This window comes from Variovorax atrisoli 110B, from assembly GCF_000382045.1.
Taxonomy (GTDB): Bacteria; Pseudomonadota; Gammaproteobacteria; order Burkholderiales; family Burkholderiaceae_C; genus Variovorax; species Variovorax atrisoli.
The window spans coordinates 1-57330 of record NZ_KB907469.1; the positions used below are offsets into that span (position 1 = coordinate 1).

Consider the following 57330-nt stretch of genomic DNA (forward strand, 5'->3'; position numbering starts at 1 on the left):
CACCCCAACCCTCCCCCAGAGGGGGAGGGAGTAATGCAACCCAACGCGCCGAGCCCGGCGAAACCCTCGCCAAACAGCTCGCCCTCGTCATCGACCTCAACGTCTGCGTCGGCTGCCACGCCTGCGTCACCTCGTGCAAGCAGTGGAACACCTCCGGCAGCGCGGGCCCGCTGGCCGACGAGCGGCCCTATGCGGCCAACCCCACCGGCACTTTCTTCAATCGCGTGCAGACCTACGAGGCGGGCGCCTTTCCGGCCACCGAGACCATCCACTTCCCCAAGAGCTGCCTGCACTGCGAAGACCCGCCCTGCGTGCCCGTGTGTCCCACGGGCGCGAGCTACAAGCGCAAGGAGGACGGCATCGTGCTCGTCGACTACGACAAGTGCATCGGCTGCAAGTACTGCGCATGGGCCTGCCCCTACGGCGCGCGCGAGCTGGACGAGGAGCGCCAGGTCATGACCAAGTGCACGCTGTGCGTGGACCGCATCCACGACGAGCAGCTGCCCAAGGAGGACCGCAAGCCCGCCTGCGTGAAGGCCTGCCCGACCGGCGCACGTCTCTTCGGCGACGTGAAGGACCCCGACTCCGAAGTGTCGAAGGCGATACGCGAACGCGGCGGCTACCAGCTGATGCCGGAGTGGGAGACCAACCCGGCCAACCGCTACCTGCCGCGGCGCATCACGTCGTCGACGCAAGAGCTGGAGTAGGCCGCAACATGCATCCGGCGTTCTCGATCCTTTTCTTCACCACGCTGGCCGGCGCCGCGCAGGGGCTGGTGTTCGCGCTTGCCCTGGCCGTGCTCTGCGGCCTCGAACTCGCGCCGGGCTTCCTGGGCCTTGCGCTGGGCGTGGCCGAGGTGCTGCTGGCGGCGGGACTCGCTGCATCCTTCATGCACCTGGGCCGCAAGACGCGCGCATGGCGCGCAGTGCTGATGTGGCGCACCTCGTGGATGTCGCGCGAGGTGATCGTGCTGCCGGCCTTCATCGCTCTGGTGGCGCTGTGGTGGCTGTCGCTGCGGGCGGGCCTGGGCGCGCCTTGGTCGTGGCTGCTGCCCTTGCTGGCGCTGGGCGGCGCGCTGCTGCTCTGGTACTGCACCGCGATGATCTATGCCTGCCTGCGCTTCATCGAGGAATGGGCGCATCCGCTGACCATCGTCAACTTCACGCTGATCGGACTGTCGTCGGGGCTGGTGCTGGCCTGCGCGATGGCGGCGCTGGCCGGCGAGGCGCGCTTCGTGCAGGTGTTCGGGTCTTTCTCGCTGGGTGCCACGCTGGCGGCGTGGGCTGCACGCGCCACGGCTCTGCGGCGCAACGCGGGAATCCGCCACAAGTCGACGCTCCAGTCGGCCACCGGCATCCGCACGCAGAAGCTGGTGCAGAAGTCGATGGGAATGTCGGCCGGGTCGTTCAACACGCGCGAGTTCTTCCATGGCACATCGCTCGCCGTGCTGGGCAACATGAAGCTCGGCTTTCTTCTGCTGGCCTTCGTGCTGCCCGCGTTGCTGCTGGCATGGGGCACGGCGGTCGGGGGCGCACTGCCGTGGGTGCTCGCGGCGCTGGTGCAGGCACCGGGGCTGCTGGCCGAGCGCTGGTTCTTCTTTGCGCAGGCGCGGCATCCGCAGAACCTGTACTACCAGGTCGTTTCCTGAGTCTCGAAGCGATTGGAGGGGCGGCCCGAGCCTTGGCTGCCGAGTGAGGGTGCTCGAGCGTCATGGGCACGTCACCTGCGCATGGAAGGATTCGGGCCTTTTGTCCACGGTCCTTCCAATGCTGCCGAACCTTTCACGCAACCGCGCCCTGGCATGCCTGCCAGCTTCATCACTCGGCCTGCTCGCAGTTCTGCTGGCCTCCTGCGGCGGCGGCGGAGGTTCAGGCAACTCGTTCCTGCCGCTGCCCGCCGCTGCGACTCCTGCGCCGGCTCCAGCCCCGGCAACGGCGCCGGCGGCGGCCAGCACCACCAGCGGCATGGTCGTCGGAAGCTATTTCGTCAACGCCAAGGTCTGCCTCGACACCAATGCCAACGGCCGTTGCGATGACGGCGAGCCATCCACCCGCACCGACAAGCGGGGTGCATACACGCTCGCAGGTACGGGCGCCGGCATCGTGGCCGAGATCGGCACCGACGCCACCGAACTCGACCCCGCCACCTCCACCTCGAAGCCCGTGACCTCCCGGCTTGTGCTGCGTGCGCCGAAGGAGGCGCCGGGCGTCGTCGACTTCCACTCGACCGCGGTGGTCGCCGAAATGGAAGCGGGTGGCATCGACTTCAAGGCTGCCACCGCGAAGGTGGCCATCTCCGTGGGCGTGATCGCGGCCAAGCTGCTCGGAGACTTCAACACCGAGGCCGACCCCGTGGCGAAGGCCGCGCTCAAGGCTGCCTCCGACGAAGGGCTGCAGCGCATCCGCGATGCGATCGCTGCGTCGGCCAGCGGCGACGACATCAAGGCCGTGTTGACCGCCGCAGCGCTGACCGACCGCTACTACCAGACCAAGGCTCCCTACCGCCCGCAGCAGGACGTCAGCACCTACGAAGCGCCGCCCGCGGGCTTCTCGCCGGTCTACACGCAGATGATCGCGCGCCACGGCTCGCGCGGCCTGTCCAGCCTCAAGTACGACCTGGCGGTCTACAACATGTGGGAGAAGGCGCGGGACGACGGCGCGCTCACGCCGCTGGGCCAGAAGCTGGGGGCCGACGTGCTGAAGATCATGAAGGCCAATTTCCTGCTGGGCTACGGCGTCGCGGGCATCACCAAGCCGGGCTATGGCAACGAGACGCAGGTCGGCATCAATGAGCACACGCAACTGGCGGCCCGGCTTCTGCAGCGTCTGCCGGCCTTCTGGAAGCAGGTCGGCGACAGCGCAGGCTCGGCGCCGCGGCAGATCGTGACCGTGACTTCCGGCGTCGACCGCGCGGTCGACAGCGGCAGCTTCTTCGTGCAATCGCTCAAGGCGACGCAGCCTGCATTGGCGCCGCTCGTCACCTATCCGCCGGCACCGGCGCCGTACCCCGACACCGGCACGGCGGCGAGCCAACCGGCCGGCACCAACCGCTTCCTGCTCTACTTCCACAAGCTCGTGAAAGCCACCGACCTGGTGAGCAAGACGGACGATCCGCTCTACACGACCTATCGGGACAGCCAGGCCTACCAGGCCTACAAGTCCGGTGATGCCGATCTCGCCGCCAAGCAGAGCGGCCTCACGGTCACGCCGGAGGCCGCGGCGGCCGGCCGCGTGCTGCTGGAGCGGCTGTTCGCCAAGAGCTTCGTCGACAAGATCGCCGACGGCAGCTACAGCTTCGCCAACACCGGCTCCCGCAGCTTCGCGAGCGACGACGGCAAGTTCTTTTCCAGCATCGACGGCGACGGCAAGACCACGATCAAGTCCCTGGGCGATGCCGGGTCGCTGCTGTACGAGCTCTACGTGATCGCTCCAGCCATGCGCAGCGAGGCCGGTGTCGACTTCGCCGCCTACATGCCGGCGGCGCAGGCGAAGTTCTTCGCGGCGCTCAACGACGGGTCCGACTTCTACGACAAGGGCCCCGGCATGACCGAGAAGGGCGACATCACCTCGCGCATGTCGCAGATCCTGGTGGACGACATGTTCAACGAGGTCGACGCCATTGCGCGCGGCGATCGCTCCCATGCCGCCAAGCTGCGCTTCGCGCACGCCGAGATCATCATGCCCTTCGCCGTTCGCATGGGGCTGAAGGGCGTGGACCAGGGCGTGCCCGCGGCGGCCAGCTTCAGCTACGGCAGCAACCCATGGCGCGGCGAATACGTGTCGCCCATGGCCGCCAACATGCAATGGGACGTGTACGCTGACGGCAGCGGCAAGCTGCTCGTGAAGATGCTCTACAACGAGAAGGAAACCGACTTCAAGGCCGCGTGCGACGGTGCGAAGAAGGCCGGCACCGCCCACTACTACGACTATGCGGCCCTGAAGTCCTGCTACGGCCGCGTGGTGCAGTAGGCCCGCTTTCGATTCGCAGCAGGCGAAGCCGGCCGCGCGATCCAGCCTACCTGCGTGCGGGCTCGCGGATGGCGGCTCGCGCGAGCCGCCACGCTGCGAACAGGAATGCCAGCGGCAGCACCACTGTCTGCAGAACGAACAGTGCAATGAGCTTCACGATCCGCTCGGCCCAGTCGGAGGCGGACTTCAGGATCTGTTCGTAGGTGGCCTTCAGGTCCGGCAGCTTGGGCAGCCAGCGTTCGATGCGGTCGCGCCAGCCTTCCTGCGCGGCCGGTGCCTCTTTCGTTGCATCCACCACGGCGGCGGGCGACTGCTCGATGCCCGACAGCGCGGCCTGGTAGTCGCTGGCCATGAACGTGCGGTAGAGACCTTCATTGGCCACCGCGGCAAGCGGTACGGCGAAACGCACCAGCAGCAGGCCGATCAGCGCCGACTGCAGCCAGCGCGGCGAGCTGCCGCGCCGCCAGCGCCATGCGATCCAGGCCAGCGCCACGGCGCAGACCAGGTACGACATCAGATGGTGTGCGCCGATGTTCAGCAGCACCAGCTGGATGCCGAATGACACGCTGGCCGCGAGCATCACCGCCGCGAACTGCTCGATCAGTTCGTTCAGCGGCTTCAGTGCCTGACCCGGCGCGAAACTCACGCCCACGCCGCCCGGCGTGGCATCGACCTGCGTGCCCTGCGCAACCGACACCACTGCCCCGAGCGCGCGTGCTGCAGCGAAGGTGGTCAGTGCGCGCTTCAGTCCGTCGTTGACCTGGGCCCGCGCGGGCGCGTCGATCGGTGCGACCCAGCAGCCGGCGAACACCAGCACGGCGATGAGCAGGAGATAGGCGCGTTGCAGCAGAAGGGGCTTGGGCAGGGGCATGGTCGGTGTGCGATCGGGGCGGAGGATGCGGTCATTCTCCACACGACCCTCGGCACACGGTGCCGATGCCCTTGGGCGGCATCAGGGTCTGTCCACACCATTTCCGGGGGCGCGTTGGTGCCCCAACGCTCCTTGCTGCCCTTCGCGGCCCCGGGGATGGTTTGAACAGTCCCTAGCTTCTGCGCAAACCCGCGGCGCGGGGCTTGCCTGGCGTGCCCGGCAGCAGGTGGTCCAGCGGCAGCGCCGTCTCGGACTTGATCTCGCGCAGCACGATGCTCGAGCGCACGTGCGTCACGCCGGGCAGGCTGAACAGCACCTCGTGCAGGAAGCGCTCGTAGTGCTTCATGTCGGGCACGGTCACGTTGAGGATGTAGTCGGCGGGGCCGGTGGCCGAGACGCAGCGGATGATCTGCGGACTGGCGGCCACGGCCTCCTCGAAGCGCTGCACCATCGTCTCGCTGTGGCGGTCGAGGTTCACCTCGGCCACGGCCGAGACGTGCAGGCCGACCAGTTCAGGATCGACCAGCGTGGTGTAGCCGCGGATGACGCCCGCGGCCTCCATGTCCTTGATGCGCTTCCAGCAGGGCGTGGGCGAGAGGCCGACGGCCTCGGAGATCTGCTGCACGGTCTGGCGTCCGTCGTGCTGCAGCGCGGAGAGGATCTTGAGGCAGTGCTCGTCGAGGGAAACGGTGCCGGTGTTCATCGCGGGATCGCAGGATCGCGGGTAGTGGGTGGGGTGCGCGGACCGGATGCCGGTCCGCGCCATCGTCGCGATTCTCCTTGATCGATGCGGCGGGGCAATGTCGTGCCTTGGCCGCCGCAGGGTGCTCGTTCTACGCGTCGGCTGCGCGCGCGAATTCCAGCGGCAGGTCCTTGAACTGCTTCTTCAGCGAAGGCTCCGGCGAGCCGCCGACCACGATGCGAGCGAAGGCATCGAGCGGGCTGAAGAAGGCGGGGCGCAGCGTGCCGAGCTTGCTTTCGTCGATGACCAGGAAGCTCTGCGACGCACTGCGGATGGCCGCCTGCTTCACCGGCACCTCGTGGAAGTTGGAGCAGCTCGCGCCGCGTTCCACGTCGATGCCGCCCGCCGAGATGAAGGCCTTGTTCACGCCCAGCCTGGCGAGGTACTGCAGCCCCTCGTCGGAGAAGAAGGTGGCGGAGGAGGGGTGGTACAGCCCGCCGAGCAGCATCAGCTGCGTGTTCGGGCGGCGGCTGAGAACCTGCGCGATGTTCGTGGAGTAACACACCACGCTCAGCGGCATCTCGGACGGCAGCGCTTCCGCGAAATGGACCATGGTGGTGCCGCAGTCGATGAACAGGCTGTCGTGCGGCTGCACGAGTTCGGCGGCGCTCTCGCAGGCCAGGCGCTTGTTGGCCGCGTGCTGGTCGCTGGCCTCGTCGAGCGAGTAGCGCTCGGCGCCCGGCAGCGTCGTCGCAAGCACATAGCCGCCGAGTGCGGAGAGCGGAGATTCGGCCGACGCCAGGTCGCGGCGGATCGTCATCTCCGTCACCTCGAGCTGCTGCGCCGCCTGCTTGATCGGCAGCGGGCCGCCGGCCTCGACGAGTTCCTGCATCCTGGCCAGGCGCACGGCCCGGGCTTCGGCTCCGGCGGTTCTTCTCATGTTCGGTTTCCTCAGGTCCACCTACCTGAGTATCGGGCATCGCACGTGGTTTCAATGTTGTTTAAAAAACATATTGCGCGGATAAATGTTGTTGTAATAACATTTGCGCCAACACGAACACCAAGGCCCGCCGCGATGCGATTCGATGCGACGAGGCTCGGAGACAAAAGACATGCCCCTTGCCGTCCCGCCGCACCTGCGGCCCTCGCGCGCCACGGCGCCCGCCCATTCATGACTTCCACTTCCCTCGTTCGCCCCAGCGGCGCGGTGCGCTCGCGCCCGGCGTCGCCGGCGGCCGCGCCCCGGGCGCCCGCCGAGACGCCCGCGCCGACCCACGCCGCTGCGGCGCGCAACTCCGCCCAGCCTTTCGATCTCGGCTGGATCGACGGCATCCGCTTCAACCTGTCCGCCGCCGAGCGCCGCGTGGCCACGCTGCCGGGCCGCCGCTCGGTCAAGAAGGACGCGCAGGCCGGCTGGCTGTTGAAGGCCATCACCTGCATCGACCTCACCACGCTCAGCGGCGACGACACCGCCGAACGCGTGAAGCGCCTCTGCGCCAAGGCCGTGACGCCGGTTCGGCCCGACCTGCTGGCCGCACTCGGTTTTGCCGACCGCAAGCTGCACACAGGCGCGGTATGCGTCTATCACCGCTTCGTCTCCACGGCGGTCGAGGCACTGGCTGGCACCGGCATCCCGGTGGCGGCGGTGTCCACGGGCTTTCCGGCGGGGCTGATTCCGCATGAGCTCAAGCTCAAGGAGATCGAGGCCTCGGTGCGCGACGGCGCTTCGGAGATCGACATCGTCATCACCCGCGAGCACGTGCTCGCCGGCCAGTGGAAGAAGCTCTACGACGAGATGCTCGACTTCCGCCGCGCGGCGGGCGAGGCGCATGTGAAGGCGATCCTCGCGACCGGCGAGCTCAAGACGCTGCGCAACGTCGCGAAGGCCTCGATGGTCTGCATGATGGCCGGCGCCGATTTCATCAAGACCTCCACCGGCAAGGAGGGCGTGAACGCCACGCCGCTGGTCACGCTCGCGATGCTGCGGATGATCCGCCAGTACGAGGCCCGAACCGGCCTGCGCGTGGGCTACAAGCCCGCAGGCGGCGTCTCCACCGCGAAGACCGCGCTCGACTACCAGGTGCTCATGAAGGAGGAGCTGGGCCGCGACTGGCTCGAGCCCGACCTGTTCCGCATCGGCGCCTCCACGCTGCTGGCCGACATCGAGCGCCAGCTGGAGCACCACGTCACCGGCCGCTACTCGGCCTACAACCGCCACCCGATCGGATGAGCAGCCCGATGAGCAACAACAACAACAGCAGCAGCAACGTCGCACGCTACTTCGACACCATGGACTACGGCCCCGCGCCCGAGAGCGACACCGACGCGCGCGAATGGCTCGCGCGCCATGCCGAAGGCTTCGGCCATTTCATCGACGGGCGATTCACCCCCGCATCGGAAGGCGCGCATTTCGACACGGCCGAGCCGGCCACCGGCCAGCGCCTTGCAGGCATTGCGCAAGGTTCCGCGAAGGACGTGGATGCCGCGGTGGCTGCAGCACGTGCCGCGCAGCCCGGCTGGTTCGCGCTCGGCGGCCATGGCCGCGCGCGGCATCTGTACGCGCTCGCCCGCATGGTGCAGCGCAATGCGCGCCTGCTGGCGGTGGTCGAGGCACTCGACAACGGCAAGCCGATCCGCGAGACGCGCGACCTCGACGTGCCCCTGGCCGCGCGCCACTTCTATCACCACGCCGGCTGGGCGCAGCTGCAGGAGCGCGAGTTCTCCGACCAGGTGCCGTTGGGTGTGGTCGGCCAGATCATCCCGTGGAACTTCCCGCTGCTGATGCTCGCGTGGAAGATCGCGCCCGCGCTCGCGCTGGGCAACACCGTGGTGCTGAAGCCCGCCGAGTTCACGCCGCTGAGCGCCTTGTTGTTCGCCGAACTCGCTGCGCAGGCGGGCCTGCCGCACGGCGTGCTCAACGTGGTGACGGGCGACGGTGCCACCGGCGCTGCGCTGGTCGCGCACGAGGGCGTGGACAAGATCGCATTCACCGGCTCTACGGAAGTGGGGCGGCTCATCCGCACCGCCACGGCGGGCACGGGCAAGTCGCTCACGCTGGAGCTGGGCGGCAAGTCGCCGTTCATCGTGTTCGACGACGCGGACATCGACGCGGCGGTGGAGGGCGTGGTCGATGCGATCTGGTTCAACCAGGGCCAGGTGTGCTGCGCCGGTTCGCGGCTGCTGCTGCAGGAAGGCATCGCCGAAGAGTTCATCGTGCGGCTCAAGCGCCGCATGCAGACCCTGCGCGTGGGGCCGCCGCTGGACAAGGCGATCGACATGGGCAGCCTGATCGACCCCACGCAGCTGGAGCGCGTGCGCTCGCTCGTGACCACCGGCGTGCGCGAGGGCGCAAGCTGCTACCAGGCGCCGGGCGCGCTGCCGCCGGGCGGCAGCTTCTTTCCGCCGACGCTGCTGACGGGCGTGCAGCCGGCATCCACCGTCGCGACCGAGGAGATCTTCGGCCCCGTGCTGGTGACGATGACCTTCCGCACGCCCGACGAAGCCGTCGCGCTGGCCAACAACACGCGCTACGGCCTCGCAGCCAGCGTGTGGAGCGAGACCATCGGCCTCGCGCTGGGCATCGCGCCGCAGCTGCAGGCGGGCGTGGTGTGGGTCAACGCGACCAACCTGTTCGACGCGGGGGTGGGCTTCGGCGGTTATCGCGAATCGGGCTACGGCCGCGAGGGCGGAAGGGAGGGCTGCTACGAATACCTGAAGCCGCGCGCCTGGGCGCAGCGCAAGCCGCGCGCTGATGTCGATGCCGTGGCCGTCGTAGCGGCGAACGAAGCGGCAGATGCCAAGGATGAAACTCCGCTCGCATTGCCTGTCATCGACCGCACCGCCAAGCTCTTCATCGGCGGCAAGCAGGTGCGGCCCGACGGCGAACTCTCCAGCAGCGTCTTCGCCGCCAACGGCCAGCGCGCCGGCGAGGTGGGCACGGGCAACCGCAAGGACATCCGCAACGCGGTCGCCGCGGCACGCTCGGCTGCAAGCTGGTCGACCGCGACGCCGCATCGGCGTGCGCAGGCGCTGTACTACCTCGCGGAGAACCTGTCGGCACGCGCAGGCGAGTTCGCCGCGCGCATCGCGAGCCTGACCGGCGTTGTAGCGAAGGCCGCGCAGGCAGAGGTCGATGCATCGGTGAGCCGCCTCTTCGCCTACGGCGCCTGGGCCGACAAGTACGAAGGCACGGTACACGTACCGCCGCTGCGCGGCGTGGCGCTGGCCACGGTCGAGGCGATCGGCGTGGTGGGCGTGGTGTGCCCCGACGAGGCGCCGCTGCTGTCCTTCGTGAGCCTGCTGGCGCCCAACCTCGCCATGGGCAACCGCACGGTGATCGTGCCGGGCGAAAAGCACGCGCTGGTCGCCACCGACTTCTACCAGGTGCTCGAGACCTCCGACCTGCCGGGCGGCGTCGTCAACATCGTGACCGGCCCGGCCGCGAGCCTCGTGCGCACGCTGGCGGAGCACGACGACGTCGACGCGCTCTGGGTCTTCGGTGACAAGGCACTGTCGCGCGATGCCGAGCGGCTGTCGGTCGGCAACCTCAAGCGCACCCTGGTCGACCACGGCCTGGCCACCGACTGGAGCGACCCGGCATCGGGCGAAGGCCCGGCGTTCCTGCGGCACGCCACGCAGGTCAAGAACATCTGGATTCCCTATGGCGAATGAACGGGCAGCCGTCGCTCCTGTTATCGAAACCGAGGGAAATCCCCGAGAAGCAAACGTTTGCGCAAACGTTTTCTTTATCTAAGATCGCAACCGCGAAAGCCATACCAAATCAGGAGACCGCATGCTGAAGTCCATCCATCCGCTGCTCAACGCCGACGTGCTCTACGCCCTGCGCGCGATGGGTCACGGCGACGAACTAGTGCTGTGCGACGCCAATTTCCCGGCCGACTCGGTCGCCCGCCAGACCTCGCTGGGCCGGCTGCTGCGCATCGACGGCGTGGGCACCACCGAGGCGGCGCGCGCCATCCTGTCGGTGCTGCCGCTGGACAACGCGGTGGACGATCCCGCGCGGCGCATGGAGATCATGGGCGCGCCCCATGAGATTCCGCCGGTGCAGCAGGAGATGCAGCGAGAGATCGACGCGGCGGAAGGGCGCCCGCGTCCGATGGGCTCCATCGAGCGCTTCGCGTTCTATGAAGCCGCGCGCCGCGCGTACTGCGTGATCGCCACCGGCGAGCGCCGCTTCTACGGCTGCTTCGTGTTCAAGAAGGGCGTGATCGCCCCCGAGGCCTGATCGCGATGAGCGCCGTTTCCTCGAATCAGAACCAGCATCGGCAGCACGGCGTCGCCGTGCTCGGCATCTTCGTGGCCGACCTCGCATTTCGCGCGGCCGACCTTCCGGGCGTGGGCCAGACCATCGCAGGCTCCGGCTTCGCCATGGGGCCCGGCGGCAAGGGCTCGAACCAGTCCGTGGCCGCCGCACGAGCCGGGGCGCAGGTGACCTTCATCTCCAAGCTCGGGCAGGACGCCTTCGGCGCCAACGCGCTCGAACTGTGGGCGCAGGAAGGCATCACGCCGCGCGTGCCGCAGGTGACCACGCAGCCGACCGGCGCGGCCTTCATCTACGTGCACGAGGTCACGGGCGACAACGCCATCATCGTGGTGCCCGGCGCCGCGGCGCTCATCGATCCGGCCGACGTCGATGCGGCCGCCGACGCCATCAGCGGTGCGCGCGTGTTCGTCACGCAGCTGGAGCAGCCGGCCGGCGCCGCGCAGCGCGGCCTGGAGCTCGCTCGGGCCGCGGGCACGGTGACGGTGTTCAACCCCGCGCCTGCGCTGCCCTTCGACGATGCGGTGTATGCGCTGTGCGACTACATCACGCCGAACGAGCACGAGGCGGCGGCGCTCAGCGGCATTGCCGTCGAGACCGTCGACGACGCGCGGCGCGCAGGCGACTTCTTCCTCTCCAAGGGGGTTGGCTGCGCGCTCATCACGCTCGGCGAGAAGGGCGCGCTGCTGCACAGCGCGAAGGAATCGGTGCACCTGCCCGTGTTCCATGCCGGCGCGGTGAAGGAAACGGCCGGCGCGGGCGATGCCTTCAACGGCGGCTTCGCAGCTGCGCTGGCCGAGGGCGCGTCGCCGCTGGAAGCCGCACGCTTCGGCTCGGCCGTGGCCGCCATCTCCGTGACGCGCGCCGGTACCGCGCCCTCGATGCCCACGCGCGCCGAGGTCGATGCGCTGCTGAACCGCGTGGCGGCCTGAGCCGCAAGCCGCAAAGGAGCCTTTCCGTGAAATTCAGGTTTTCAGACCGCGAGCTCAACTTCCTGGTCGGCATCAACGTCGCGATCCTCGTGGTCGCCACGGTGCTGTCGAAGGGCGACTTCCTCGACGTCTACAACTTCCAGTCGATGGGCGGCCAGCTGCCCGAGCTCGGCCTGCTGGCCATGGGCGTGGCGCTGTCGATGATCTCCGGCAACGGCGGCATCGACCTCTCGGGCGTGGCGCTGGCCAATCTCTCGGGCGTGGTGGCGGCCACGCTGGCGCCGATGCTGGTCGATGCCGATGCGTCGCCGTGGCTCTACACCGGCACCTTCGCCGTGACCGCGCTCGCGGTCGGGCTCGCGGGCGGGCTGCTCAACGGCGTGCTGATCGCGCGTGCAGGCCTCACACCCATCCTGTGCACGCTGGGCACGCAGCTGCTCTACACCGGCTTCGCAGTGGTTCTCACGGGTGGCTCCAGCCTTCGCGTGGGCAACGCGGAGCCGCTCTCGGCCATCGGCAACGAGAACGTGCTGGGCGTGCCCATTCCGTTCGCGATCTTCATCGCGATGCTGCTGGCCGTGGCCTGGCTGCTCAAGCAGAGTCCCTTCGGCATCCGGCTCTTCCTGCTGGGCACCAACGCCAAGGCTGCGCGCTATGCGGGCATTCCGCAGGGGCGCATGCTGATCGCCACCTATGCGCTGTGCGGCGTGCTGGCGGCGGTGGCGGGCGTGATCATCGCGGGCCGCACGGCCAGCGTGAAGTCGGACTACGGCAACTCGTACCTGCTGATCGCCATCCTCATCACCGTGATGGCCGGCGTGCGGCCGCAGGGCGGCTACGGACGCATGGTGTGCCTGTTCTTCTCGGCCGTGGCGCTGCAGCTGCTGTCGAGCACCTTCAACCTGCTGGGCATTTCCAACTTCTTCCGGGACTGCGCCTGGGGCCTGCTGCTGCTGTTCTTCCTGGCATCGGCCCGCCTGAGCCTGGGCGACCTGCGCAGCTTCATCTCCGTTTCGCGCACCAGCGCACCGCCGCATCAGCCCCCTCCTGGCGCGACGCAGAGAACCACCGAGGGCTAGGAGACAAACGAACATGCTGAAGAAAACCAAGATCGCCTGCACCGTGCTGGCACTGGGCACCGTGGCCTTCGCCTCGGCGCTGCATGCGCAGGGCAAGCCGCAGGACATCGTCACCGTGGTGAAGATCACCGGCATCAGCTGGTTCAACCGCATGGAAGTGGGCGTGAAGGAGTTCGGCAGCAGCACGCCGGGCGTGGCCACGCGCCAGATCGGCCCGGCCCAGTCCGACGCCGCGCAGCAGCAGCGGCTGGTGGAAGACCTGGTGGCGAAGAAGGTCGACGCGATTGCGGTGGTGTCGATGGATCCGCCCACGCTGGAGCCGGTGCTCAAGCGCGCGATGGAACGCGGCATCAAGGTCGTCACGCACGAGGCCGACAACCAGAAGAACACCATGGTCGACATCGAGGCCTTCGACAACACGGCCTACGGCGCGCGCATCAACGAGCGCCTGGCCGCCTGCATGGGCCAGCAGGGCAAGTGGACCTCGCTGGTGGGTTCTCTGGGTAGCCAGTCGCAGGTGCAGTGGGCCGACGGTGGTGCGGCCAATGCCAAGAAGTACCCCAAGATGCAGCTGGTCGATGCCAAGAACGAGTCGCTCAACGACGCCGAGAAGGCCTACGGCAAGGCCAAGGAGATGCTGCGCAAGCACCCGGACCTGAAGGGTTTCCAGGGCTCGTCGTCGCTGGACGTGCTGGGCATCGGCCGCGCGGTGGAAGAGGCCGGCCTGCAGGGCAAGATCTGCGTCTTCGGCACCGGCCTGCCGAGCGAGGCGGCCAAGTTCCTCGAGTCGGGAGCGGTCGGCGGCATCGCCTTCTGGGACCCGAAGGACGCCGGCCTCGTCATGAACAAGGCGGCCAAGATGCTGCTCGACGGCAAGACCATCACCGACGGCACCGACATGGGCGTGCCCGGCTACAACAAGGTCTCGGTGAAGAAGGGCCCGGGCGCCGGCATCATCGTCACCGGCCAGGCCTGGGTCGAGGTCGACAAGCAGAACTACAAGAAGTACTCGTTCTGACGCGACGCACGCCATGACCCTGACCGCGCCTTCCACGCAAGCAAGTCAGCCCGGCGCCCAGAGCGCGGCCGGGCGCCGGGTGTTCCTCGAGGTGCAGGACGTGCACAAGCGCTTCGCGGGCGTGCACGCGCTGCGCGGCATCGACCTCGTCATCGAGGCCGGCGAGATCTACCACCTGCTCGGCGAGAACGGCTGCGGCAAGAGCACGCTGATCAAGATCATCTCGGGCGCGCAGCCGCCGAGCCAGGGACGCATCGTGATCGACGGGCAATCCCACGAATCGCTGTCACCGCTGCAGGCGCTCAGCCTGGGCATCGAGACGGTCTACCAGGACCTGTCCCTGCTGCCGAACATGAGCGTGGCGGAGAACGTCGCGCTCAGCGAGCAGCTCGTCGCCACCGGCGGCAGGCTGGCTCGCCGCTTCGACCGCAAGGCGCTGGCGGCCACGGCCGCGCGGGCTCTGGAGGCGGTGAAGCTGCCGACCGACGCGGCCTTCCTCGCGCGGCGGGTGGACGAGATGCCCATCGCCACGCGGCAGCTCGTGGCCATCGCGCGCGCGGTGGCCACGCGCGCACGCATGGTCATCATGGACGAGCCCACCACCTCGCTCACGCAGAAGGAGGTGGACAACCTCGTTCGCGTGGTGGAGGCGCTGCGCGAGCAGGGCGTGGCCGTGCTCTTCGTGAGCCACAAGCTCGACGAGTGCATGGCCATGGGCGGCCAGGCCATCGTGTTCCGCGACGGCACGAAGGTGGCGCAGGGCCCGATCCGCGATTTCACCAAGGCGCAGATCGCGCACTGGATGACCGGCAAGCACCTCGACGGCGAGCGCTACCGCCACGGCACGCACGGCGGCGACGAACTGCTGAAGGTGGAGTCGCTCGGGCGCGGTGCGCAGTTCAGCGACGTGAGCTTCACGCTGCGCAAGGGCGAGATCCTCGGCGTGACCGGCCTGCTCGATTCTGGCCGCAACGAACTCGCGCTGGCGCTGGCCGGCGTGCAGGGCGCCGACCGCGGGCGAGTGCTGCTCGATGGCAGGCAGATCGTGCTGAAGACGCCCACCGATGGCATCCGCCAGGGCATCGGCTATGTGCCCGAAGACCGGCTCAGCGAGGGCCTCTTCCTCGACAAGCCGATCCGCGACAACATCGTGACCGCAGTGCTCGACCGGCTGCGCGGGCGCTTCGGCGCGCTCGACGCCAGTCAGTGCCAGGCGCTGGCCGAGCGCACCGTGAGCGACCTGCAGATCGCCACGCCCGACGTCGACCGGCCGGTGCAGTCGCTTTCGGGCGGCAACCAGCAGCGCGTGCTCATCGGGCGCTGGCTGGCCATCGGGCCGCGCGTGCTGATATTGCACGGCCCCACCGTGGGCGTGGACGTGGGCTCCAAGGACACCATCTACCGCATCGTGCAGCGGCTGGCCGAGCAGGGCCTGGGCGTGATCCTGGTGAGCGACGACCTGCAGGAGCTGCTGCAGAACTGCGACCGCATCCTGCTGATGCGCAAGGGCCGCATCGCCAACGACTTCGACGCGCAGGGGCTCGCCGAGAGCGACCTCTACCACGCGCTGGTTTCCGACACACCTTCCCCCGCATTCTCATGACGGCTTCCACCATGCAAGCGCAGTCCGCACCGGCCGCGCCGGAATCGGCTCCTCACCCGCCGCAGGCGCGGGTCTCGCTGCGCGCCTGGCTCGCGCAGCGCCCCTCGGTCTTCACGCTCGCACTGATCGTGCTGGCGAGCCTGGCCGTGGGCGCGATCAACCCGAGCTTCTTCCAGCTGCCGGTGCTGTTCGACATCGTGCGCGCCTGCACGGTGCTGGGCCTGTTCGCACTGGGCGTGCTGATCGTGCTGGCCGCCGGCGGCATCGACGTGTCGTTCGCGGCCATCGCCGCGCTCACGATGTACAGCATCACCAAGCTGGTGCTGAACTACTTCCCGGAAGCGCCCATTGCGCTGCTGCTGGTCGCGGGCGCCGCCAGCGGCGCGCTGCTGGGCGTGATCAACGGGCTGCTGGTGCACTGGCTCAAGGCACCGTCACTCATCGTCACCATCGGCACGCAGTACCTGTACCGCGGCATCCTGCTGACCTTCGTGGGCACCGTGTTCTTCATGAACGTGCCCGCGCCGATGGACGCCTTCGGCAAGCTGGCGCTGTGGCGCTTCGACACGCCGCAGGGCCTGCACGTGGTGCTGCCGGCCACAGTGCTGGTGCTGGTGTTCGCGGCGCTGCTGACCTGGTGGCTGTTGAACCGCACGCTGATCGGCCGGGCCGTCTATGCCATCGGCGGCAGCCTCGCGATCGCGGAGCGGCTGGGCTACAACCTGCGCACGGTGCACGTCTTCGTGTTCGCGTACGCAGGCTTCCTCTCGGGGCTGGCGGGCATCGTGCACGTGTCGAGCACGCGGCTGGCGAACCCCTTCGACCTGGTGGGCAACGAGCTGGACGTGATCGCGGCCGTGATCCTCGGCGGCGCGCGCATCACCGGCGGCAGCGGCACCGTGGGCGGCACGCTGCTGGGCGTGGTGCTGGTCACGCTGATCAACAACGTGCTGATCCTCGCGGGCGTTCCGAGCACCTGGCAGAAGGTGATCATCGGCGCCTTCATCCTGGTGGCCGGCGGCTTCTTCGCGATGCGCTCGCGCGACTGACCCTGCGGCGATGCGGCCGGTTGCCACGCTTGCGCACCGTCGCCACGAGGCCCTGTGGATCGCAATCGAATGTCCGACGCCAATGCCACTGTTCTCTGCGAGGAGCCGAGCCGGTTCGCGGGACGAGGCTTCGGCTCCGGCAGCTGCCTCCACGACCACGAACTGCACCTGATCGGGAGCGCCCCGGCGTGCCTGCGCGTCGGCAGCGGTGCGAGCGAGGAGACGCACACGCTCGCGCCCGGCGCGGTCTTGCTGCTCGGGCCCTTGCTGCCGCGCACGCTGAGGCCGGCGTATCGCGCGGCGCCGGACGACGGCCTTGTCCTGCGTTTCAGCGACGAGCCGCTGCGCCGAGGCGCGGTGATCTTTCCGGAGCTGTCGGACGTCGGGCCGCTTCTCTCGCGCGCCCGACAGGGCGTGCATTTCGTCGGCCTGGGGGCCGAGACCCTCTCCAGGCTGCGGCGCCTTTCGACACTGCACGGGCTGGCGCGATTCTCGGCATTCACCGCCGTGCTGAACGAGCTCGCGCAGTGGACCGACTACCGGCCGCTGGCCCGAACCCTCGTGCACGCCGATGCGGCGGGGCCGGGCCGCGCGATGCACGTGCAGAAGGCGCTGGATCACATCCGGGACAACTATGCGCAGCCGCTGTCGCTCTCGGAGGTCAGCGCCCTCGTGGGCACGAGCAGGACCGCGCTCTCGCGCAGCTTCCGCCGCGCGACCGGCAAGACCTTCACCGACTTCATCATCGGCCTGCGCCTCGCGAAGGCCTGCCGGCTGCTGACCTCCACGCGCCAGCACGTGAGCAGCATCTGCTACGAGGTGGGCTTCAACAATCTCTCGAACTTCAACCGCCACTTCCGGCGCCTGGAGGGCATGACGCCGGGCGAGTTCCGGGCCCGGCACGCAGGCGCTGGAAGATGAGGCAGCGCCGGGAGACGAGTGTTTTCTCGGGATCGGAAGAAAAGAAAAAGAAAATCTTCTTTTCGGATCGATTCGAAGTGGAATCTTCTCGAAACAAGGGTCTGCGCTAGTGCATTGAAGAAGCACTTACCTGCGCCGCGGCAGAACAATCCCGGGCATGAATGCCCCACTCGATGCCACCGCGATCAGACGGCCCGGCTACCAACTCTCCGACAACATCTGGGCCGAATCCGGCTCGGTTTTCCTGACCGGCACGCAGGCGCTGATCCGCGTGCTCGTGATGCAGGGCCGGCGCGATGCGCAGCGCGGCCTGCACACCCAGGGCTTCATCAGCGGCTACCGCGGTTCGCCGCTGGGCATGGTGGACCAGGCGATCTGGAAGGCCGGCGAGCGCTTCAAGCAGACGGGCATCCGCTTCGTGCCGGCCGTCAACGAGGAACTCGCGGCCACGCAGGTGCTGGGCACGCAGCGCGTGGAATCGGACCCGGAGCGCACCGTCGATGGCGTCTTCGCCATGTGGTACGGCAAGGGCCCGGGCGTGGACCGCGCAGGCGATGCGCTCAAGCACGGCAACGCCTACGGCTCCTCGCCCCACGGCGGCGTGCTGGTGGTGGCGGGCGACGACCACGGCTGCGTGTCGTCGTCGATGCCGCACCAGAGCGATCACGCCTTCATGGCCTGGCGCATGCCCATCCTGCAGCCCTCCAGCGTGGCCGAGTATCTGGAGTTCGGCCTGTACGGCTACGAGCTCTCGCGCTATTCGGGCGCATGGGTCGGCATGGCGGCGCTGTCCGAGGTGGTGGAGAGCGCTGGCACCGTGGACCTCGACGCGATCAACGCCCGTGTCGACGCATGGGAAGACGCCGACGCGGTGAGCGCCGCCACCGGCCACCGCCCGCCGCCCGATGGCCTGCACTACCGCTGGCCCGACCTGCCGTCGCTGCGCATCGAGTCGCGCCTGGAAGACAAGCTCGCGGCGGTGGCCGCATTCACCCGGCGCAACAGCGTCGACCGCCACGTGATCGTCAGCGAGCACGCCAAGGTCGGCATCGTCACCTGCGGCAAGGCGCACCACGATTTGATGGAAGTGCTGCGCCGGCTCGAGCTTTCGCCCGAGCAGCTGGCCCGCGCAGGCGTGCGGCTCTACAAGATCGGCCTGAGCTTTCCGGTGGAGCAGACGCGCATCAAGACCTTCGCGCAGGGGCTGGAAGAGATTCTCATCGTCGAGGAGAAGGGCGCGGTGGTCGAGACGCAGCTGCGCGACATCTTCTACAACGCGCCGCCCGAAGCGCGCCCCGTGCTCGTGGGCAAGCACGACCGCGAAGGCCAGCCGCTGGTGTCGGCGCTGGGCGAGCTGCGGCCATCGCGGCTCATCGAGCTGGTCGCGCACTGGCTGGCCGTTCACTTCCCCGAGAACCACGACCTGGGCGACCACCTGCAGCACGTGCGCGACTTCACGCCGCCCGAGCTGCTGGCCAACGCGAGCGACGCTGTCAAGCGCCTGCCGTACTTCTGCGCCGGCTGCCCGCACAACACCAGCACCAAGGTGCCGGAGGGATCGACGGCGCGCGCCGGCATCGGCTGCCACTTCATGGCGAACTGGATGGACCGCAGCACCGCGGGCCTCATCCAGATGGGCGGAGAGGGAGTGGACTGGATCTCGCACGCCATGTTCACGAAGACGCCGCACGTCTTCCAGAACCTGGGCGACGGCACGTACTACCACTCGGGCTACCTCGCGATCCGCCAGGCGGTGGCGGCCAAGGCCACGCTCACCTACAAGATCCTCTTCAACGACGCGGTCGCGATGACCGGCGGGCAGCCGGTCGACGGCGTCATCAGCGTGGATGCGATCGCGCGGCAGGTCGAATCGGAAGGGGTGAGCAAGGTGGTGGTGGTGAGCGATGCCATCGGCAAGTACGACGCCATCAAGGACCGCTTTCCCAGCGGCACCGAGTTCCACGATCGTGCCGCGCTCGACGACGTGCAGCGCCGGCTGCGCGAGATGGCGGGCGTGACGGTGCTCATCTACGAACAGACCTGCGCCGCCGAGAAGCGCCGCCGCCGCAAGAAGGGCGAACTTGCCGATCCGCCCAAGCGCCTGTTCATCAACGAGGCCGTGTGCGAAGGCTGCGGCGACTGCACCGTGCAGAGCAACTGCGTGGCCGTGCTGCCGCACGAGACGCCCATGGGCCGCAAGCGCAAGATCGACCAGACCAGCTGCAACAAGGACTACTCCTGCGCCAAGGGCTTCTGCCCCAGCTTCGTGGGCGTGACGGGCGGCAGGCTGCGCCGCAAGAGCGGGGCGCTCGCGGCGGGCCGCGATGCCTTCCTGCACCGCGTGGCCGCGCTGCCGCATCCGGCCGAACATGCATGGACCGGCCCGTACGACCTGCTCGTGACCGGCGTCGGAGGTACCGGCGTGGTGACCGTGGGTGCGGTGATCGCCATGGCCGCGCACCTCGAAGGCAAGGCCGCGAGCGTGCTCGACTTCATGGGCTTCGCGCAGAAGGGCGGCTCGGTGCTGAGCTTCGTGCGGCTGGCCGACTCGCGCGATCGCCTGCACCAGGTGCGCATCGACACGCAGCAGGCCGACGCCATCCTCGCCTGCGACGTGGTGGTGGGCGCGTCGGCCGACGCGCTGCAGACCGTGCGCCACGGTCGCACCCGGGTGCTCGCGAACGTGCACGAGATTCCGGTGGCCGAGTCGCTGCGCAACCCCGATGCGGACCTGCACGTCGACCTGCTGCTGGAGAAGATGCGCTTCGTGGCCGGCGAGGAGCAGGTCGAGACCTTCGACGCGCAGAGTCTGGCGGAAGAGTTCCTCGGCGACACGCTGGCAGCCAACATCGTCGCGGCCGGCTATGCATGGCAGCGCGGGCTGGTGCCGCTGAGCCTGGAGGCGCTGATGCATGCGATCGAGCTCAATGGCGTGGCGGTGGCCGCGAACCAGTCGGCCTTCTCGCTGGGGCGGCTCGCGGCCGGCAACCCCGAGGCGCTGGACGCGCTGCGCGCGGGGCCTGCCGATGCGCAGGCTTCTTCCGTCGACGAGCGACCGCTCGACGTGCTGATCGGCGAGGCGCGCCGGCATCTCACCGGCTATCAGAACGCCACATGGGCGGACCGCTTCGAGGCGCGCATCCGCAGCCTGCGCGAGCGCGAGGCCGCGTTGCAGGGCGGCGACCCGAGCCTGCCCTTCACGCGCAACGCGGCGCGCAGCCTGCTGAAGCTCATGAGCTACAAGGACGAGTACGAAGTGGCGCGGCTCTACACCGACGGCGCCTTCCTGCAGAAGCTCAACGAGCAGTTCGAGGGCGACCTGAAGCTCGAATTCCACATGGCCCCGCCGGTGCTCTCGCGCGGCGCGCACGGCAAGGCGCCTGCCAAGATCCGCATCGGAGGCTGGTTGCTGCCCGCGTTGCGCTGGCTGGCGCATGGCAAGCGGCTGCGCGGCACGGCGTTCGACATCTTCGGCCGCACCGCGGAGCGGCGCATGGAGCGCCAACTCATTTCGCACTTCGACGGCCTGCTCGAAGCGATGGCGGGTGAACTCTCGGCGGGCAACCAGGCGACGGCTGCGCGCATCGCGGCGCTGCCGCTGTCCATCCGCGGCTTCGGCCACGTCAAGCTCGCGAACTTCGAGGCCGCGAAGATGCAGGAGGCCGAGCTGCTGCACCGCTTCGCGCCGGCGCGCTATCCGAAGCCGGAGAGGGCACCGTCCGCGGGGCAGATCAGGGGGATCGCGATCGTGGCCGGCGCACGCTGAGCCCCGGGCTCAGCCCACCGCCTTGATGAGCTTGTCGCGCCCCGCCTTCGCGAGCATGGAGGCGACGGCGCACGAGGCGAGCCGGGCCGGTTCGGAGTCGGCCCGGCTCGTGAGGATCACCGGCACCTTCGTGCCCAGCACGATGCCCGCCGCATAGGCGCCGCCGAGGAAGGTCAGGCTCTTCGCGAGCATGTTGCCCGCATCGAGGTCGGGCACGATGAGCACGTTGGCGCGACCCGCCACCGGCGAGACGATGCCCTTGATGCGCGCGGCCTCGGCGTCGATGGCGTTGTCCATCGCGAGCGGGCCGTCGAGCACCGCGCCGGTGATCTGGCCGCGATCGGCCATCTTGCACAGCACCGCGGCGTCGAGTGTGGAAGGCACCTTGGCGTTGACCGTCTCCGTCGCGGAAAGAATCGCGACGCGCACTGCCGGCATGTGCAGCGCATGCGCAAGATCGATCGCGTTCTGCACGATGTCGGCCTTCTCCTCGAGCGTGGGCGCGATGTTGATGGCCGCGTCGGAAATGATCAGCGGCTGCGCGTGGCCCGGGATGTCCATCACGAAGCAATGGCTGATGCGACGCGAGGTGCGCAGGCCGCCTTCACGGCGCACGACGGCACCCATCAGTTCGTCGGTGTGCAGGCTGCCCTTCATCAGAGCATCGACCTCGCCGCGCAGCGCCATGGCCACAGCCGCATCGGCCGCGGCATGGCTGTGGGGCGCATCGACGATCTCGATCCTGGACAGATCGATGCCCGCCTCTTGCGCGGCTGCCTCGATCTTCGCGCGCGGGCCCACGAGCGTCGGCACGATCAGGCCCAGCGACGCCGATGCCAGTGCAGCTTCCAGCGATGCGGCGTTGGCGGGATGCACTACCGCGACCCGCAGCGAGGGCAGGCCGCGCGCGGCGGCGATCAGGCGGTCGTAGTGCGGGTGGGCAGCGGATGTGGAAGAGGCCATGCGGGTTCCTGAGGGATGGGGCGGTCCGGGGGGCGGTTCGCCCGCAACAGTACAGGATGTGTCCCCCGGAACCAACGGCGCAGCGGCGGTCTGTTTCATGCCGCCGGCGTCACATGCGCTTGTTTCACATCTCGCGGTTGGCGATAGGTGACGGAGTCGATCGCCTCGACGCCGGTCCCGGGTAGTTCTTTTTACGCATGTCGTTTGGCACTGGCCGCGCCGGGAGGCGTCGATTAAGGTGCGGGCGCTGAAGCCTCGTGCTTGAAAAAGGCTGCCGCCGCTGTGTCACCGGTGCCGGCACCGCCTGGATGTGATTCGTTGCCGTCCTCCAGCAGGGAGGGCGGCTGGTTCCAATGTGCCCCGTTCGGGCACGCAATTTCCGAGGGAGTTGATCTCATGGCAGTAGACATGTTCATGCGCGTCGAAGGCGCGAACGGCGAATCGAAGGATTCGAACCACAAGGAGTGGACCGACATCAAGTCGTTCGCCTGGGGCGCCACGCAGCCCGGCAACATGGTCAGCGGCGGTGGAGGCGGTGTCGGCAAGGCCAGCTTCAACGACCTGCAGGTGCTGGCTCGCATCGACAAGGCGGCGCCCTCGGTGCTGAAGAACTGCGCGAGTGGCAAGCACCTGGGCAAGGTGGAAGTGTCGGTGTGCAAGGCGGGCGGCTCGCAGATCGAATACACGCGCGTCACGCTCGAGGAAGTGCTGGTCACCTCGGTGCAGTACACGGCCGAGCAGGGTTCTGACGCCGTGTTCGTGCAGTACTCGTTCCAGGCCGCCAAGGTGAAGCAGCAGTACTGGGAGCAGACCGACAAGGGCGGCAAGGGCGCCGAGACGGTGCTGGGCTGGAACATCAAGGAAAACAAGGAGGCCTGAGCTCTCTTTTGCCCGGCCGGTTTGCCGCTCGCGCGGCACGCCCCGGGCTCGCATTGACCAGGGAGCTTTCCAGGAATGACCCGCAGTTTCATCGCCCACAGCGTGCTGGGCGAGCGCCTGAAGTTCCGCTCGATGACGGGACAGGAGCGCATCTCCACGCTGTTCGAGCAACGCGTCCGGCTCATCAGCGACATGCCCAACATCCAGCCCCGCAGCATGCTGGGCGAGGACATGAGCATCGAGGTGAACCTCGCCACCGAACTCGGCGGCGCCGGCAGCCGCTTCCTGAGCGGCCAGGTCACGCGCTTCGCCTACATCGGCAAGGACGACGGCGACATGTGCGTGTACGAGGCCACGCTGCGCCCCTGGCTGTGGTACGCCACCCGCCGCTCCGATTTCAGGATATTCCAGTTCAAGACCGCACCGCAGATCCTGCAGGAGGTGCTCGCGCCCTACGGCTTCGCCATCGACGCACGGCTGAGCGGCAACTACCGCACCTGGGACTACTGCGTGCAGTACTCGGAGAGCGACTTCAACTTCGCCAGCCGGCTCATGGAGCAGGAGGGCATCTACTATTTCTTCTCGCACGCGCAGGGTAGCCATCAGCTGGTGCTGTGCGACGGCGCCGATTCGCACACCGACCTGCCCAGCGGCCCGGTGAGGGTGCCTTATCACGCGGGCGTGCTCGCCGCGCAGATCCTCGAGCAGGACTTCATCGACAGCTGGAGCCATTCGGAGGACATCGCATCGGGCAACTTCGCGGCCGACGACTACGACTTCAGGAAGCCCAACGCCGAGATCGACACCGTACGCCAGCAGCCGGCCGGCCACAGCCGCGACAGCTTCGAGATCTACGACTGGCCCGGCGGCTACACCGAGCTGGCCGACGGCGAGAACTACGCACGCCTGCGGCTGGAGCAGCTCGCAGGGCGCCGCGAACTGGTGAGCGCCGAGGGCAACCTGCGCCACATGGCGCCCGGCTACCTGTTCGAGCTGGCGCGCCACCCCAACGCGCAGGAGAACCGCCGCTACCTGATCGAGGCCGTGACCTACGACTTCCAGGAGAACGCGCTGCGCGTGGTCGGCGCGGCGGACGCGGCCTACAGCGAGTCGACCAGCAGCACCAGCTATCGCCAGAGCTTCGAGGTGCTGCCCGACAGCGCGCCGTACCGCCCCGCACGCGTCACGCCGAAGCCGCGCACCACCGGGCCGCAGACCGCGGTGGTGGTCGGCCCTGCGGGCGAGGAGATCCACACCGACCAGTACGGCCGCATCAAGGTGCAGTTCCACTGGGACCGCTACGGCAAGCGCGACGAGAACTCCTCGTGCTGGATCCGCGTCTCGCAGACCTGGGCTGGCAGCAACTACGGCGCGATGCACATCCCGCGCATCGGCCAGGAGGTGATCGTCGATTTCCTCAACGGCGACCCCGACCATCCGATCGTCACAGGCTGCGTCTACAACGCCGCGCAGATGCCGCCGTGGGAGCTGCCGCGCCACAAGACCCAGACCGGCTTCCAGACCCACTGGAGCAAGGGCGGCGGCGGCAAGCACATGCTGCGCTTCGAGGACAGCCGCGGCACCGAGCACATCGAGCTGTCGACCGACCACGGCAACACCCACCTGCACATGGGCTACCTGATGAACCAGGGCTCCGGCGTGCAGCGCAGCTACGGCTTCGAGCTGCGCACCAACGAGTGGGGCTCCATCCGCGCCGACAAGGGCCTGCTGCTGACCACCTACACGCAGGACTTCGCGCAGAAGACCTCGCGCGACAACCCCGACGGCCACGAGCAGATGGGCGCCACACTCGCGCAGAGCAACGCGCTCATGCAGGCGGCTGGGCAGGCCGTGGCCGCGACCAAATCGCTCGTGAGCGCGATGGCCCAGGGCAAGAACCAGACGCTCTCGGGGCTGGTGCAGGGCGTGCAGTCGCTCGGCGGCATGTCGCAGGCTGTCGCGGCGCTGGCGGCCGGCGGATCGCCCGAGGCCGGCGTCTCGGACGATCCCGACCCGGCCATGGCCGACGCGCAGCAGATGCTCGACCTCTCGCGCAAGATCGACAAGCCCGTGGTCTCCATCGTCAGCCCCGAGGGCCAGACGATGATCAGCCCCCGGCCCATCGTGGTGAGTTCGGGGCAGAGCGTGTCGATGCGCTCCGTCTCGGCGCTGACCATGACCACCGGCGCCCAGCTCACGCAGCTCGCCGCCAAGGGCATGCTCACGCAGGTGAGCGAGGGCGGGCAGATCAACGTGGTGTCCGACGGCGACATCGTCTCGCATGCGGGCGCTGGTGCGATCAACCTGGTGTCGAAGACCGACGTCTCCGTCACCTCCACCGCGGCCAACGCGAACCTCACCGGGCAGAAGTCGGTGGTGATCCAGGCGGCGGAGCAGGACGTGTTCGTCACCGCCAAGACCAGCATCTCGCTGATCTGCGGCAAGTCGTCGATCGTCCTGCTGGCGGACGGCACGGTGCAGATCAACGGCGTGAAGGGACTGGTCAACTTCACGGACAACCTTGACCAGCGGGGCGGGAAGATCTTCCTGAACTGCGATGCGCCGATCGGCAGCCAGGCCGAAGAAGCCGTGGCGGAGGAGGACGTGCCAGTGGCGCCCGCGGCCGCTGCCACGTCTGCGCAAGCCTCGGAGCATGCCCTGCCCGCGGCGTCGCCGCCGGGCTATGTGACCACCGGCCTCGGCAAGGGCGTCGATGCGATTGCAGCGCGGTCACCCACGTTGCAGCGGCAGCTCAAGTTCCTGCAGGGCGACAAGTGGTCCATCAGCTACGGGCCTGCGGGCGGGGGCACCTATGCCAATACCAATTCGGGCTTCAAGAAGATCGTGATCGACGGTGCCTATCAGAAAGACCCGTACAAGACCGCCGCGTCGCTGTCGCATGAGGTCGGGCACGCGATGTATTCGTACAGCTTCAAGCCCGATATTTCGTCGAAGGCCGCGTACGTCAACGGCATGCTCGGTTCCGAGGGTGAGGCTGCGCTGAACCAGATCCAGGTGCGGCGCGAGGTCTGGCGCGCGGCCAAGGTCGACATCCTCAAGGGGGCCAACCCCGCAAATGTGGAAGCCTTCAACGATGCCTACAACATCTGGGCGAAGGGGGGCACCCGCGAGGCTGCGAGGGCCGCGGCCGGCAAGTACTACGGCACGCTCACCACATCGACCACCGGCGAGCAGTACACGCAGTACTACGGCAACGGCTATGACAAGAAATATGCCGGCAAGCACTGAACCATGAATCCACAAGCTACGACGACCCTCACGCTCTGGCAGACCATCGATACGCTGGCTGCGCAGTTGCCGTTCTCCACGCAGAACGTGGGCCGCACGTTGTCGACCACCCTCAGCGACACGCTTGCCGCTGGCGGCAACGCATTCCAGTTCTTCGAGGGCTCGCCCGTGCGCCTTGCGGACGGCACCGAGCTGGCGCGCATCGACCTTCGCATCAAGCGCGAAGACGCAAGCAAGGGGTTTCTGGTGCTGGAGCTGAAGGGGCGCTGCGTGCCGCTGGGCGAAGTGCGCCAGCACTACGCCGCGCTCGAGATCACCGACGTGCCGCGCGGCCGTTCGCTCGACGAGGCGACCACTTTCACGGCAACGCCCGACTGGGGCCGGCTGTCTTTCGGCTTCACCGAGCGCAACCCGGACTGCCTGGCTTTCGTGGCCTTCGATCCCGCATAGAACACCCGCATGGAACACTGCAAGAAAGCAGCCCGATGAAGTACCACGTTCAGGAAGGCCAGTTCGACATCCCCGAAGACGGCCGCATCGACCGCTCGATGAACGTCCTCGCGATGCCCGACGGCTCCGGCACCACGCTCATCGTGAGCCGCGACGCGTTGCGAACGCAGGAAACCCTGGCGCAGTTCGTCACGCGGCAGATGAACGACCTGACGCGCCAGGTGAGCCAGCTCAAGGAGGTGTCGCGCACCGACATCGCCGTGGGCCCGGCCATCGCGAGCCTGCATGCCATCGAGCTCGTGACCCAGTTCAAGCAGAACGGCCAGGCATTGCACCAGCGCCAGGCCGTGTTCCTGCTGCCGCAGGACCCGGGCGGCAGGAGCGTGCTGATCCTCACGGCCAGCAGCCCCGTGCCTTTCGATGCCGAGGCGATCGCGCTGTGGCGGCGCATGCTCGAGAGTTTCCAGCCGAGGGCCTGAGGCGCCATGGACGGCAAACCGGCTGCCCGGCTGCATGACCCCATCGCCCACACCAACGCGCATGCGCGCTTCTGGGCCAAGTTCGCGGGCGGATTGATCGGCGGCATCGCCGTGGGCTTCGCAGTGGGCGTGGCGGCGGCTGCGGTGGTCGGCACCGGCGGCCTCGCTGGGCCGCTGGTGGCGGGCGCGGTGGTCGTGGGCGCGCGCATGGCCGGCGGCTACGTCGGTGCGAGCCTGGGCGAGTCGATCGCCGATGCGCTGGTGCCCGAGACGCTCACGGTCACCGGGATGATCACCAGCGGATCGTCGGACGTGTTCATCGGCGGCAAGGCCCTGGGCGCGGCCCGGGCCTCGCCCGATGCTCCCATGGACACGGTGAGTTGCAAGAACGACTCGCCGCAGATTCTTCTTGCCGAGGGCGCGGAGACCGTGTTCATCAACATGGGCGTGGCCTCGCGCAAGGACGACCACACCGAGTGCGGCGCCAAGGTGAGCGACGGGGCGCCCACGGTCTTCATCGGCGGCCCGACAGCGCGCGTGCGCGATGTGGCCGACGAGGTGCCGCTCATCTCCAAGGTGCTGGTGACCATCTTCAACGTGGTCATGATCTACCGCGGCCTGCGCTGCCTGCCCAAGCTGGCGCGGCAGGGCAAGAACGCGCTGCCTTGCCTGATCGAAGGGGCGGTGGGGCTTGGCATGGGCATCCACGGCATGGTCAGCTCCTTCGGCAATCCGGTGCACGCGGCCACCGGCGGCAAGTTCCTGGGCGGCGAGAGCGAGCTCGACTTCAGCCTGCCGGGGCCGCTGCCCATTGCATGGCAGCGCTTCTACAGCAGTCACGACCTGCGCCGCGACGGCCCGCTGGGGCAGGGCTGGAACCTGCCCTATTCGATGGAACTGCGGCTGGGCAGCGACGACGAAGGCCTGCCTGTCGTCACGCTCATCGACGAGCAGGGCCGGCCGATGGTGCTGCCCGACATCGAGCCCGGCACGCGCCAGTACAGCCTGCGCGACGGGCTCGACCTGTGCCGCACCGAAGGCGGCCACTACTTCATCCACGTGCCGGGCGGGCTTTTCTTCCTGTTCGAGCCGCCGGCTGAAGGCGCGGCGCGCGCGCAGACGCTGAAGCTCGCGCGGCTCGAAGACCGCAACGGCAACTTCATCGACCTGCGCCACGACGCACAGGGCCGGCTGACAGAGCTGACCGACAGCACCGGGCGCCTGCTGGCGCTCGACTACCCGGGCGACAGCCGCCGTCTGGCGGCAGTGCGCCTGGCCGCCGGCGCACCGGGCGAGCTGCCCGGCCTGCTGGTGGCATACAGGCACGACGCCGAAGGCCGCCTGATCGACGTGACCGACCGCAACGGCGCGGTGGTGCGCCGCTTCGGCTACGAGGCCCAAGGCCTCATGAGCTTCCATGCCGACGCGGCGGGGCTGGAGTGCCATTACGAGTGGCGCGGCGAGGTTGGCGACGCGCACGTGGTCCGCCACTGGACCAACGACGGCGAGAGCTACACCGTGCGCCGCATGCCGCCTGCTGCGGACGACGAATTGGCCCTTGGCGAGACACTGGTCGTCGACCAGCTCGGCCGCGAATTCGCCTGGCACTGGAATGCCGACCGTCAGGTCACCGACTACATCGACGCGGCGGGCCGCCAGTGGCATGCGGAGTACAACGAGCTGCGCCAGCTCGTCGCCATCACCGAGCCCGGCGGCGCCACCACGCGCTGCAGCTACGATCCCATGGGCTTCATGAGCAGCCGCACCGATGCGCTGGGCCGCACGCAAAGCACCGGCTGGACCGAGTTCGGCGAGCCCTGGCGCCAGACCCTGGCGGACGGCAGCACCTGGACCTACGCCTACAGCGACCAGGGCAATCTGGTGCGCGAGACCGACCCGCTTGGCTGCACCACCGAGTACGCCTACGACAGGCGCGGCCTGCCCATCGTCGTCACCGACGCCAAGGGCGGCACCAACCGCATGGCCTGGAACGAATGCGCGCAGCTGGTTTCGCTGACCGACTGCTCCGGCAAGACCACGCGCTATACCTACGACGGCTGGGGCCACCTGCAGACCGTGACCGATGCCATGGGCCAGCGCACGCGGCTGACGCACGACGCCATGGGGCGGCTGCTGTCGGTGTCGCAGCCCGACCTGAGCCACCAGTCGTTCCGCCGCGATGCGGCCGGCCGCATCGTCGTCGCCACCGATGCGCTGAGCCGCAGCACGCAATTCGCACTCGGCCTGCGCGGCCAGCCACTGGTGCGGCAGGACGCCGAGGGACGCCGCATCGCGTGGCACTACGACAGCGCCCAGCGCCTGCAGGCGCTCGTCAACGAGAACGGCCTGCACTTCGAGTTCGTGCGAGACGCCGCCGACCGCGTGGTGGAAGAGCGGCGGGTGGGCGGCACGCGCGTGCAGGTGGAATACGACGCCAACGGCTGGCCGGTGTGCATCACCCATGTGCCGGGCATTGGCGACGACGACCTCGCATTGCAAGATGGCGCCGAGCCGCATCGCCCGGCCGGCCCCCTGCGCACCGAACTGCTGCGCGACGCCGTGGGCCGCCTCGTCGAGAAACGCACCGGGAGCCACCACTACCGCTACAGCTACGACCAACTGGACCGGCTGACCGAGGCGATCAAGCTGGAGGCGCCACAACCCGGCAGCGACGGCGAAGCACGCGCACTGCACCGCACCGTGTTTGCCTACGACAAGCTGGGCCGGCTGATCGAAGAGACGGCCGTCGACGAACTCACCGGCGAAACCCACACCCTGCGCCACACGCACGACGAACTCGGCAACCGCACGCAGACCGTGCTGCCCACCATCGCGTCGCAGCCGGGCGTGCAGCGTGCGTTGAACTACCTGTACTACGGTTCCGGCCACCTGCATCAGGTCAACTTGTCGCAGCAGCACGGCGATGCACCCGAGGTGCACCAGCTCATCAGCGACATCGAGCGCGACGACCTGCACCGCGAAGTGGCGCGCAGCCAGGGTGCGCTGCACACCCGATTCGCGCTGGACCCACTGGGCCGGCGGGCCGCGTCGTGGTGTCGCCCCGGCGGACTGGATTCGGCATTCACTACGCAAGACCCGAGCTGGCGCCAGGCCATTGACGCCACGGGCACCCCCGGGGCCCGCCTGCTCGACGGTCTGATGAAGGAATACAGCTACGACCCCGTGGGTGAGCTGCGGCAGAGCCGGCATTCGCTGCAGGGCACGACGGGGCACAGATACGACGCCACCGGCCGCATCGAAGAGAGCGTGCGCAGCGCGGCCAACAGCGAACGCTTTGCCTACGACCCAGCAGGCAACCTGCTCGACGCATCAACCGCGCCCGGCTACGTGCGCGACAACCTCGTGCGCGTGTTCGAGGACAAGCGCTACAGCTACGACGGCCACGGCCGGCTGGTGCGCAAGCTGTCGGGCAGGCACACCGACCAGCGCTTCGAATGGGACGACGAAAGCCGCCTCGTGGCTGTGCACACCACGCGGCGGCCGGGCACGCCCGAAGCCACCACGCAGGTCACGCGCTTCGACTACGACGCGATCGGGCGGCGCGTGGCCAAGCACGATGCGTTCGGCAGTACGCGGTTTGTCTGGGAGGGGATGCGGCTGATCGAGGAGCGGCGCGGCTCGCAAGTGACGAGCCACGTTTACGAGCCTGGCAGTTACATGCCGCTGGCGCGGCTCGATGCCGCCGCTGGCGAGGCTGGTGCCGCTGCACCTGCGAACATCTTCCACCTTCACACGGATCAGGCCGGCCTGCCTGAGGAACTGACGGATCAGGCCGGCCGGATATGCTGGCGAGCGAGCTATCGCACGTGGGGCGGTGCTGTGACCGAGCAGTGGGAGTCCACTTTGCTCGACGGCCGCGCCGCCTCCCCTGCGAACAAGGCACTGCCAAGAATCGAGCAGAACATGCGATTCCAGGGCCAGTACCTGGACCGCGACATCGGCCTGCACTACAACACCTTCCGTTTCTATGACCCCGACATTGGCCGCTTCATCAGCCCGGACCCCATCGGCCTTGCTGGCGGGAACAATCTGCAGAGCTATGCGCCCAATCCTGTGTCGTGGATCGACCCGTGGGGCTGGGCGCCCAAGGCACCTTTGTCACTGCCCGATGGCTACAGGGCAAGAATCGACCGATTCAACACGAGTACTGGTTCGTCTTTCGAGATACACGTGTACAAACCCAACGGGACCGAAGCTGGCATCTACGGGCCAGACGGCTTCTTCAACAAGCACGGTACTGTCGGCGCCGAAGTGAAGGTCACGCCGAAGGTATCCAACGTGCTGAACGGCATCGCCGTCGATGAATTGAGAAAAATAGGAAAACTGCCTGCTCTGGGAACACCCAACAGCCGCGTAGCGGCCAGAGAGTATTCGGAGCGCGTGCGCAAGAGCGGGCTTTCAGGATGTTGATCATCAAGCACCATGAAAATCATCAAGTTCAGTGAAACGAGCGACGGCTACTCCATGGACAGCTCCGCTTATCCGGCCTATGTACGGCAGGTAAGCAGTCTGGTGCCGACGGACGCTCTCGAATTCATGAGTGCAGCATGGCACTATGAGCATCGGGACGAGCGATGCCCGCACGATGCCAGGCTGGAGCAGTTGCTCGTACGAGAGTTCGAAGACGGCGACTTCCGGGCGAATGACATCGAGATGCAACTGGCCGGAGCGCATGGGAATCGCATCACGCTGCACTATCGCGACGTGCAGTCCTATGCGGTCGAGAAAACCAAGAGCGATTGGCCCGCTGGCGACAGGTCTCACGGCGATTGGCTCATCGATGAAATGCTGGTGCTCGAGGACGGCTTTCTTAGTCACGAGATCGTCTTCACGAACTCGGTAATCAAGGTCAAGCACAAGGATCTCAAGTACGCAGTGGTGCCATGACCACAACGGCCCTCAGCAAACTGTTGGCGTACTGGACGGCGCAGCCGACCGTGATACCGCTGCAGGAAGAGCTGCGCCTGATCCGCGCTATACGCGCGCTGGACATCACCGACATCGCGAAGGATCTGGCGTCGTTCATCTCGCTCATCGAGATCGTCCAGCGGTCGCATGCGAGCAACGGAATCTTCGAGATGACCGAGGCCGACGAAGTGCACACCGTCGGCTTCTTCCAGTGGCTCGAGAGCCTGGAAAACAAGCTTGGCGTGCCGTTGGCAACGCACGCCGATGGCCTGGACCTGACCTGCGCCGAACTGGCGAAACGGATGCCCCGATAGAGTGCCGAATGCTGGACCTCTACTTCGTCGAGCCGACCTGCGGCCACTTGCCGAAAGACCCCCGTGGCCTTGAGCATGCGGGCTCTGTTGATATGGATGCGCATCGCGCAATCGGAGCCCTCTTGGACAGATGTGCCCAGAAGGGCGTAAACCTCGACTACTTCGACGATTCGCTGCTGCGCGCCGAGCAGGTCGTGACCATGCTCGAGGTATTCACCGTCAACGCCCCTGAAGCTGGCGCTCAACACGCGCAGATCGCGGCCTTCAAGTCGACGCACGCGATCTTGACCCAAGCGAAGGCGCAGGGCATGGGGCTCGCGGCGTTCTGCGACTGACATTCAACTCCATGAGCGCATGGCGCCTGCACCGCCGTCATTGGTTGCGGACGCCCTTTTTGAAGCCCACAGACAGTGCGGAGGGCTACGCGGCACTCATCGTCGCATTGAAGGCGTCGCTGTCCGCCGCTCGCAGCAACGGTGCTTGAAAAAAGTTTGTCCAAGCAGTTGACGATTGTGTAAAGACTATTTACAGTCCATCCCACTCAACGCCAACAGGACCCAACGTGAAAGCCGCAACGATCCGCATCTACAGCACTTGCCCCGCATCGGGCAACGTGTTCGTGCGCATCGCTTCGCACGATGGCCTCGGCCTGCAGCCGCTGCTGCAGCAGCAGCAATTCAATCAACTCCCGTATCCGACGTCCATGCCGCAGGCCAATCTGTGGCCGTGCGATTACCAGGATCAGGTGCAACCGGGTGGAGGGCGCGCATAGGCGCAGACCTCCCAAGCTCTCTCTCGAACAGAAGAGGCCCGGACACCGTGAGGTTCCGGGCCTCTTCGTTTTCATGCCATTCGTTCACGAGCAGCGATCGTGCTGCCCGCACGCCCTTGTGAGTGCTCCTTAAAAATTCGCGACAGCCAATGGTTTCCTTTTCAGCCCCGGTGACGCAACTGGTAGACGTGTCCGCCTTAGAAGCGGAATTCTGGGAGTTCGAGTCTCCCCTGGGGCACCAATTTCTCTGGGTGTAGTGTCAATCTGGTAGACGGCCTGCCTTGGAAGCAGGAGGCTGCAGGTTCAAATCCTGCCACTCAGACCATCTTTTCTCTTTCGTTTTTTTGTGCGTGTGTAGCTCAACTGGCAGAGCACTGGACTCCAAACCCAACGGTTGAAGGTTCGAATCCTTCCGCGCGCGCCAACCGATTTTTGCCGGCCCTTCGCCTAGTGGTCCAAGGCACCGGGTTTTGATCCCGGGATCCAAGGTTCGAATCCTTGAGGGCTTGCCAGCTTTCTCTTTTCCTTCTTTCGTTCCGCTAACTCAGTGGCCAGAGTGCCTCCCTGTCCAGGAGGAAGCCAGGGGTTCGACTCCCCTGCGGAACGCCATTCGTCAAACGACTTTTGCTTTCGATGGATCGTGAGCAGCACTGGCGACTGCAGCGGGCTGTAACCCCGTCTCCTTCGGGAATACTTCGTTCGACTCGAAGACGATCCACCAACGACGCCATCATCAGGCGTGATTCCGGCGTGATGGCAAAGCGGCAGTGCTGCGGATTGCGAATCCGTCCAGCCCGGTTCGACTCCGGATCGCCCCTCCATCCACATCCTTCAATCCACTTTCTTCCCCGGTAGCTCAGCTGGTAGATGCGGCGCACTGTTAATGCGCAGGTCACACGTTCGATCCGTGTTCGGGGAGCCACAATTCAACGGCAGCCACCCAGAAGGAGCACCGAAGCATGAAACCCCAGGTCCAGCCGAACAAGATCGTCGTGCTCTCGGGCTCCGGTGTGAGTGCCGAGAGCGGCCTGCCTACGTTCCGCGACGCCAAGGGCCTGTGGAACAGCTACTCTTGGCAGGAGCTTGCGAGCCCCGAAGGCTGGCAGCAGCACTCGGAGGCGGTGCTGGCCTTCTACAACGAGCGGCGCGAGAAGGCGTGGCAGGCGCAGCCCAACGCGGCGCACATGGCGATCGCGTCGCTCGAGCAGGCCTACGAAGTCGTGATCGTCACGCAGAACGTCGATGCGCTGCATGAGCGTGCCGGGTCGCGCAACGTGGTGCACCTGCACGGGCAACTTGCCTATGCGCGGGGCACCTCGGAGCCCGAGCCGAAGCGCTATCGCATCGATGGCGATCCCATTGCCATGGGACAACTCTGTGAAGACGGCACCCAGCTGCGGCCCGACATCGTGTGGTTCGGTGAAGCGGTGCAGCACTTCGAGGAGGCCGAAGAGCACGTGGCGACTGCGGCACGCGTGCTTGTCGTCGGCACCTCGCTCACTGTCTATCCGGCGGCATCGCTCGTGCAGTATGCGGACCGCAGCGCGCAGAAGGTGCTCGTCGCACTCGACATGGAGGAGGTGCCGCGAGGCTTCACCTTCATGCAGGGCAGGGCAGCCGAGCTGGTGCCGGTGCTGGCCGCGAGGTGGTTGAGCGAGGCGGCCTCGTAGCTTCTCCGAGCGCCTGCAATCAAGGGCCCGCCATCGTTTCGATGGCGGGCCTTTTGCATTTGGCGAGAAGCGGGCGAATGAACTGCTTTGGTTCTCTGGTGCAACGCCCAGCCTGATTTCTGATTAACCCTTTTTGATTGCCTCTTCGAGGCACGTGAAAAGTGATTCGTGAGAAATGGCGCGATCAGGACAGGAATTCATCTGAATTCAATCCACTTGTCACGGTCCGGTCCGAACATCGCAGGCGGTTGGCCCGGGAGGCGGCACGACACGAGTGCCGCCATGACCGGATTTCAATCTTGCCGCTGCAGTGGCGGCAAATCTCTACGGTGCCCGGAAGGGGCGCCACAACAAAAGGAACGATCAATCATGGCAGTAGACATGTTCATGCGCGTCGAGGGCGCTAACGGCGAATCGAAGGATTCGAACCACAAGGAGTGGACCGACATCAAGTCGTTCGCCTGGGGCGCCACGCAGCCCGGCAACATGGTCAGCGGCGGTGGAGGCGGTGTCGGCAAGGCCAGCTTCAACGACCTGCAGGTGCTGGCGCGCATCGACAAGGCGGCGCCGTCGGTGCTGAAGAACTGCGCGAGCGGCAAGCACCTGGGCAAGGTGGAAGTGTCGGTGTGCAAGGCCGGCGGCTCGCAGATCGAATACACCCGCGTCACGCTCGAGGAAGTGCTGGTCACCTCGGTGCAGTACACGGCCGAGCAGGGCTCCGATGCGGTGTTCGTGCAGTACTCGTTCCAGGCTGCGAAGGTGAAGCAGCAGTACTGGGAGCAGACCGACAAGGGCGGCAAGGGTGCCGAGACGGTGCTGGGCTGGAACATCAAGGAAAACAAGGAAGGCTGATCCCTCCCTGTGCGAAACGGGAGCGCGAGGCTTCCGTTTCATCGGGCCTCAGGAGGCGGTCCGTCGCACCGACTTTCGTACGTTGATTCGAATTCCAGGAAGAGCGGGCAACCCGCATTGAGGGGCCCATCGTCTGGAAGGCTTCAGAGCCGCAAACAAAAAGCCCCGCTATCGAAAAAATAGCGGGGCTTTTGATTTGGTGCCGGAGAGATGAATCGAACACCCGACCTTCTCATTACGAATGAGCTGCTCTACCGACTGAGCTACACCGGCGAAGCCTCAGATTATAGCCAAAAATCAGGCCTTCTCGGCGTGGTACTGCGTCAAACGCTCTACTTCGTTTCTAGAACCCAACATCACGCTCACGCGCTCGTGCAGTTTGGTGGGCTGCAGATCCAGGATGCGCTGCTTGCCGTTGGTGGCCGCGCCGCCTGCCTGCTCGACCAGCCAGCTCATTGGGTTGGCTTCGTACATCAGGCGCAGCTTGCCGGCCTTTTCGGGCTCGCGCTTGTCCCACGGGTACATGAAGACGCCGCCGCGCATCAGGATGCGGTGCACGTCGGCCACCATGCTGGCGATCCAGCGCATGTTGAAGTCCTTGCCGCGCGGGCCTTCCTTGCCGGCCAGGCATTCGTCGATGTAGCGCTTCACGGGCTCGTCCCAGTGGCGCATGTTGCTCATGTTGATTGCGAATTCCTTGGTGTCGGGCGGAATCTGGATGTCTTCCTGCGTCAGCACGAAGCTGCCCTGTTCGCGGTCGAGGGTGAACATGGCCACGCCGTTGCCGACGGTCAGCACCAGCGTGGTCTGCGGGCCGTAGATGCAGTAGCCGGCGGCCACCTGCTGGGTGCCCGCCTGCAGGAAGTCGGCTTCCTGTACGCCGGGGTGGTCGTCGGGCTTCTTCAGCACGCTGAAGATGGTGCCGATGCTGACGTTCACGTCGATGTTGCTGCTGCCGTCGAGCGGGTCGAACATGAGCAGGTACTCGCCCTGCGGGTAGCGGTTCGGCACTACGTAGATGCTGTCCATTTCCTCGCTGGCCATGGCCGCGAGATGGCCGCCCCATTCGTTGGCCTCGATGAGCACTTCGTTGGCGATGATGTCCAGCTTCTTCTGGATCTCGCCCTGCACGTTCTCGCTCTCGGCCGTGCCGAGCACGCCGCCCAGCGCGCCCTTGTTGACGGCCTGGCTGATGCTCTTGCAGGCGCGCGCGACCACTTCGAGCAGCAGGCGCAGCTGGCCGGGAATGAGGCCGTCGGCGCGCTGCTGTTCGACGAGGTAGCGGGTGAGGGAAATCTTCTGGGCCATGGGATCTGTCCTATGCAATGTTGAGGGTCTGTTCGCGAAACACCGCGGAACCGGCTTTGCCGGGCCGCAGGTGTTGCCCCCTGCAAGGGGGGTGGCGAAGCGACGCGAAGTGCGCGCAGCCTGGGGGTGTGCTCAGTTTCCTGCCAGGGCGCGGGTCACGACTTCATGCGTGTCCTTGCTCAGGTCGGGCTTGGCGGCCACGCGGGCAATGGCTTCGCGCGCGGCGCTGCGGTACGGCTCGGCCAGCTTGCTCCAGCGGTCGAGCGCGCGTGCGAGGCGGGCGGCGACCTGCGGGTTGATGGCGTCGAGCTCGATCACGCGCTCGCTCCAGAACACGTAGCCGGCCGCGTCGGGGCGGTGGAAGGCACCGGGGTTGGCGCTGCAGTAGCTGAAGATCACGCTGCGCGCGCGGTTCGGGTTCTTCAGCGAGAAGTCGGGGTGCTTCATCAGCTGCTTCACCAGTGGCAGGATGTCGCCGCCGCGGTCGGGCGCGCCGGCCTGCAGCGAGAACCACTTGTCGATGACCAGCGCCTCGTCCTTGAAGATGGCGTGGAAGCGAGCGAGCGCCTGCGCCGCCAGCGTGTGGCCCGACGCCACCAAGGCGTTGAGCGCGTTGAAGCGGTCGGTCATGTTGCCCGCGTCCTTGAAGCGCTGCAGCGTCTTGCCCGGCCACACGACGTCGCCCGAGGAGCGCGCCGCCAGGCACAGGAAATTGAGCGCCATGCCCGCCAGCGCGCGGCGGCCCGAGGAGGTCGGATCGGGGCTGTAGGCGCCGGTGTCGTGGTTCTCTTCATAGGCCCATTGCCAGTCGGCGAAGAGGGCGGTGGCCAGCTGCGCGCGCATGGCTTCGCGCACCAGGTGCACGCGCTGCGGATCGACCACGTCGAGCTGCTCGGCGATGTAGGTTTCCGACGGCAGCGTGAGCACCAGTTCCTTGAAGGCGGCGTCGAGCTGCGGGTTGCGCAGCACGCTGCGCATGGCGTCGATGTACGCCTCGTTCAGCACTGGCGTGGTGTCGGTGGCCAGCGCGGCAATGCCGTTCAGCGCGGCGCGCAGGCCAAGGCGCTGGCCGGCTTCCCAGCGGTTGAACGGATCGGGGTCGTTGGCCAGCAGGGTCAGCAGCTGGGCGTCGGTGTACTCGAAGTCGAGGATCACCGGTGCGCTGAAGCCGCGCAGGATGGAGGGCACCGGCTCGGCGTCGAGGCCCACGAAGGTGATCTGCTCGCCGGCGCGCGACAGCACCAGGGGGCGGGTGCCGCGCGTCACGTCGCTTTCGCCTTCGAGCTGCAACGGCAGTTCGCGGCCGCTGGCGTCGAGCAGGCCGATGTTCACCGGAATGACGAACGGCTCCTTGGTCGGCTGGCCCGGCGTGGGCGGGCAGCTCTGCACCACGCTCAGGGTGTAGCTGCGGTTCTGCGCGTCGTACACGCCGTGGGCGGCGAGGCGCGGCGTGCCGGCCTGGCTGTACCAGCGCTTGAACTGGGGCAGCAGGCGTGCGAGTTCCGATTCAGGGTTGGCGTCGGCGATCGCCTGCGCGAAGTCGTCGCAGGTCACGGCCTGGCCGTCGTGGCGCTCGAAGTAGAGCGTGATGCCCTTCTCGAAGCCCTTGCGGCCGACCAGCGTCTGCATCATGCGCACCACCTCGGCACCCTTCTCGTAGATGGTGACGGTGTAGAAGTTGCTGATCTCGATGTAGCTGTCGGGCCGAACCGGGTGGGCCATGGGGCCAGCGTCCTCAGGGAACTGGGCGGTGCGCAGCACGCGCACGTCCTCGATGCGCTTGACGGCGCGTGCCGATGCGTCGGCGCACAGGTCCTGGCTGAATTCCTGGTCGCGGAAGACGGTGAGGCCTTCCTTCAGCGAGAGCTGGAACCAGTCGCGGCAGGTCACGCGGTCGCCGCTCCAGTTGTGGAAGTACTCGTGGCCGACCACGCTCTCGATGTTGCTGTAGTCGGCGTCGGTGGCGGTGGCCTGGTTGGCCAGAACGTACTTCGTGTTGAAGATGTTCAGGCCCTTGTTCTCCATGGCGCCCATGTTGAAGTCGCTGGTGGCGACGATCATGAAGCGGTCGAGGTCCAGCGGCAGGCCGAAGCGGGCCTCGTCCCACAGCACCGAGTTGATGAGCGAATTCATCGCGTGCTCGGTCTTGTCGAGGTCGCCGGCGCGCACGTACACCTGCAGCAGGTGTTCCTTGCCGCTGCGCGCCTTGATGCGCTGCTCGCGCGCCACCAGCTTGCCCGCCACCAGGGCGAACAGGTAGCTGGGTTTCTTGAACGGGTCGACCCACTTCGCGAAGTGGCGGCCCTCGGGCAGCTCGCCTTGTTCGACGAGGTTGCCGTTCGACAGCAGCACCGGGTACGCGGCCTTGGCGGCGCGCAGGGTGACGGTGTAGCTCGCCATCACGTCCGGACGGTCGAGGAAGTAGGTGATGCGGCGGAAGCCCTCGGCCTCGCACTGCGTGAAGAAGGTGTCCTCGCTCACGAACAGGCCCATCAGCTTGGTGTTCTTGATGGGGCAGCAGGTGGTGAAGATCTCGAGTTCGAAGCTGTCGGGCAGGCCGTCGATGACCAGCTGGTCGCCCTCCATGCGGAACGACGCGCCCTGGCCGTTGACCAGCACGCGCGCCAGGTTCAGCTCGTCGCCGTCCAGGCGCAGCGGCTGCACCGGCGCCTCGGGGTTGCGGCGCATCTGCATGCGGTTGAGCACGCGGGTCTTGGCGGGGTCGAGGTCGAAGGTCAGGTCGACGGTGTCGATCCAGTAGGCCGGAGCGGCGTAGTCTTCGCGGCGGATGGCGATCGGTTGGCCTTGTGCGTCACGTAGCAGCATCGAGGGTCTCCAGAAATTTCGAATGGGCGAGTTCGTCGTAGTCGCGAACCGCGGCGATCACATGGGGGCCCGCCAGCTCGGCGGCGGTATGGGTGCTGCAGACGGCCACGGCGCGCATGCCGCCGCGGCGGGCAGCCTCGATGCCGAAGGGGGCGTCCTCGAAGACGATGCAGCGCTCGGGCGCAACGCCGATGCGGCGCGCGGCTTCCAGGAAGATGGCGGGCGTGGGCTTGCCGGTGAAACCCTCGTCGCCGCCCACGATGGCCAGCGGCAGCGGGTCCATCTTCAGGCGCGACATGGCGAACTCGATGTTGTGCCGGTCGCCGGCCGTGCCGACGGCCACCTTCAAGCCGCGTGCAACCGCCGCCTTGGCGAAGGCCGTGAAGCCCGCCACCTCGGTGAAGTTGTCGTGAAACAGGGCGCGGTAGATCTCTTCCTTCTCGTGCACCATGGCCTGGCACTCGTCGTCAGAAAGCTCGCGCTCGAACAACTCGCGCATGCTTTCCGTGCCGGTGCGGCCGGTGGTGCGGGCGAGGATCTCGCTCACGTCGAGCTTCACGCCGTGGTTCTGCGCAAACTCGACCCACGACCGCGCATGCCAGGGCATGGAGTCGATCATGGTGCCGTCCATGTCGAAGATGAAGGCTTCGACCTTGCCACCCTTCAGGCTTTGCAGGCTCATCGGTATCACACGCCCTGCTTGAGGGAGGCCTCGATGAACACGTCGAGGTCGCCGTCGAGCACCTTCTGCGTGGCCGAGACCTCGACGTTGGTGCGCAGGTCCTTGATGCGGCTGTTGTCCAGCACGTAGCTGCGGATCTGGTGGCCCCAGCCCACGTCGGTCTTGCTGTCTTCCAGCTTCTGCTGTTCTTCCTGGCGCTTGCGCATCTCGTGGTCGTACAGGCGCGAGCGCAGGCGCTTCCAGGCCACGTCGCGGTTGCTGTGCTGGCTGCGGCCGTCCTGGCACTGCACCACGATGCCGGTCGGGATGTGCGTCAGGCGCACGGCCGAGTCGGTCTTGTTGATGTGCTGGCCGCCGGCGCCGCTCGCGCGGAAGGTGTCGGTGCGCACGTCGGCCGGGTTGATCTCGATCTCGATGGAGTCGTCGATCTCCGGGTAGACGAAGATGCTGGCGAAGCTGGTGTGGCGCCCGCCCGAGGAGTCGAAGGGCGACTTGCGCACGAGGCGGTGCACGCCGGTCTCGGTGCGCAGCAGGCCGAAGGCGTAGTCGCCTTCCACCTTGATGGTGGCGCTCTTGATGCCAGCGGTGTCGCCGGGGGTTTCGTCCTCGAGCTGGGCCTTGAAGCCCTTGCGCTCGGCGTACTTCGTGTACTGGCGCAGCAGCATGCTGGCCCAGTCGCAGGCCTCGGTGCCGCCGGCGCCGGCCTGGATGTCGATGAAGGCGTTCAGCGGGTCGGCCGGGTTGTTGAACATCCGGCGGAATTCGAGCTGCTTGATGTCGGCTTCGAGCGCGGCGGCGTCATCCGCGATGGCCTGCAGGCCGGCGATGTCGCCGTCTTCCTTCGACATCTCGTAGAGCTCGGTGTTGTCGGCCAGGCCGCTGGTGAGCCGGTCGAGCGTGACGACCACGTCGTCGAGCGACTTCTTTTCCTTGCCCAGTTCCTGGGCCTTCTTCGGGTCGTTCCAGACGTTGGGATCTTCGAGCGATGCGTTGACCGTCCTCAGGCGTTCGGCTTTGGCATCGTAGTCAAAGATACCTCCGTAAATCGACCGTCCGGGCGCTCAGGTCCGCGAGCATCGCGCCGATTTGGTTGATCTGTTCTGCGTCCATGGGGTGTCCTGACTGTGTTCGGGGGAAACCGGGCATTTTCTCATGCTCCGGTGTTCCGCCGAGGAGGGCACCGTATTGCTCCTTTCCCCCTCTGGGGGAAGGGCGGATGGGGGCGGGCAGAGCGTTCCATGCGAGCACCGCTTGCCCCCACCCCGGCCCTTCCCCCAGCGGGGGAGGGAGAAAGACCGGATTCAGAACGCCGGAACCAGCGATCCCTTGAACTGCGTCTCGATGAAGCTCTTCACCTCCGGCGACTGGTAGGCCGCCACGAGGCGCTTGGCCCACGGCTTGTCCTTGTCGGCGCGGCGCACCGCGATCAGGTTGGCGTAGGGGCTCTTGGGCGATTCCTTGATCACCGCGTCCTTGTTCAGCGACAGGCCGGCCTTCTCGGCGTAGTCGTTGTTGATGGAGGCGATGGTCAGGTCGTCCAGCGAGCGCGGCAGCTGGGCGGCGTCGAGGGCCACCAGCTTCAGCTTCCTGGGGTTGGTCACCACGTCCAGCGGGGTGGCGTTGTTGTTCTTCACCGCCTCGGGCTTCAGCGTGATGAGGCCTGCCGACTGCAGCAGCAGCAGGGCGCGGTTGCCGTTGGACGGGTCGTTCTGGATGCCGACCGAGGCGCCGTCGGGCAGCTGGTCGATGGACTTGATCTTGCGCGAGTAGAAGCCCAGCGGCGCGGTGATGGTCAGGCCCACGGGCACGATGTCGAAGCCGCGCGCCTTGTTCTGGTTGTCCAGGAAGGGCTGGTGCTGGAAGGCATTGGCGTCGAGGTCGCCCGAGGCCAGGGCGGCATTGGGCAGCTGGTAGTCGTTGAACACCACGACCTGGATGTTCAGGCCGTCCTTGGCGGCGACCTTCTTGACCACCTCGAAGATCTGCTCGCCGTTGCCGACGGAGACGCCGACCTTGATCGAGTTCTTGTCCTGCGCGAATGCGCCGGAGCCTGCGAGGAGGGCGGCTGCCAGGGTGGCGAGGGCGAAGGTACGGCGGCGGAAATTGGTATGCATGTGCTTGCGCGAATCGGAAAAAACGAAGGCGCGAATGTGGCATTGCCCGATGCCGAAGGGAACGAACCAATGCTCATATCCATATGGCCCATATGGCGACGGAAAGCGGTGTAGGGTGTGCCCTTATGCGCTTTGGTGCATAAGCAAGCGCCGATTTGTTCGTTCCCTTTCGCTGCGTTTCTTTTCATACTCGGCACCTTTTTGCGAACCTCGCGACCTGCGCCACCCGCGCGGGCCGCGCTTCTTCTCCATGACCCACCCTACGCCTGACCAGGGCCGCGGCGATCACGCGGCGCCAGTCATCCGTCTCCAATCGGTGCAGAAATCCTTCGCCTTGCCCAACGGCGAGGTGTTCGACGCCGTGCAGTCGCTGTCGCTCGACATCCAGCAGGGCGACGTGTTCGGCCTGATTGGCAAGAGCGGCGCCGGCAAGTCCACGCTGCTGCGCCTCATCAACCTGCTGGAGCGGCCCGACGCGGGCCGCGTCTTCGTCGGCGGGCGCGACCTCACCACGCTCTCGCGCAGCGAGCTGCGCGACACGCGCCAGAACATCGGCATGATCTTCCAGCAGTTCAACCTGCTGCAGAACGCCACGGTGTTCGACAACGTGGCCTTCCCGCTGAAGATCCACGGCCGCCACTCCAAGGCCGAGATCGACGCGCGCGTGCGCGAGTGCCTGGCCCTGGTCGGCCTGGCGGAGAAGATCGACACCTACCCGGCCCAGCTCTCCGGCGGCCAGAAGCAGCGCGTGGCCATCGCCCGCGCGCTGGCGCCGCGCCCGCAGGTGCTGCTGTGCGACGAGCCCACCTCGGCGCTCGACTCCGAAACCACGCGCTCCCTGCTGGAGACGCTGCGCGACATCAACCAGAAGATCGGCGTGACCATCGTGATCGTCACGCACGAGCTGTCGGTGGTCGAGGTGCTGTGCCGCAACGTGGCCATTCTTGAAAAGGGTCGGCTGGTGGAGCAGTTCGCGGTCGATGCGGCCGGCGAGGCAGAACGCAAGACCGCGCTGGGCCGCGAGATCGACGAGCTGGTGCGCCGCCGCGAGCGCGATGCGCGCGAATCCCGCGCGGCGCAACCGTCCGCCCAGGCGGGCGCGCAGGAGCTGGCCTATGTTTGAGAACATCGCTCCCATCCTCCCCGAGCTGTGGGTCGCCACCGGCCAGACCTTCCTGATGCTGGCCATCGGCCTGTCGGCGGCCGTGCTGATCGGCGGTCCGCTGGGCATCCTGCTGTTCCTGCTGGGGCCGGGCCAGTCGCTGGAGAACAAGCCGGCGTTCCTGGTGCTCAACTGGCTGGTGAACACGGTGCGCTCGTTCCCCTTCATCATCCTGCTGGTGGCGCTGGTGCCGTTCACGCGGGTGATCGCGGGCACCTCGATCGGGCCGCTGGCGGCCGCGGTGCCGCTGTCGTTCGCGGCCATTCCCTACCTGGCGCGGCTGGTCGACCAGTGCCTGCGCGAAGTGCCGCGCGGCGTGATCGAGGCGGCACACGCCATGGGCGCGACCGAGCTCCAGATCGTCTGGCGCGTGCTCCTGGTCGAGGCCCGCTCGGGCCTGGTGCTGGCGCTGACCGTGCTGGCCGTGAGCTTCCTTTCCTATTCGGCCGTGGCCGGCGTGGTGGGCGGCGGCGGCATCGGCGACCTGGCCATCCGCTACGGCTACTACCGTTTCCAGACCGACGTGATGGTGCTCACCGTGGCGCTGCTCGTCGTGCTGGTACAGATCCTGCAATTCGCCGGCAACGCCACGGCACGCAGGCTCGACAAGCGTTGATCTTTCTTTCTTCCTCTCTTGTTTTTCCAATCTCATGAAGACCGTTTTCCTGCGCCGTTCCGTTCTCGCCCTGTCGCTGGCAGCCCTCTCGCTGGGCGGCCTCTCGCTGGAGGCCCATGCGCAAGACCCCGCCAAGAAGAACCTGGTGATCGGCGGCACCGCCGGCTCCAACGCCGATCAGCTCAAGCAGGGCATCGTGCCCATCCTCGAGAAGAAGGGCTACAAGGTGAAGCTGGTCGAGTTCAACGACTACGTCCAGCCCAACCTCGCGCTGGCCCAGGGTTCGCTCGACGCCAACTTCTTTCAGCATCAGGTCTACCTGAAGAAGTTCGCGGCCGACCAGAAGCTCGACCTCGCCGAACTGGTGCAGGGCCCGATCGCGCCGATGGGCGTGTACTCGACCAAGCGCAAGACGCTGGCCGACGTGAAGGAAGGCGATCGCGTGACGCTGCCGAACGACCCGAGCAACCTGGCCCGCGCGCTGGTGCTGCTGGAGCAGAACAAGCTGCTCACTCTGAAGACCGGCATCGATCCGCTGCGCGCCACCGAGAAGGACGTGGCCGAGAACCCGAAGAAGCTGAAGTTCATTCCGCTCGAAGCCGCCCAGCTGCCGCGCTCGCTCGGCGATACCGAGTACGCCATCGTCAACGGCAACTTCGCGATCTCGTCGGGCCTGAAGCTCACCGAAGCCGTGGTGCTCGAAAAGACGCCCGACTACTACCTGAATGTGGTCGCCGTGAAGACCGCCGACAAGAACACCCAGTGGGCCAAGGACATCGCCGATGCCTACCGCTCGAAGGAGTTCAAGGCGGTGGTCGACAGCAAGTTCCAGGGCTACGCCAAGCCCAGCTTCCTGCAGTAATCCTCCTTTCAAGAAAGGCTCCCCATGCCCGTTCTGGCCGTATTCGATGCTCAGGGAAGCTGGCGCGACACGCATGTGTGCGACGGCTGGATCACCGAACACCTGGCCGGGCAGGGCGTGAGCTGGGGGCGCGGCAAGAAGAAGGGGCAGCGCGTGCTCGAGAGCGCGGGGCTGTTCTATGTGCCGACCGCCGACGGCTATCTGGGGCTGCTGCTGGAAGCCGGCGAATGGGCTTCTATTCCAGCGGGCAAGCAGCATTTCTTCGACGCGGGAGAAGCGGAGTCGCTCGACGGCCTGCCTGCTGCGCTGCCGCTGTTCGAGGCCTTCGTCGAAGAAGTCCTGTCCCTCACCGGGAACGACGCCGACGAAGAGTGAGCTGGGGGCTCGGGGCGCGTGCACAGGCCGCCGGGTACTCCCCTCCGCGAATGTCCCCCGGGCCTGCGGCCCTCCTCCTTTATTTCGCTGCGGGGAGCACCCGACGCCCTGTGCACAGGGACGCTCTGCTTGTGCCGGCCGCATGAGCGCTGCGCTCGTCGATCACGACGATGGGGTGCCTTGCGCAGCGAAATAAAGGGGGAGGCCGCAGGCCGGAGGACATTCGCGGAGCAAGGTACCCCGTCGGCGTGATCGCTCCCTGAACAACAAGCCGTCTTCAGGCCGCCAGCCGCTGCGCCGTCCGTCCGGAGGGCCGCGCCAGCCCCAGGTGGTCGCGCAGCGTGCGCCCTTCGTACTCCGTGCGGAAAATCCCGCGCTTCTGGAGGATCGGCACAACGCCGTCGACGAAATCCTGCAGCCCGTGCGGCAGCGCGTCGGGCATCAGGTTGAAACCGTCCGCCGCACCGGCCCTGAACCAGCGTTCGATGTCGTCCGCGATCTGCTCCGGCGTGCCCACGACCACGCGGTGCCCGCCGCCGCCCGCGAGCTCACGGATCAGCTGGCGCACCGTGTAGCCGTGCGTGCGGCCGGCCGCGACCACCGCGTTGAAGAAGGTGTGGTTGCCGTTGCCGTTGGCGGGCAGCGGCAGGTTGTCGGGCAGGCGCTCGTCGAGCTTCAGCCGGTCGGGCGTGATGCCCAGGGTGCCGGCGATGCGCGTCAGGCTGTAGTCCCACGGGATCAGGTCGACCAGTTCGTCGCGCCGGCGGATGGCCTCGGCCTCGGTGGCGCCGACGATGGTGGTCAGGCCCGCGAGCACCTTCACCGCGTCGGGGCCGCGGCCCAGCTCGGCGGCGCGGGTCTTGAGCGCTCGTGCGTATGCCAGCGATTCCTCGAAGGACTGCGAGGCGGAGAACACCGCCTCCGCATGGCGCGACGCCAGCTCGCGCCCGTCGGCCGAGGCTCCGGCCTGCACCAGCACCGGGTGCCCCTGCGGCGAGCGCGGCAGGTTCAGCGGCCCCTGTACCGCGAAGTGTTCGCCGCGATGCGCGATGGCGTGCACCTTGGCCGTGTCGATGAAGCTGCCGCTGGCCTTGTCGCCGACGAAGGCGTCGTCCTCCCAGCTGTCCCACAGCGCCTTCACGATGTCGGTGAACTCCGAGGCGCGCGCATAGCGCTTCGCATGGTCGGGCACCGCATCGAGGCCGAAGTTGCGCGCCGAGGGCAGGTCGGCCGTGGTCACCACGTTCCAGCCCGCACGGCCGCCGCTCACGTGGTCGAGCGTCGCGAAGCGGCGGGCGATGTTGTAGGGCTCGTTGTAGCTGGTCGAGGCGGTCGCGATCAGGCCGATGTGCGTGGTGGCCGCGGCCACGCAGGCCAGCAGCACCGTGGGCTCCAGCGCTGTGATCGGGCGGAAGTGGATCTGGTCGACGATGGCCGCGTTGTCCGCGAGGAACACCGCGTCGAGCTTGCCCGCCTCGGCGATCTGCGCGGTGCGGACGTAGTGTCGGATGTCGGCGAACGCTTGCGGATCGCTCTCCGGCAGGCGCCACGCCGAGGGCACGAAGCCCGAATGGAGGATGTTGACGTTGAGGTGCAGCTGCCGCGGCGCGGTCTTGTTCGAAACGCTCATTGGGAGAAGTAGTCGGGCAGCCGGTAGCCGGCCCATGCCGGGTTGGCCCTGAAGAAGCGCTGGAACTCCGCCGACTGGTAGGCCGCCGCGATGTCCTGCGCGAACTTCGCGTTCTCGTTGCTGCGCTTGACGGCAACCACGTTCACGTAGGGCAGCGTCATGTTCTCCAGCTTGAGTGCCTCGGTGAGCTTCAGGCCCGACGCGATCGCGAAGTTGCCCTGGACCGCGGCAATGTCCGCATCGGCCAGCGAGCGCGGGGCCTGCGCGGCCTCGAGCGGCACCAGCTTCAGGCGCTTGGGATTGGTGACGATGTCGCGCTCCGACACCGAGATCGGGCTCACGCCCGGCTTGAGCGTCACCCAGCCGATGCCCGCGAGGATGTTGAGCGCGCGTGCTGCATTCACCGGATCGGAGGGCAGCGTGACCGTGGCGCCGTCGGGCACCGCGTCGAGCGACTTGTGGCGCTGCGAATAGAGGCCCATCGGCGGCGTCGGCACGTGCACCACCGGCACCAGGTCGAAGCCCTGCTGCTTGTTGGTGGCGTTGAGGTACAGCGTGTGCTGGAAGATGTTGGCGTCGATCTGGCCGCGCTCGACCGCGTCGTTGGGCTGAACGCCCTGGCTGAACTCGACGTACTTCACGGTGTAGCCCAGCTTCTTCAGCTGGGGCTCGATGCCGTTGGTGAAGGCGTCGCGGTAAGGACCGGGCATGAAGCCCACGCGCAGGTCGGCGGCGTGGGCGGAAAGCTGCGCCGCCACGCTCAGGGCGAAGCCGCCGAGCAGCGGGGCGAAGCGGCGCAGCCAGGACGGCGCGCGCGAAGAGGAAGACATGACGACAACTCCAGGGGGACGGCGGAAAGGAGTTGGGCACTCTAGGGCGCGATGCCCGGTAGGCGAACGAAGATTTGCGCGCTTCCTTATCCGCTGGCCGGATATGGGATGCCGGCCCGGTTCCGGCGGCCCCGGGGCTTCAGGGTGAGAGGATCATCACCTTGCACTGGCTGGGCACGATGCGCATGCCTACCATGTTGCCCCGGTTCTGCGTGCTCAGGCTGGTCATGCGCGTGGCCGGCGTGCCCTTGACCAGCACGGTGAACGCACCCGTCACGTGCCGCGATTGACTCATGAAGGTCTGCGAGACGATGCCGCCGCCCGCGCCGGTGGTGTCGCCCAGCGTGATCGGCGTGGTGGTCGCCATGTTGTGTGCGGGCATGCACATGAAGAGGATGTTCCAGGCGTTCGGTACGGCCGTGGGGCCGAACGCCATGTTGGGGTATGGGATGGGCGCCATCGCGGCGGGCGGCGTCTTGCAGACGTCGGGAAAGGCGAGGTCCATTCCCATCAGCTGGCAGTTGGCGAACATGGCGGTGCTCCTTTCGGCAATGAAGGCGGGCGGCGGATGGGTCAGCCCATGTGGATCTGCGTGGCATCGACCTTGACGAGATCGCTGGCCGTGACCACGGTGTGCCGGGCGTGCATGCGTGCCGTGCCGCCGGCTTCGCAGTCGAGATGGCCGACGCGGACCTGCTCGGTCTCGTCCACCACGCGCAGTACCCTGCGCGCCATCTGCACCACGCGGTCCGCTACCGATTCGAAGACCTGGCCGACCAGCCGCAGCCGGCCCACCGTGGCGTCGAGCGCCTGGCCCGTGAAGCGCATGTCGTCGACGCGGCACTGGCCGCTGTCGGCCTGCAGGTTCCATTGCGCGGCCCGCATCTGCAGTTCCGCCCCGCTGCTAAGCCGCAGGCCGGCCGGGCTCTCGATCGACAGCGCACCGGCCGCATCGAGCCGGCTGACCGAACTGTCGACCTGTTCGAGCACGGCGATCAGGTACACCCGCGCGCTGTCGGGGCCCGAGAGCAGCACCGTATCGCCCGCCTCGGGCCTCAGCAGGCAACTGGCCGCTCGGCGGCAGCGCCAGCTTTCCCCGTGTTCGTCTTCCACCTCGAATTCGGAATCCGGCAGCGAGGCCGTCAGCCGGCCGACGAAATGGACCGGGGTGGCGGTCGTTGCGAGGCCGGGGCGCAGTGGAACGACATTCATGGCTTATTCCTTTTCGAGGTTGGCGGATGTGTTTCTCGGAAAAGCGGGCGTTCGGAGACAGGGCTCAATGCGGGCCGGACCAGGCCTGTGCCTGGAAAAGCTCGGGCTCGTTCTCGATGATTCCGGCGCGGCTGGAAAACCGGGTGCCTTGCTGCTGGGCGCGATGCAGGCGGGTGCGCAGGAGGTGCGCGCCGCCGAGGTCGGCGCCGCTCAGGTCGGCGTACGAGAGGTCGGCATCCTGCATCGCGGCGTCGCGGAAGTTCGCGCCGGCGCAGCGTGCTCGATGGAACACGCAAAGAGGCAGGCGAGCTCCAGAGAAGTCGGTGCGCTCCAGCAGGGCCTCCACCCAGATCGACTGGTCGAAGCGTCCGCCGCTGCAGTCGGCGTCGCCAAGGTCGGCCTCGGCGAACAAGGCCTGGCACGCATCCACGTTGGAGAAGTTCGCCCGCTTCAGCGTCGCGCCCTTGAAGTTGGCCTGGGTGAGCGTGGCGCTGCCGAAGTCGGCTTCGTCCATGCGGCTGTCGGTGAACTGGCACATGGGCAGCGAAAGGCCTGCGAAGCGCTGGCCGCTCATGTCGCACTCCAGGAACATCGCGTTCATGGCCGACGCGCCCTGGAAGACGGTAGTCCTCAGGTCGAGCCGCAGGAAGGTCACGTAGGCCAGCACCGCGCCGCTGAAATCTGCCTGCCCGAGCTGCGACTCGATGAAGCTCGCTCGCTCGAAGCGGGGCGTCCCAAGCCGGCTCTCGGTCAGTTCGCAGCGAAAGAACCTGACGAGGTCGAGCCCGGCCTGCGCAAAGCTGGCCCGCGCCGCGTGGCATTCGGCGAAAGAGGCTCCTTCCAGCTCGGTAGTCTCGAAGCGCGCGGCGTCCATGCGGCTGCGGAAGAACTGCACTTCCTTCAGGCGAGCGAAGGAGAAGTCGCAGCCCGACAGCGTGCAATGCGACAGCGAGCTGCCCTCGAGGTTGGCGTGCGAGAAGTTCGCGCCGCTGAAGTCGACGTCGTCCATCATCGCGCCCGAGAGGTCGAGGCCGCTCAAGTCCCATTCCCTGCAGTCGGCGCTGCCGACCTGGATGCCGTGGCGGACCTTGTCGACGAGTTCATCGCGGGTCATTCGGCGGCGGAGGCGCGTCGCGCGGGCAAGGTTCGGGCGTGCCGCGTGTAGGCGCCGAGCAGATGCGTGGTGCCGTCGATCAGGCTTTGAGACACGTCGGTGCGGAACAGGTTGGCGCCGCTCAGGTCGGCCTGCGTGAAGACCGCCTTGGAGAAGTTGGCATCGATGAGGTTGGCGCCGCGCAGAATGGCGCCGGTGAGGTCGGCCCGCACGAAGAGGCTTTCGCCGGCGATGAGCCGCTCCAGGTTGGCCTCCTGCAGCGCACATTCGGAGAGGTCGCAGTTGTCCAGGCGTGCATTAGCCAGGTCCGCGCGCGTCAGCGGCGTGGTGCGCAGCCCGCAATGCCTGAGCACGCAGCGGCGCAGCACGGCCCCGGCGAGCGTGCTGCCGTGCGCAAAGCTGCATGCGTCTAGCCGTGCGTCGGAGAAGTCGGTCGACAGGCTGCAGTCGGTGGTGACGAAGCCGCAGCGCACCAGCGACGCGTTGACGAAGCGCACGTTCGCCAGCGTGCATTCGAGCCACACCACCTGCCTGAAAGATGCTCCATCGAAGGCGATGCTGCTCATGCGCAGCTTCGTGAGGAACACCTGGTGCCAATCGGCGCCGCGGAAGTCGCACCGGCTGATCTCGCATTCGCCCAGGCGCGTCTGGTCGAACGTGGTGTTGGCCATGTTGCACGACACGAAGCGCGCCTTTTCGCAATTGGCTCCGCTCATGTCGGCGCCGGAGAGATCCGCGAACTCGCATTGCGCACCGCCGAGGTTGGTGTTGCGCAGGGTCGCATTGGGCAGCGAGGCGCGGGCCAGCCTGGCGCGCGCCAGCACCGCGCCGTTGAAGTTGGCGTTCGCGAGCTGGGCTCCCTCGAGGTTGGCGTCCTCGAGGGCGGCGCCGGAAAAATCGGCGCCGTTCAGGTCCATGCCCGAGAGGTCGGCACCGACGAGCCGCATGTTCCGGAAATCGCGCTCGCCCGGAGCTGCCGCCGCCAATTGCCTGCGCAGCTTTGCCGAGCGGAACGAAGGCATCGGCGGCGCGGGGTCGAAGAGGTGGGCGCCGTGGAGGTAACCCTGTCTGATCTGCACCGTCATCCGCTCCCTGGTTCCGGCGGGCATGAGCGCGGGGGCCGGGTCCGGGGTGGCTGGCGAGGCGACCGGCGTTGCGGCGAGCTGGTCGAGCTGCCGGATGAGCGCATCCGGATCGAAGCGTTGCGGCTGTTCGCGGCTCTTGTGGAGCAGGGCGGGGTCGATCTCGTTTTCCTGCCTGCGGCGCATCCGCGCGCTTTCTGCCTCGAGTCTGTTTCGGGCTTCCATCATTTCTCCCTGCATGCGCTCGAAATGCTCCGGCACTTCGTCGAAGGGCAGCGATGCGGCCGGCGGCAGGGGGGGCGGCAGGTATCTGTCGGGGTCCACGCCAAGTGCGACGAGTTCCGCGCGCCGTTTCTCGTGTTCGCGCAGCTGCCCGGCGCGAAGGTTGCGCAGCAGTGGCCGCTGCATCGGGTCGGGTGCGTCAAGGGCGCTCCAGTCGCCGAGGATCTCCTTCGGGGCGAGGTCGCTGTCGCGAAAGGCGAGCAGGCTGCCGCGGGCGGTGTCCAGCCGCTGGAGCAGCACCGACTGGTAGTGCTGGGCCGTGCGCGGCTGCCGGGGCAACTCCAGCGCCGGCATGATGTGCCGCACGTCCGCCGCGTCGTCCTCGCGCACCGGCAGCACACCGTGCCAGACGAGCGCCACGCGCTCGCGATGCGGAAAGAACCAAGCGGTGGTCAGCCGCAGGGCGATTTCGCTCAGCCCGTTGCCGTCCTTCTCGAAGCTCGCGAAGCAGCGCGCGCGCCAGTCGGGAAGGGTGCCGGCGAGCACCGGCTTGTGCGGGTGCATGTTGAGGATCTCGTAAGGAGCGCCGGGCGGCAGTTCCTGCAGGGCCGGCAAGCGCTGGTCTTCGGGCGCGGCGTTGAAGAAGCGCCAGTCCATGTCCGGAGCGAAGCCGGGGAAGTGACTATCCAGCCAGTGCTGCCCGTAACTGCTGCCCATGAGGGCCATGCGCCGGGGGCTGTCGATGGGCACCGGGCCGAAGCTGGCGGGCGCTACCTCCTGCCCGCGCGAGCGCACCCGACCGTGAACGGCTTCCACGTTGGGCGCGCGGCGGGTGTGCACGCCGTTGATCGTCTCGTCGAACGCCCCGATGCCTCCCGGGTTTTCCGGCACGCCCGGCCCGCCATAGGCATGCGCCCAGTCCAGCGGCATCGCCTCGAAGGGCTGCGGCTCGCTCAGACGGCCGTCGAGCCAGTAGCGGTCTCCGGATGCGTGCAGGGACTTATCCAGGCCGGCGATGCGCAGGTGCACGGCGCATTCGGTCTTGTCCTGCTGGTGGCGGGTGTAGGCGTGGCCGCTCGCCAGCACTTCTGGCACGGACTTGGGCACGCCCATGTCGAACACGCCCATGCCGCCGATTTCCTCTCCGACGGTCTGCCACAACTCCTGGTCGGCCAGGAGCTTCGGTTCCGCTTCCAGGCTGGCGAGTGCCGTGACCGCTACGCCGAGCTGGTCGACGCCCTGCCAGCGATACGGCCGCGTCAGGATGCCCAGGCGCAAGGGTTTAACGGTCTTCATCGGCCTGTGGCCTCCGGTGATGGGCGAAGGCGGGTGAGGTCGTCGCCGTGGTAGGCCGGGGCGGTGCTGCGGCGCTCGAGCACGACTTCACGGCTCACCGGGTCGAAGCGCACGGCGAGGGTCTTTCCGGCCGCGTGCTCGGCCAGCTCGGGCATGGCGATGGCGGTGGTCTGGTCGACGTCGAAGGCTTGGCTGCCTGCCACGGCATGAACCCGAAGATGCAGCTTCGCGATCGCCCACGTGGTGCCTTCGCCCGAACGGCGCTGGCCGGTGTCGGAGAGGGACATCACCAGCGCCATGGCGGGCGTCCCGTTCGCGAGCATGTCGGCAGCCCTGCGCATGCGCACGAGTCGCACGGCGCGCCGGCGGCGCTCGCGCACGAGCGTGACGCATAAGGTGAACACCAGCCATGCAAGCAGCGGTGCCAGCACCCACCAGACCGTGAAGGAGACATCCGGCATCCGGTCTGAGCGCTCATCCGAAGAGCACGAAACCCTTGAGGGCGCCCCAGAAGCCGCCGGCGTGCTGTTCGGCGACGACGTTCGAGAAGCTCACCGAGCCGAAGTTGGCCTGGTGCGCGTACATGTTCATGATCTGCGCGGTGGCGTCCATCTTCTTGATGTTGCTCGTGAGCGTGAGGCCGGCGTTGCTGTTGTTCACGCCGTAGGTCGCGCTCGACAGACCGGTGGCCACCACGGCCGTGGGCGACCAGTCCCACAGCAGCACGCGGTTCACGCGCTTGACGTGGTTGCCCTCGAAGGTGAAGTCGCCGCTGGCCTTGATGTCGACGTCGCCCGCCGTGGCCTCGATGGTCACCTTCTGCGCCTTGCCGTGGTAGTTGCCGGCCGAAACGGTCGAATTGTGGTCGCCCGTCTCGATGGTTTCCTCCAGGCCGCCCTTGATGTTGTCCTTCCCGCCGCCGCCCACCACGGTGCGCTGCCAGCCGGTCTGGTAGGTTTCCTGCCGGTTGCCGGCGAGCGTCTTGAGTATCGAGTCGCCGGTGTGGATCTCCTCGTCCATGCCCTCCTTCACGTCGACCAGCAGCCCCTTGTCGAAGGTCTCGTGGCGCAGGCCCGCATTGACGACGACCTCCGACTGGCCGCTGAGCACCGTCTCCTTCGAACCGAGCCTGGTGGTGGTCTCGATGCGGTTGTCGAAGAAATGTTCGGTGAGCGCGCCCGAGACGGTGAGCTTGGAGCCGTTGCGGTACTCGGCGGTGTCCTTCTTCTTGATGATGGTGTCGCGCGTGCCGTCGACGGTGAGCGTGTCGGTCTTCAGCACGTGGCTGTTGCGGTGGCCGTCGATGGTCTCGGTCTCATCGTTCTCGACGTGGATCCTCAGGTCGTTCTCCACGTCGATCTCGAAGTCCTTCTCGGCGTGGATTCGCACCAGCTCGCAGCCCGGCGCGTCGTCGAGGATGAACTCGTTGGCGTTGGCGGCCGAGCCGTCCCTGCTGCGGCTGACGAAGCCGCTGACCGTGACGTTGGCCGGCAGTTCCAGCGGCGGCATCTGGTCGGCGTTGTAGACGCGGCCGATGATGATCGGCCGGTCGGGGTGTCCCCCAATGAAGTCGACCACCACTTCCTGGCCCCGGCGGGGATGGTTCACGGCGCCGTAGTTCGAGCCGGCCCATGCGCTGGACACGCGCACCCAGCACGAGCTGTTCTCGTCGCTCCTGCCGTAGCGGTCCCAGCGGAACTGCACCTTTACGCGGCCGTATTGGTCGACCCAGAACTCCTGCCCTGCCTTGCCCACCACGGTGGCCGTCTGGGGGCCGTTGGCCCGCGGCATGGGTGTCACGCGCGGTGCTCGGAAGGCGCAACTGGCGGGTTGCACCGCGAAGTCGAAGCTGTAGGAGGCAGCCTCGCTGCCGCTCGCATAACCTCCTTCGCGCAGCGCATAGGCGACCGACACCACGAGGTACTCGCGGTTGTCGTCTTCTCGGGGGCAGTTCTGCATGGTGAAGCGGTAGCCGGGCGCCATGCCGCGCACGTTGGTGTGGCCGGTGTCGCGCTCGGCCTGGGCCTGCGCCTCCTCGAGGCGGATGCGCGCGTAGTGCTCGCCCTGCTCCGACTCGCTGAAGCCGCCGAGCCATTCGTACATCTCGTACTGGCCATGATCGCCGCCGCGCGGCTGGTTTCGCACGTTCATGAGGTCGGCGCGCGGTTTCTTGAAATCGAAGTCGTCCACCACGTAGCTGCCCGGGCGGATTTCCTCCGTGACCTGCCATTGATCGATCACTTCCTGGAACGGCGCGAGGTCGCGGTCGGTGGCGAGGTAGCTGATCTTCGGATAGGCCGGCAGCGGCCCATGCGCGCCGATGTCGTCGGCCAGCACCAGCGTGTGCTGGCTCTTGCCGTGCTCGAAGAAGTAGTAGATGCCTTCGTGCTCCATCAGCCGGCTGACGAAGGCGAAGTCGGTCTCCTGGTACTGCACACAGTACTCCCACTGCCGGTAGCTGCAGCTGAGCCTCTTCTCGAAAGCGAAGCCGTAGTCGGCGAACACCTCCTCGAGGATCTCGACCACCGACTTGTTCTGGAAGATCTTGCAGTCGCTGCTGCGGGTGAGATACCAAAGCCAGGGCCGCACGCTTGCCCGGTAGACGATGTGCCGCGAGGTGTCGCCTTCCTTGCCGATCATGGTGAAGCGGACGATCTGGCCGTTGAGGAAGCGCGGTTCCCCGGCCGTCTGTATCTCGAGCGCCAGAGGCTTGCCGAGCACTGCTTTCATGTCGATCGACATGCTCGGGCTCAGCAGGTCGACCTCGAATTCGAACAGTTGCGACAGCCCCTCCGTGCCGCTCATGGAGCGGAACATGAGCTGCTCTTCGCCCAGCGGTGTGTGGGCGCGTACGACTCTGGTCATTCGAGACTCCCTTTGGCTCAAGAACCCCCAAGACGATGCCGGCTGCACCAGCATCGACCACCGCGCGAGCACCCGCAGGCCGCGTTTGCGAACTTAGGTGTGAAACGTTTGCTCGCCCGTGCACACAAGCGCACCACGGTCTGCCTCATCGTTGTGCCAACGAAGCGACGTGAGGCTTTCTTTGCAAGTAGCAGGCCAACGGCCGCGCCGGCCGTGATGCTGCGCCGCGCGTGCGTAAAGAGGGGAGCGGGGGAGCGGGCAGCGGGCCGCTGCCCGCTTCCTCAGGCGATGAACTCTTCGATCATCCGCGCCACGATCCGCGGCTGGTCGTGATGAAGCATGTGCCCCGCGTCCTCCAGCCGCTCGATGCGAACGTTGCCCACCGACTTCAGCCGTTCGTGGAATTCGTCGAGGGTGTAGCGGTTCTTCCACCAGCCGTGCAGGCTGTCGTCGGAGGCCTCCACCATCAGCAGCGGCGCGGTGATGCGCGAATAGAGGGCCAGCGTCTCGTCGACACGGAAGATGTGGGCGTTGACGATCTTGTGCGCCGCATCGCCCAGGATCTGCCAGCGCTCGCTGCCGTCGGGCTGCGCGTGGCTCACCGACCAGTGGCTCGCGAGCCAGGCGGCCTTGTCGGGCGTGAGGCGCGGGTTGGTCTTCATGAGGCGGCGGGCCACGCCGTCCACGGCCGAGTAGCCGGCCAGGGCCATCTCGCCGCGGTGCAGGCGCTTGAGTTCGTCGATCCACTGGCCGTAGCGCGAGGGCGCCTCGTCGGGCTTGCGCGCGGGCATGCCGAAGCCTTCGAGGTTGACGAGGCGGCGGATGCGCTGCGGCCGCACGCCGGCGTAGTGCATGGCGACGTTGCCGCCCATGCTGTGGCCGACGAGGTCGACCTGCCTGGCATCGTCGCCTTCGCCCGCGTAGTGGTCGAGCAGCCATTCGAGGTCCGCCAGGTAGTCGGCCATCCAGTAGTTGTCGACGCCGCCGCCGTCAGTCAGGCCGAAGCCGCGCCAGTCGGGGGCGATGATGAAGCGCTCTTCCTCCATCGCGTCGACCACGAACTGCCATGAGGCCGCCACGTCCATCCAGCCGTGGGCCAGCACCAGCGGCGGGCGCTCGTCGGAGGGCTGGCCCCACAGGCGCACGTGGTAGCTGAGGTTGCGCACGGGCACGAATTCGCTGCGGGAGGGGCGGAGGGCTTGGTACATGGGCGCCGATGATAAGGAGGCCTTTGTACTGACGCAGTCCGGCACAGGACAGCGGCTGGGGCCGTGCATGGGCGCATCGCGCTCGGGTTTTGGCGCGGCGGCCAGCGGGCCGTGGGGCGCGGCGGTAGCATCCCGCGCATGAAAAAGATCCAACTCGGTCAAAGCGACCTGCACGTCACCCCGATCTGCCTCGGCACGA

The 57330-nt window shown here is 67.2% G+C and carries 47 protein-coding genes and 7 tRNA genes (1 of these 54 only partly in view); 35 read left to right on the forward strand and 19 right to left on the reverse strand.

All coding sequences use genetic code 11. The annotated features are described in order from the left end of the window. The 3 genes from G369_RS36705 to G369_RS36710 form a co-directional block, all read left to right on the forward strand. Positions 1-707, forward strand: a 707-nt coding sequence (locus tag G369_RS36705) for a 4Fe-4S dicluster domain-containing protein (RefSeq protein WP_019658211.1), incomplete at its 5' end; no start/stop codon positions are given. Positions 708-715: 8 nt separating this feature from the next. Continuing rightward, on the forward strand, positions 716-1648 hold the full coding sequence (locus G369_RS0132250) for a dimethyl sulfoxide reductase anchor subunit family protein (RefSeq protein WP_019658212.1): 933 nt from the start codon (positions 716-718) through the stop codon (positions 1646-1648). Between the two features lie 118 nt (positions 1649-1766). Further along, on the forward strand, positions 1767-3968 hold the full coding sequence (locus G369_RS36710; protein WP_019658213.1) for a histidine phosphatase family protein: 2202 nt from the start codon (positions 1767-1769) through the stop codon (positions 3966-3968). Positions 3969-4014: 46 nt separating this feature from the next. Here G369_RS36710 and G369_RS0132260 read toward each other — a convergent pair whose 3' ends face one another. From G369_RS0132260 to G369_RS0132270, 3 genes are all read right to left on the reverse strand, one after another. Next, positions 4015-4839: a hypothetical protein gene (locus G369_RS0132260; protein WP_019658214.1), complete on the reverse strand. Its 825-nt coding sequence runs from the start codon at positions 4837-4839 to the stop codon at positions 4015-4017. Positions 4840-5011: 172 nt separating this feature from the next. Beyond that, positions 5012-5542 (reverse strand): Lrp/AsnC family transcriptional regulator, encoded by a 531-nt coding sequence (locus tag G369_RS0132265; protein WP_019658215.1) that lies wholly within the window; start codon positions 5540-5542, stop codon positions 5012-5014. Positions 5543-5672: 130 nt separating this feature from the next. Further along, positions 5673-6461, reverse strand: coding sequence for a DeoR/GlpR family DNA-binding transcription regulator (locus G369_RS0132270; RefSeq protein ID WP_038116614.1), 789 nt, complete (start codon positions 6459-6461; stop codon positions 5673-5675). Positions 6462-6692: 231 nt separating this feature from the next. On the opposite strand from G369_RS0132270, the gene deoC reads away from it, so the two are divergent. From deoC to G369_RS0132320, 10 genes are all read left to right on the forward strand, one after another. Beyond that, complete coding sequence (deoC, locus tag G369_RS0132275) at positions 6693-7751, forward strand: deoxyribose-phosphate aldolase (RefSeq protein ID WP_019658217.1); 1059 nt, start codon at positions 6693-6695, stop codon at positions 7749-7751. A gap of 8 nt (positions 7752-7759) precedes the next feature. Further along, positions 7760-10192 (forward strand): aldehyde dehydrogenase family protein, encoded by a 2433-nt coding sequence (locus G369_RS0132280; RefSeq protein WP_020723424.1) that lies wholly within the window; start codon positions 7760-7762, stop codon positions 10190-10192. Positions 10193-10313: 121 nt separating this feature from the next. After that, a complete protein-coding gene (locus G369_RS0132285) occupies positions 10314-10766 on the forward strand; it encodes an RbsD/FucU family protein (protein WP_019658219.1) in 453 nt (150 codons plus the stop codon). A gap of 5 nt (positions 10767-10771) precedes the next feature. After that, the gene (gene rbsK, locus G369_RS0132290; protein ID WP_019658220.1) at positions 10772-11734 is read left to right on the forward strand and encodes a ribokinase; all 963 of its coding nucleotides are present in this window, start codon (positions 10772-10774) and stop codon (positions 11732-11734) included. Positions 11735-11760: 26 nt separating this feature from the next. Continuing rightward, complete coding sequence (locus tag G369_RS36715) at positions 11761-12813, forward strand: ABC transporter permease (RefSeq protein WP_019658221.1); 1053 nt, start codon at positions 11761-11763, stop codon at positions 12811-12813. Between the two features lie 13 nt (positions 12814-12826). After that, complete coding sequence (locus G369_RS0132300; protein WP_019658222.1) at positions 12827-13831, forward strand: substrate-binding domain-containing protein; 1005 nt, start codon at positions 12827-12829, stop codon at positions 13829-13831. A gap of 13 nt (positions 13832-13844) precedes the next feature. Next, positions 13845-15434 carry a sugar ABC transporter ATP-binding protein gene (locus G369_RS0132305; protein ID WP_019658223.1) on the forward strand — a complete coding sequence of 530 codons (1590 nt, stop codon included), beginning with the start codon at positions 13845-13847 and terminating at the stop codon, positions 15432-15434. Further along, entirely contained in the window at positions 15431-16483 is a 1053-nt protein-coding gene (locus tag G369_RS0132310) for an ABC transporter permease (protein WP_019658224.1), read from the forward strand. Before G369_RS0132305 ends, G369_RS0132310 begins: the two co-directional genes overlap by 4 nt. A gap of 69 nt (positions 16484-16552) precedes the next feature. Then, positions 16553-17404 (forward strand): helix-turn-helix domain-containing protein, encoded by an 852-nt coding sequence (locus G369_RS36720; RefSeq protein WP_019658225.1) that lies wholly within the window; start codon positions 16553-16555, stop codon positions 17402-17404. A gap of 157 nt (positions 17405-17561) precedes the next feature. Further along, positions 17562-21170, forward strand: coding sequence for an indolepyruvate ferredoxin oxidoreductase family protein (locus G369_RS0132320; protein ID WP_019658226.1), 3609 nt, complete (start codon positions 17562-17564; stop codon positions 21168-21170). Between the two features lie 9 nt (positions 21171-21179). Here G369_RS0132320 and G369_RS0132325 read toward each other — a convergent pair whose 3' ends face one another. Continuing rightward, on the reverse strand, positions 21180-22133 hold the full coding sequence (locus tag G369_RS0132325) for a phosphate acetyltransferase (protein WP_019658227.1): 954 nt from the start codon (positions 22131-22133) through the stop codon (positions 21180-21182). 396 nt (positions 22134-22529) lie between these two features. Here G369_RS0132325 and G369_RS0132330 point away from each other — a divergent pair, with 396 nt between their 5' ends. The 17 genes from G369_RS0132330 to G369_RS0132415 all read left to right on the forward strand — a co-directional run bounded on the left by G369_RS0132330 (position 22530) and on the right by G369_RS0132415 (position 35727). Continuing rightward, complete coding sequence (locus G369_RS0132330; protein WP_019658228.1) at positions 22530-23012, forward strand: Hcp family type VI secretion system effector; 483 nt, start codon at positions 22530-22532, stop codon at positions 23010-23012. Positions 23013-23087: 75 nt separating this feature from the next. Further along, positions 23088-26261, forward strand: coding sequence for a type VI secretion system Vgr family protein (locus tag G369_RS36725; RefSeq protein ID WP_019658229.1), 3174 nt, complete (start codon positions 23088-23090; stop codon positions 26259-26261). Positions 26262-26264: 3 nt separating this feature from the next. Beyond that, complete coding sequence (locus G369_RS0132340) at positions 26265-26711, forward strand: hypothetical protein (RefSeq protein WP_020723425.1); 447 nt, start codon at positions 26265-26267, stop codon at positions 26709-26711. A gap of 35 nt (positions 26712-26746) precedes the next feature. Next, positions 26747-27190: a DcrB-related protein gene (locus G369_RS0132345; RefSeq protein ID WP_019658231.1), complete on the forward strand. Its 444-nt coding sequence runs from the start codon at positions 26747-26749 to the stop codon at positions 27188-27190. 6 nt (positions 27191-27196) lie between these two features. Continuing rightward, the gene (locus G369_RS36730) at positions 27197-31621 is read left to right on the forward strand and encodes an RHS repeat-associated core domain-containing protein (RefSeq protein WP_019658232.1); all 4425 of its coding nucleotides are present in this window, start codon (positions 27197-27199) and stop codon (positions 31619-31621) included. Positions 31622-31633: 12 nt separating this feature from the next. After that, positions 31634-32098 carry a hypothetical protein gene (locus G369_RS0132355; protein WP_019658233.1) on the forward strand — a complete coding sequence of 155 codons (465 nt, stop codon included), beginning with the start codon at positions 31634-31636 and terminating at the stop codon, positions 32096-32098. Then, positions 32095-32433 carry a hypothetical protein gene (locus G369_RS0132360; RefSeq protein WP_019658234.1) on the forward strand — a complete coding sequence of 113 codons (339 nt, stop codon included), beginning with the start codon at positions 32095-32097 and terminating at the stop codon, positions 32431-32433. The genes G369_RS0132355 and G369_RS0132360 overlap by 4 nt, the downstream gene beginning before the upstream one ends. 8 nt (positions 32434-32441) lie before the next feature. Then, positions 32442-32768: a hypothetical protein gene (locus G369_RS0132365; RefSeq protein ID WP_019658235.1), complete on the forward strand. Its 327-nt coding sequence runs from the start codon at positions 32442-32444 to the stop codon at positions 32766-32768. A gap of 227 nt (positions 32769-32995) precedes the next feature. Next, positions 32996-33205 carry a hypothetical protein gene (locus G369_RS0132370; RefSeq protein WP_019658236.1) on the forward strand — a complete coding sequence of 70 codons (210 nt, stop codon included), beginning with the start codon at positions 32996-32998 and terminating at the stop codon, positions 33203-33205. 164 nt (positions 33206-33369) lie between these two features. After that, a tRNA-Leu gene (locus G369_RS0132375) sits at positions 33370-33446 on the forward strand. A gap of 6 nt (positions 33447-33452) precedes the next feature. Next, positions 33453-33530, forward strand: a tRNA-Pro gene (locus G369_RS0132380). A 23-nt stretch (positions 33531-33553) separates the two neighbouring features. Then, a tRNA-Trp gene (locus tag G369_RS0132385) sits at positions 33554-33629 on the forward strand. Positions 33630-33641: 12 nt separating this feature from the next. Continuing rightward, positions 33642-33717 (forward strand) — tRNA-Gln (locus G369_RS0132390). A gap of 21 nt (positions 33718-33738) precedes the next feature. Further along, positions 33739-33814, forward strand: a tRNA-Asp gene (locus G369_RS0132395). 236 nt (positions 33815-34050) lie between these two features. Further along, positions 34051-34127: transfer RNA gene (locus tag G369_RS0132405), tRNA-Asn, on the forward strand. 37 nt (positions 34128-34164) lie between these two features. After that, positions 34165-34875, forward strand: coding sequence for an SIR2 family NAD-dependent protein deacylase (locus tag G369_RS0132410; RefSeq protein WP_019658237.1), 711 nt, complete (start codon positions 34165-34167; stop codon positions 34873-34875). A 369-nt stretch (positions 34876-35244) separates the two neighbouring features. After that, a complete protein-coding gene (locus tag G369_RS0132415; RefSeq protein ID WP_019658238.1) occupies positions 35245-35727 on the forward strand; it encodes an Hcp family type VI secretion system effector in 483 nt (160 codons plus the stop codon). Positions 35728-35924: 197 nt separating this feature from the next. On the opposite strand, the gene G369_RS0132420 is transcribed toward G369_RS0132415, so the two are convergent. The 6 genes from G369_RS0132420 to G369_RS0132445 all read right to left on the reverse strand — a co-directional run bounded on the left by G369_RS0132420 (position 35925) and on the right by G369_RS0132445 (position 42657). Next, positions 35925-36000 (reverse strand) — tRNA-Thr (locus G369_RS0132420). A 24-nt stretch (positions 36001-36024) separates the two neighbouring features. After that, the gene (locus tag G369_RS0132425) at positions 36025-37035 is read right to left on the reverse strand and encodes a class 1 fructose-bisphosphatase (protein ID WP_019658239.1); all 1011 of its coding nucleotides are present in this window, start codon (positions 37033-37035) and stop codon (positions 36025-36027) included. 132 nt (positions 37036-37167) lie between these two features. Beyond that, positions 37168-39861: an aminopeptidase N gene (pepN, locus tag G369_RS0132430; protein WP_019658240.1), complete on the reverse strand. Its 2694-nt coding sequence runs from the start codon at positions 39859-39861 to the stop codon at positions 37168-37170. Then, positions 39848-40543 carry an HAD family hydrolase gene (locus G369_RS0132435; RefSeq protein ID WP_019658241.1) on the reverse strand — a complete coding sequence of 232 codons (696 nt, stop codon included), beginning with the start codon at positions 40541-40543 and terminating at the stop codon, positions 39848-39850. The genes pepN and G369_RS0132435 overlap by 14 nt, the downstream gene beginning before the upstream one ends. Before the next feature lie 5 nt (positions 40544-40548). Further along, a protein-coding gene (prfB, locus tag G369_RS0132440; protein WP_099047499.1) for a peptide chain release factor 2 occupies positions 40549-41653 on the reverse strand; the annotation gives its coding sequence in 2 pieces (ribosomal slippage) (positions 40549-41571 and positions 41573-41653; 1104 coding nt in all). 191 nt (positions 41654-41844) lie between these two features. Further along, positions 41845-42657, reverse strand: a complete 813-nt coding sequence (locus G369_RS0132445) for a MetQ/NlpA family ABC transporter substrate-binding protein (RefSeq protein ID WP_019658242.1) — start codon at positions 42655-42657, stop codon at positions 41845-41847. 250 nt (positions 42658-42907) lie between these two features. Between G369_RS0132445 and G369_RS0132450 the strand changes: the two genes are divergently transcribed. Genes G369_RS0132450 through G369_RS0132465 form a run of 4 tightly spaced genes read left to right on the forward strand, consistent with a single transcriptional unit; the run spans position 42908 to position 45672 of the window. Further along, positions 42908-43780, forward strand: coding sequence for a methionine ABC transporter ATP-binding protein (locus G369_RS0132450; RefSeq protein WP_019658243.1), 873 nt, complete (start codon positions 42908-42910; stop codon positions 43778-43780). Then, positions 43773-44435, forward strand: coding sequence for a methionine ABC transporter permease (locus tag G369_RS0132455; protein WP_019658244.1), 663 nt, complete (start codon positions 43773-43775; stop codon positions 44433-44435). Before G369_RS0132450 ends, G369_RS0132455 begins: the two co-directional genes overlap by 8 nt. A gap of 34 nt (positions 44436-44469) precedes the next feature. Further along, positions 44470-45297, forward strand: coding sequence for a MetQ/NlpA family ABC transporter substrate-binding protein (locus G369_RS0132460; protein ID WP_019658245.1), 828 nt, complete (start codon positions 44470-44472; stop codon positions 45295-45297). 24 nt (positions 45298-45321) lie between these two features. Then, on the forward strand, positions 45322-45672 hold the full coding sequence (locus tag G369_RS0132465; protein WP_019658246.1) for a cupin domain-containing protein: 351 nt from the start codon (positions 45322-45324) through the stop codon (positions 45670-45672). Between the two features lie 277 nt (positions 45673-45949). On the opposite strand, the gene G369_RS0132470 is transcribed toward G369_RS0132465, so the two are convergent. The 9 genes from G369_RS0132470 to G369_RS0132510 form a co-directional block, all read right to left on the reverse strand. Then, positions 45950-47302, reverse strand: coding sequence for an LLM class flavin-dependent oxidoreductase (locus G369_RS0132470; protein WP_019658247.1), 1353 nt, complete (start codon positions 47300-47302; stop codon positions 45950-45952). Next, entirely contained in the window at positions 47299-48132 is an 834-nt protein-coding gene (locus G369_RS0132475) for a MetQ/NlpA family ABC transporter substrate-binding protein (protein WP_019658248.1), read from the reverse strand. Before G369_RS0132475 ends, G369_RS0132470 begins: the two co-directional genes overlap by 4 nt. Positions 48133-48271: 139 nt before the next feature. Then, positions 48272-48664: a DUF4150 domain-containing protein gene (locus G369_RS0132480; protein ID WP_019658249.1), complete on the reverse strand. Its 393-nt coding sequence runs from the start codon at positions 48662-48664 to the stop codon at positions 48272-48274. A gap of 41 nt (positions 48665-48705) precedes the next feature. Continuing rightward, positions 48706-49344, reverse strand: coding sequence for a DUF3540 domain-containing protein (locus G369_RS0132485; protein WP_019658250.1), 639 nt, complete (start codon positions 49342-49344; stop codon positions 48706-48708). 64 nt (positions 49345-49408) lie between these two features. Continuing rightward, entirely contained in the window at positions 49409-50458 is a 1050-nt protein-coding gene (locus tag G369_RS0132490) for a pentapeptide repeat-containing protein (RefSeq protein ID WP_019658251.1), read from the reverse strand. After that, positions 50455-53058 (reverse strand): DUF2169 family type VI secretion system accessory protein, encoded by a 2604-nt coding sequence (locus tag G369_RS0132495; RefSeq protein ID WP_019658252.1) that lies wholly within the window; start codon positions 53056-53058, stop codon positions 50455-50457. Before G369_RS0132495 ends, G369_RS0132490 begins: the two co-directional genes overlap by 4 nt. Further along, positions 53055-53519: a hypothetical protein gene (locus tag G369_RS0132500; protein ID WP_019658253.1), complete on the reverse strand. Its 465-nt coding sequence runs from the start codon at positions 53517-53519 to the stop codon at positions 53055-53057. Before G369_RS0132500 ends, G369_RS0132495 begins: the two co-directional genes overlap by 4 nt. Positions 53520-53532: 13 nt before the next feature. Next, complete coding sequence (locus tag G369_RS0132505; RefSeq protein ID WP_019658254.1) at positions 53533-55923, reverse strand: type VI secretion system Vgr family protein; 2391 nt, start codon at positions 55921-55923, stop codon at positions 53533-53535. Positions 55924-56204: 281 nt separating this feature from the next. Then, on the reverse strand, positions 56205-57131 hold the full coding sequence (locus tag G369_RS0132510; protein ID WP_019658255.1) for an alpha/beta fold hydrolase: 927 nt from the start codon (positions 57129-57131) through the stop codon (positions 56205-56207). A gap of 138 nt (positions 57132-57269) precedes the next feature. On the opposite strand from G369_RS0132510, the gene G369_RS0132515 reads away from it, so the two are divergent. Beyond that, positions 57270-57330 carry the 5' portion of an aldo/keto reductase gene (locus tag G369_RS0132515; protein ID WP_019658256.1) on the forward strand. Its footprint extends 1001 nt past the window's final position, so only the first 61 of its 1062 coding nucleotides appear in the window; the start codon lies at positions 57270-57272; its stop codon lies off the right edge, out of view.

Coding starts and splice junctions, on each gene's coding strand:
- G369_RS0132325 (WP_019658227.1), bottom strand. CDS start 22,133: ATGGCCTCTTCCACATCCGCTGCCCACCCGCACTACGACCGCCTGATC.
- G369_RS0132415 (WP_019658238.1), top strand. CDS start 35,245: ATGGCAGTAGACATGTTCATGCGCGTCGAGGGCGCTAACGGCGAATCG.
- G369_RS0132455 (WP_019658244.1), top strand. CDS start 43,773: ATGTTTGAGAACATCGCTCCCATCCTCCCCGAGCTGTGGGTCGCCACC.
- G369_RS0132330 (WP_019658228.1), top strand. CDS start 22,530: ATGGCAGTAGACATGTTCATGCGCGTCGAAGGCGCGAACGGCGAATCG.
- G369_RS0132500 (WP_019658253.1), bottom strand. CDS start 53,519: ATGCCGGATGTCTCCTTCACGGTCTGGTGGGTGCTGGCACCGCTGCTT.
- G369_RS0132475 (WP_019658248.1), bottom strand. CDS start 48,132: ATGTCTTCCTCTTCGCGCGCGCCGTCCTGGCTGCGCCGCTTCGCCCCG.
- deoC (WP_019658217.1), top strand. CDS start 6,693: ATGACTTCCACTTCCCTCGTTCGCCCCAGCGGCGCGGTGCGCTCGCGC.
- G369_RS36710 (WP_019658213.1), top strand. CDS start 1,767: ATGCTGCCGAACCTTTCACGCAACCGCGCCCTGGCATGCCTGCCAGCT.
- G369_RS0132320 (WP_019658226.1), top strand. CDS start 17,562: ATGAATGCCCCACTCGATGCCACCGCGATCAGACGGCCCGGCTACCAA.
- G369_RS0132435 (WP_019658241.1), bottom strand. CDS start 40,543: ATGAGCCTGCAAAGCCTGAAGGGTGGCAAGGTCGAAGCCTTCATCTTC.
- G369_RS0132470 (WP_019658247.1), bottom strand. CDS start 47,302: ATGAGCGTTTCGAACAAGACCGCGCCGCGGCAGCTGCACCTCAACGTC.
- G369_RS0132495 (WP_019658252.1), bottom strand. CDS start 53,058: ATGAAGACCGTTAAACCCTTGCGCCTGGGCATCCTGACGCGGCCGTAT.
- G369_RS0132465 (WP_019658246.1), top strand. CDS start 45,322: ATGCCCGTTCTGGCCGTATTCGATGCTCAGGGAAGCTGGCGCGACACG.
- G369_RS0132480 (WP_019658249.1), bottom strand. CDS start 48,664: ATGTTCGCCAACTGCCAGCTGATGGGAATGGACCTCGCCTTTCCCGAC.
- G369_RS36730 (WP_019658232.1), top strand. CDS start 27,197: ATGGACGGCAAACCGGCTGCCCGGCTGCATGACCCCATCGCCCACACC.
- G369_RS0132270 (WP_038116614.1), bottom strand. CDS start 6,461: ATGAGAAGAACCGCCGGAGCCGAAGCCCGGGCCGTGCGCCTGGCCAGG.
- G369_RS0132460 (WP_019658245.1), top strand. CDS start 44,470: ATGAAGACCGTTTTCCTGCGCCGTTCCGTTCTCGCCCTGTCGCTGGCA.
- pepN (WP_019658240.1), bottom strand. CDS start 39,861: ATGCTGCTACGTGACGCACAAGGCCAACCGATCGCCATCCGCCGCGAA.
- rbsK (WP_019658220.1), top strand. CDS start 10,772: ATGAGCGCCGTTTCCTCGAATCAGAACCAGCATCGGCAGCACGGCGTC.
- G369_RS0132510 (WP_019658255.1), bottom strand. CDS start 57,131: ATGTACCAAGCCCTCCGCCCCTCCCGCAGCGAATTCGTGCCCGTGCGC.
- G369_RS0132300 (WP_019658222.1), top strand. CDS start 12,827: ATGCTGAAGAAAACCAAGATCGCCTGCACCGTGCTGGCACTGGGCACC.
- G369_RS0132450 (WP_019658243.1), top strand. CDS start 42,908: ATGACCCACCCTACGCCTGACCAGGGCCGCGGCGATCACGCGGCGCCA.
- G369_RS0132345 (WP_019658231.1), top strand. CDS start 26,747: ATGAAGTACCACGTTCAGGAAGGCCAGTTCGACATCCCCGAAGACGGC.
- G369_RS0132260 (WP_019658214.1), bottom strand. CDS start 4,839: ATGCCCCTGCCCAAGCCCCTTCTGCTGCAACGCGCCTATCTCCTGCTC.
- G369_RS0132280 (WP_020723424.1), top strand. CDS start 7,760: ATGAGCAACAACAACAACAGCAGCAGCAACGTCGCACGCTACTTCGAC.
- G369_RS0132505 (WP_019658254.1), bottom strand. CDS start 55,923: ATGACCAGAGTCGTACGCGCCCACACACCGCTGGGCGAAGAGCAGCTC.
- G369_RS0132250 (WP_019658212.1), top strand. CDS start 716: ATGCATCCGGCGTTCTCGATCCTTTTCTTCACCACGCTGGCCGGCGCC.
- G369_RS0132355 (WP_019658233.1), top strand. CDS start 31,634: ATGAAAATCATCAAGTTCAGTGAAACGAGCGACGGCTACTCCATGGAC.
- G369_RS0132310 (WP_019658224.1), top strand. CDS start 15,431: ATGACGGCTTCCACCATGCAAGCGCAGTCCGCACCGGCCGCGCCGGAA.
- G369_RS0132360 (WP_019658234.1), top strand. CDS start 32,095: ATGACCACAACGGCCCTCAGCAAACTGTTGGCGTACTGGACGGCGCAG.
- G369_RS0132425 (WP_019658239.1), bottom strand. CDS start 37,035: ATGGCCCAGAAGATTTCCCTCACCCGCTACCTCGTCGAACAGCAGCGC.
- G369_RS0132305 (WP_019658223.1), top strand. CDS start 13,845: ATGACCCTGACCGCGCCTTCCACGCAAGCAAGTCAGCCCGGCGCCCAG.
- G369_RS0132365 (WP_019658235.1), top strand. CDS start 32,442: ATGCTGGACCTCTACTTCGTCGAGCCGACCTGCGGCCACTTGCCGAAA.
- G369_RS0132285 (WP_019658219.1), top strand. CDS start 10,314: ATGCTGAAGTCCATCCATCCGCTGCTCAACGCCGACGTGCTCTACGCC.
- G369_RS36720 (WP_019658225.1), top strand. CDS start 16,553: ATGTCCGACGCCAATGCCACTGTTCTCTGCGAGGAGCCGAGCCGGTTC.
- G369_RS0132410 (WP_019658237.1), top strand. CDS start 34,165: ATGAAACCCCAGGTCCAGCCGAACAAGATCGTCGTGCTCTCGGGCTCC.
- G369_RS36725 (WP_019658229.1), top strand. CDS start 23,088: ATGACCCGCAGTTTCATCGCCCACAGCGTGCTGGGCGAGCGCCTGAAG.
- G369_RS0132265 (WP_019658215.1), bottom strand. CDS start 5,542: ATGAACACCGGCACCGTTTCCCTCGACGAGCACTGCCTCAAGATCCTC.
- G369_RS0132445 (WP_019658242.1), bottom strand. CDS start 42,657: ATGCATACCAATTTCCGCCGCCGTACCTTCGCCCTCGCCACCCTGGCA.
- G369_RS0132340 (WP_020723425.1), top strand. CDS start 26,265: ATGAATCCACAAGCTACGACGACCCTCACGCTCTGGCAGACCATCGAT.
- G369_RS0132485 (WP_019658250.1), bottom strand. CDS start 49,344: ATGAATGTCGTTCCACTGCGCCCCGGCCTCGCAACGACCGCCACCCCG.
- G369_RS0132490 (WP_019658251.1), bottom strand. CDS start 50,458: ATGACCCGCGATGAACTCGTCGACAAGGTCCGCCACGGCATCCAGGTC.